Origin of the sequence: Lentzea atacamensis (assembly GCF_003269295.1) — a bacterium.
GTDB classification, from domain to species: Bacteria; Actinomycetota; Actinomycetes; order Mycobacteriales; family Pseudonocardiaceae; genus Lentzea; species Lentzea atacamensis.
The window spans coordinates 110,244-164,009 of the sequence record NZ_QLTT01000014.1 but is presented as its reverse complement, the minus strand read 5'-3'; the positions used below and the strand labels follow the sequence as shown (position 1 = coordinate 164,009).

At 69.2% G+C, this 53,766-nt stretch carries 53 protein-coding genes and 1 pseudogene (1 of these 54 cut by a window edge); 36 read left to right on the top strand and 18 right to left on the bottom strand.

Translation table 11 applies throughout. The annotated features are described in order from the left end of the window. Nucleotides 1-61: 61 nt before the first annotated feature. Entirely contained in the window at nt 62-802 is a 741-nt protein-coding gene (locus C8D87_RS42355) for a Scr1 family TA system antitoxin-like transcriptional regulator (RefSeq protein ID WP_146772064.1), read from the bottom strand. 559 nt (nt 803-1,361) lie between these two features. On the opposite strand from C8D87_RS42355, the gene C8D87_RS42350 reads away from it, so the two are divergent. The 11 genes from C8D87_RS42350 (at nt 1,362) to C8D87_RS42300 (ending at nt 7,850) form a co-directional block, all read left to right on the top strand. Next, the gene (locus C8D87_RS42350) at nt 1,362-1,592 is read left to right on the top strand and encodes a zinc finger protein (RefSeq protein WP_170166782.1); all 231 of its coding nucleotides are present in this window, start codon (nt 1,362-1,364) and stop codon (nt 1,590-1,592) included. After that, nucleotides 1,589-2,101, top strand: coding sequence for a hypothetical protein (locus C8D87_RS42345; RefSeq protein ID WP_112232075.1), 513 nt, complete (start codon nt 1,589-1,591; stop codon nt 2,099-2,101). Before C8D87_RS42350 ends, C8D87_RS42345 begins: the two co-directional genes overlap by 4 nt. A 194-nt stretch (nt 2,102-2,295) precedes the next feature. Continuing rightward, nucleotides 2,296-2,601 carry a hypothetical protein gene (locus C8D87_RS42340; RefSeq protein WP_146772063.1) on the top strand — a complete coding sequence of 102 codons (306 nt, stop codon included), beginning with the start codon at nt 2,296-2,298 and terminating at the stop codon, nt 2,599-2,601. A gap of 18 nt (nt 2,602-2,619) precedes the next feature. Further along, complete coding sequence (locus C8D87_RS42335; protein WP_112232071.1) at nt 2,620-3,156, top strand: hypothetical protein; 537 nt, start codon at nt 2,620-2,622, stop codon at nt 3,154-3,156. Beyond that, nucleotides 3,153-3,443, top strand: a complete 291-nt coding sequence (locus C8D87_RS42330; RefSeq protein ID WP_112232069.1) for a GntR family transcriptional regulator — start codon at nt 3,153-3,155, stop codon at nt 3,441-3,443. The genes C8D87_RS42335 and C8D87_RS42330 overlap by 4 nt, the downstream gene beginning before the upstream one ends. Further along, nucleotides 3,440-3,766, top strand: coding sequence for a hypothetical protein (locus tag C8D87_RS42325; protein WP_112232067.1), 327 nt, complete (start codon nt 3,440-3,442; stop codon nt 3,764-3,766). Before C8D87_RS42330 ends, C8D87_RS42325 begins: the two co-directional genes overlap by 4 nt. A gap of 77 nt (nt 3,767-3,843) precedes the next feature. Beyond that, nucleotides 3,844-4,071 carry a hypothetical protein gene (locus C8D87_RS42320; protein WP_112232065.1) on the top strand — a complete coding sequence of 76 codons (228 nt, stop codon included), beginning with the start codon at nt 3,844-3,846 and terminating at the stop codon, nt 4,069-4,071. Beyond that, nucleotides 4,068-4,493: a RapZ C-terminal domain-containing protein gene (locus C8D87_RS42315; protein ID WP_170166781.1), complete on the top strand. Its 426-nt coding sequence runs from the start codon at nt 4,068-4,070 to the stop codon at nt 4,491-4,493. Before C8D87_RS42320 ends, C8D87_RS42315 begins: the two co-directional genes overlap by 4 nt. A 225-nt stretch (nt 4,494-4,718) precedes the next feature. Beyond that, nucleotides 4,719-5,990: a tetratricopeptide repeat protein gene (locus C8D87_RS42310; protein WP_112232061.1), complete on the top strand. Its 1,272-nt coding sequence runs from the start codon at nt 4,719-4,721 to the stop codon at nt 5,988-5,990. A gap of 72 nt (nt 5,991-6,062) precedes the next feature. Beyond that, nucleotides 6,063-7,022 (top strand): hypothetical protein, encoded by a 960-nt coding sequence (locus tag C8D87_RS42305; RefSeq protein WP_112232059.1) that lies wholly within the window; start codon nt 6,063-6,065, stop codon nt 7,020-7,022. 120 nt (nt 7,023-7,142) lie between these two features. Then, entirely contained in the window at nt 7,143-7,850 is a 708-nt protein-coding gene (locus tag C8D87_RS42300; RefSeq protein WP_146772062.1) for a RapZ C-terminal domain-containing protein, read from the top strand. A 91-nt stretch (nt 7,851-7,941) separates the two neighbouring features. Here C8D87_RS42300 and C8D87_RS42295 read toward each other — a convergent pair whose 3' ends face one another. Both C8D87_RS42295 and C8D87_RS42290 read right to left on the bottom strand, forming a co-directional pair. Further along, entirely contained in the window at nt 7,942-8,838 is an 897-nt protein-coding gene (locus C8D87_RS42295; RefSeq protein WP_112232055.1) for a phosphotransferase family protein, read from the bottom strand. Further along, the gene (locus C8D87_RS42290; RefSeq protein ID WP_233442544.1) at nt 8,835-10,184 is read right to left on the bottom strand and encodes an XRE family transcriptional regulator; all 1,350 of its coding nucleotides are present in this window, start codon (nt 10,182-10,184) and stop codon (nt 8,835-8,837) included. Before C8D87_RS42290 ends, C8D87_RS42295 begins: the two co-directional genes overlap by 4 nt. A gap of 240 nt (nt 10,185-10,424) precedes the next feature. Here C8D87_RS42290 and C8D87_RS42285 point away from each other — a divergent pair, with 240 nt between their 5' ends. After that, complete coding sequence (locus C8D87_RS42285; RefSeq protein ID WP_112232053.1) at nt 10,425-11,057, top strand: hypothetical protein; 633 nt, start codon at nt 10,425-10,427, stop codon at nt 11,055-11,057. A gap of 188 nt (nt 11,058-11,245) precedes the next feature. Continuing rightward, nucleotides 11,246-11,824 carry an NUDIX domain-containing protein gene (locus tag C8D87_RS42280; RefSeq protein ID WP_112232051.1) on the top strand — a complete coding sequence of 193 codons (579 nt, stop codon included), beginning with the start codon at nt 11,246-11,248 and terminating at the stop codon, nt 11,822-11,824. Nucleotides 11,825-11,872: 48 nt separating this feature from the next. On the opposite strand, the gene C8D87_RS42275 is transcribed toward C8D87_RS42280, so the two are convergent. Together C8D87_RS42275 and C8D87_RS42270 are read right to left on the bottom strand one after the other, a co-directional pair. Next, the gene (locus C8D87_RS42275; protein ID WP_233442543.1) at nt 11,873-12,766 is read right to left on the bottom strand and encodes a nucleotidyl transferase AbiEii/AbiGii toxin family protein; all 894 of its coding nucleotides are present in this window, start codon (nt 12,764-12,766) and stop codon (nt 11,873-11,875) included. After that, nucleotides 12,711-13,892 (bottom strand): type IV toxin-antitoxin system AbiEi family antitoxin domain-containing protein, encoded by a 1,182-nt coding sequence (locus C8D87_RS42270; RefSeq protein ID WP_112232047.1) that lies wholly within the window; start codon nt 13,890-13,892, stop codon nt 12,711-12,713. Before C8D87_RS42270 ends, C8D87_RS42275 begins: the two co-directional genes overlap by 56 nt. Nucleotides 13,893-14,075: 183 nt before the next feature. Between C8D87_RS42270 and C8D87_RS42265 the strand changes: the two genes are divergently transcribed. The 20 genes and pseudogenes from C8D87_RS42265 to C8D87_RS42170 all read left to right on the top strand — a co-directional run bounded on the left by C8D87_RS42265 (nt 14,076) and on the right by C8D87_RS42170 (nt 33,759). Further along, on the top strand, nt 14,076-14,576 hold the full coding sequence (locus tag C8D87_RS42265; protein WP_146772061.1) for a hypothetical protein: 501 nt from the start codon (nt 14,076-14,078) through the stop codon (nt 14,574-14,576). A gap of 475 nt (nt 14,577-15,051) precedes the next feature. Beyond that, the gene (locus tag C8D87_RS42260) at nt 15,052-15,396 is read left to right on the top strand and encodes a hypothetical protein (protein WP_112232043.1); all 345 of its coding nucleotides are present in this window, start codon (nt 15,052-15,054) and stop codon (nt 15,394-15,396) included. A gap of 1,095 nt (nt 15,397-16,491) precedes the next feature. Continuing rightward, entirely contained in the window at nt 16,492-17,586 is a 1,095-nt protein-coding gene (locus tag C8D87_RS42255; RefSeq protein ID WP_233442542.1) for a hypothetical protein, read from the top strand. Beyond that, a complete protein-coding gene (locus tag C8D87_RS42250) occupies nt 17,583-17,879 on the top strand; it encodes a hypothetical protein (protein WP_112232041.1) in 297 nt (98 codons plus the stop codon). Before C8D87_RS42255 ends, C8D87_RS42250 begins: the two co-directional genes overlap by 4 nt. Further along, nucleotides 17,879-18,682 (top strand): hypothetical protein, encoded by an 804-nt coding sequence (locus C8D87_RS42245; RefSeq protein ID WP_233442541.1) that lies wholly within the window; start codon nt 17,879-17,881, stop codon nt 18,680-18,682. Before C8D87_RS42250 ends, C8D87_RS42245 begins: the two co-directional genes overlap by 1 nt. Before the next feature lies 1 nt (nt 18,683). Beyond that, on the top strand, nt 18,684-20,093 hold the full coding sequence (locus C8D87_RS46560; protein WP_112232039.1) for a hypothetical protein: 1,410 nt from the start codon (nt 18,684-18,686) through the stop codon (nt 20,091-20,093). Further along, complete coding sequence (locus C8D87_RS42235) at nt 20,090-21,595, top strand: SCO6880 family protein (protein ID WP_112232037.1); 1,506 nt, start codon at nt 20,090-20,092, stop codon at nt 21,593-21,595. The genes C8D87_RS46560 and C8D87_RS42235 overlap by 4 nt, the downstream gene beginning before the upstream one ends. Continuing rightward, nucleotides 21,592-23,118, top strand: coding sequence for an ATP-binding protein (locus C8D87_RS42230; RefSeq protein WP_233442540.1), 1,527 nt, complete (start codon nt 21,592-21,594; stop codon nt 23,116-23,118). The genes C8D87_RS42235 and C8D87_RS42230 overlap by 4 nt, the downstream gene beginning before the upstream one ends. Then, nucleotides 23,111-24,169, top strand: a complete 1,059-nt coding sequence (locus C8D87_RS42225; RefSeq protein WP_146772059.1) for a hypothetical protein — start codon at nt 23,111-23,113, stop codon at nt 24,167-24,169. Before C8D87_RS42230 ends, C8D87_RS42225 begins: the two co-directional genes overlap by 8 nt. Nucleotides 24,170-24,303: 134 nt before the next feature. Then, nucleotides 24,304-25,452 carry a C40 family peptidase gene (locus C8D87_RS42220; protein WP_233442539.1) on the top strand — a complete coding sequence of 383 codons (1,149 nt, stop codon included), beginning with the start codon at nt 24,304-24,306 and terminating at the stop codon, nt 25,450-25,452. Then, on the top strand, nt 25,449-27,311 hold the full coding sequence (locus tag C8D87_RS42215; RefSeq protein WP_112232033.1) for a type IV secretory system conjugative DNA transfer family protein: 1,863 nt from the start codon (nt 25,449-25,451) through the stop codon (nt 27,309-27,311). Before C8D87_RS42220 ends, C8D87_RS42215 begins: the two co-directional genes overlap by 4 nt. Beyond that, the gene (locus C8D87_RS42210) at nt 27,308-27,928 is read left to right on the top strand and encodes a hypothetical protein (protein WP_112232031.1); all 621 of its coding nucleotides are present in this window, start codon (nt 27,308-27,310) and stop codon (nt 27,926-27,928) included. Before C8D87_RS42215 ends, C8D87_RS42210 begins: the two co-directional genes overlap by 4 nt. A gap of 38 nt (nt 27,929-27,966) precedes the next feature. Further along, complete coding sequence (locus C8D87_RS42205; RefSeq protein WP_112232029.1) at nt 27,967-29,235, top strand: DUF1173 family protein; 1,269 nt, start codon at nt 27,967-27,969, stop codon at nt 29,233-29,235. A gap of 154 nt (nt 29,236-29,389) precedes the next feature. Then, nucleotides 29,390-29,578, top strand: coding sequence for a hypothetical protein (locus tag C8D87_RS42200; protein WP_112232027.1), 189 nt, complete (start codon nt 29,390-29,392; stop codon nt 29,576-29,578). Nucleotides 29,579-29,657: 79 nt separating this feature from the next. Further along, the gene (locus tag C8D87_RS42195; RefSeq protein ID WP_112232025.1) at nt 29,658-30,458 is read left to right on the top strand and encodes a hypothetical protein; all 801 of its coding nucleotides are present in this window, start codon (nt 29,658-29,660) and stop codon (nt 30,456-30,458) included. A 195-nt stretch (nt 30,459-30,653) separates the two neighbouring features. Further along, entirely contained in the window at nt 30,654-31,496 is an 843-nt protein-coding gene (locus C8D87_RS42190; RefSeq protein WP_146772058.1) for a hypothetical protein, read from the top strand. A 142-nt stretch (nt 31,497-31,638) separates the two neighbouring features. Beyond that, the gene (locus C8D87_RS42185; protein WP_112232021.1) at nt 31,639-32,058 is read left to right on the top strand and encodes a hypothetical protein; all 420 of its coding nucleotides are present in this window, start codon (nt 31,639-31,641) and stop codon (nt 32,056-32,058) included. Nucleotides 32,059-32,193: 135 nt separating this feature from the next. Continuing rightward, nucleotides 32,194-32,886 (top strand): hypothetical protein, encoded by a 693-nt coding sequence (locus tag C8D87_RS42180; RefSeq protein ID WP_112232019.1) that lies wholly within the window; start codon nt 32,194-32,196, stop codon nt 32,884-32,886. A gap of 257 nt (nt 32,887-33,143) precedes the next feature. Next, nucleotides 33,144-33,389 (top strand): annotated as a pseudogene (locus C8D87_RS42175) (ATP-binding protein); the annotation flags it as partial. Between the two features lie 28 nt (nt 33,390-33,417). After that, entirely contained in the window at nt 33,418-33,759 is a 342-nt protein-coding gene (locus C8D87_RS42170; protein WP_112232017.1) for an HIT domain-containing protein, read from the top strand. A 459-nt stretch (nt 33,760-34,218) separates the two neighbouring features. Here C8D87_RS42170 and C8D87_RS42165 read toward each other — a convergent pair whose 3' ends face one another. From C8D87_RS42165 to C8D87_RS48365, 8 genes are all read right to left on the bottom strand, one after another. Further along, on the bottom strand, nt 34,219-35,250 hold the full coding sequence (locus C8D87_RS42165; protein ID WP_112232015.1) for a S1 family peptidase: 1,032 nt from the start codon (nt 35,248-35,250) through the stop codon (nt 34,219-34,221). A gap of 88 nt (nt 35,251-35,338) precedes the next feature. Beyond that, nucleotides 35,339-35,719, bottom strand: a complete 381-nt coding sequence (locus C8D87_RS42160) for an RNA polymerase-binding protein RbpA (protein WP_146772057.1) — start codon at nt 35,717-35,719, stop codon at nt 35,339-35,341. Between the two features lie 367 nt (nt 35,720-36,086). Beyond that, nucleotides 36,087-36,710, bottom strand: coding sequence for a DUF3558 domain-containing protein (locus C8D87_RS42155; RefSeq protein ID WP_112232011.1), 624 nt, complete (start codon nt 36,708-36,710; stop codon nt 36,087-36,089). After that, nucleotides 36,704-36,985 carry a hypothetical protein gene (locus C8D87_RS42150; protein ID WP_112232009.1) on the bottom strand — a complete coding sequence of 94 codons (282 nt, stop codon included), beginning with the start codon at nt 36,983-36,985 and terminating at the stop codon, nt 36,704-36,706. Before C8D87_RS42150 ends, C8D87_RS42155 begins: the two co-directional genes overlap by 7 nt. A 316-nt stretch (nt 36,986-37,301) precedes the next feature. Continuing rightward, complete coding sequence (locus tag C8D87_RS42145) at nt 37,302-37,973, bottom strand: GNAT family N-acetyltransferase (protein ID WP_112232007.1); 672 nt, start codon at nt 37,971-37,973, stop codon at nt 37,302-37,304. Beyond that, nucleotides 37,970-39,499, bottom strand: coding sequence for an APC family permease (locus C8D87_RS42140; protein WP_112232005.1), 1,530 nt, complete (start codon nt 39,497-39,499; stop codon nt 37,970-37,972). Before C8D87_RS42140 ends, C8D87_RS42145 begins: the two co-directional genes overlap by 4 nt. A gap of 54 nt (nt 39,500-39,553) precedes the next feature. Beyond that, nucleotides 39,554-40,288 (bottom strand): hypothetical protein, encoded by a 735-nt coding sequence (locus tag C8D87_RS42135; protein ID WP_112232003.1) that lies wholly within the window; start codon nt 40,286-40,288, stop codon nt 39,554-39,556. Between the two features lie 172 nt (nt 40,289-40,460). After that, complete coding sequence (locus C8D87_RS48365) at nt 40,461-40,745, bottom strand: helix-turn-helix domain-containing protein (protein ID WP_112232001.1); 285 nt, start codon at nt 40,743-40,745, stop codon at nt 40,461-40,463. A 404-nt stretch (nt 40,746-41,149) separates the two neighbouring features. Here C8D87_RS48365 and C8D87_RS42125 point away from each other — a divergent pair, with 404 nt between their 5' ends. Both C8D87_RS42125 and C8D87_RS42120 read left to right on the top strand, forming a co-directional pair. Continuing rightward, complete coding sequence (locus C8D87_RS42125) at nt 41,150-42,535, top strand: helix-turn-helix domain-containing protein (protein ID WP_112231999.1); 1,386 nt, start codon at nt 41,150-41,152, stop codon at nt 42,533-42,535. Next, the gene (locus tag C8D87_RS42120; RefSeq protein ID WP_215732641.1) at nt 42,532-43,434 is read left to right on the top strand and encodes a phosphotransferase; all 903 of its coding nucleotides are present in this window, start codon (nt 42,532-42,534) and stop codon (nt 43,432-43,434) included. Before C8D87_RS42125 ends, C8D87_RS42120 begins: the two co-directional genes overlap by 4 nt. Before the next feature lie 363 nt (nt 43,435-43,797). On the opposite strand, the gene mobF is transcribed toward C8D87_RS42120, so the two are convergent. The 4 genes from mobF to C8D87_RS42100 form a co-directional block, all read right to left on the bottom strand. Then, the gene (mobF, locus tag C8D87_RS42115) at nt 43,798-48,660 is read right to left on the bottom strand and encodes a MobF family relaxase (protein WP_146772056.1); all 4,863 of its coding nucleotides are present in this window, start codon (nt 48,658-48,660) and stop codon (nt 43,798-43,800) included. A 478-nt stretch (nt 48,661-49,138) separates the two neighbouring features. Further along, the gene (locus C8D87_RS42110) at nt 49,139-49,381 is read right to left on the bottom strand and encodes a hypothetical protein (RefSeq protein WP_112231997.1); all 243 of its coding nucleotides are present in this window, start codon (nt 49,379-49,381) and stop codon (nt 49,139-49,141) included. Nucleotides 49,382-49,459: 78 nt separating this feature from the next. After that, nucleotides 49,460-50,632, bottom strand: coding sequence for a hypothetical protein (locus C8D87_RS42105; RefSeq protein ID WP_112231996.1), 1,173 nt, complete (start codon nt 50,630-50,632; stop codon nt 49,460-49,462). A 609-nt stretch (nt 50,633-51,241) separates the two neighbouring features. Further along, entirely contained in the window at nt 51,242-52,519 is a 1,278-nt protein-coding gene (locus tag C8D87_RS42100) for a hypothetical protein (RefSeq protein ID WP_112231995.1), read from the bottom strand. A gap of 548 nt (nt 52,520-53,067) precedes the next feature. Between C8D87_RS42100 and C8D87_RS42095 the strand changes: the two genes are divergently transcribed. Further along, the gene (locus C8D87_RS42095) at nt 53,068-53,613 is read left to right on the top strand and encodes a hypothetical protein (RefSeq protein ID WP_112231994.1); all 546 of its coding nucleotides are present in this window, start codon (nt 53,068-53,070) and stop codon (nt 53,611-53,613) included. Between the two features lie 76 nt (nt 53,614-53,689). On the opposite strand, the gene C8D87_RS42090 is transcribed toward C8D87_RS42095, so the two are convergent. Further along, on the bottom strand, nt 53,690-53,766 hold the 3' end of the coding sequence (locus C8D87_RS42090) for a hypothetical protein (RefSeq protein ID WP_112231993.1). Its footprint extends 331 nt past the window's final position; the window shows 77 of its 408 coding nt (coding positions 332-408); the start codon falls outside the window, past its right edge — the gene reads right to left on this strand; the stop codon is at nt 53,690-53,692.

The following is a 53,766-nucleotide window of genomic DNA, read 5'->3' as shown; positions in this document are numbered from 1 at the left end:
CGTACGAACGGCGCTTACGAGGAGGCATGAGGACATCCTTCCAGCAGAACCCCAGGTCCTGCTAACTCGGTGTCCACTGCTCGGGGTGAACCTCAACCAGCGAGAGCTGCCTGTTGCCGGGCGCGCGGAGGTGGAAGTTGTCCCGCAGCACACGGAGGACAACGTTCTCGTTGTGCTGCGATGCCCGCAGGACGTGCTGGCGCTGCTCGGTCATGATCTCGGCGTTGATCTCGGGGTCTGGATGCACGATGCCTTTGAGCGCACGTTCTTCCACGAAGGCCGTGAAGCGCAGCGGTGACGGCTTGCGGGTGAGAGGCACCTGCCGCCCGATGCGTTTGTTGACCTCGGCCACCACGTCGATCTCGGGGTTGCCGAGCTTGCTGAACTCGGCGAGAGCTCGCGAGTACTGCGGGGTCTGCAGCAGCGTGTGGATGAGCATCGGTTCGTAGTTGGTGATGCTTTCGGCGAAGAACTCCAGCGCCAGATACATGTCCAGGTCGCTGATGACCCCGACGGGGTGCATTTTCCCTGGCGCGCCGGTCCTGGCGATCTCCAGTACCTGCTTGAGGATCGGGAACCGGTCTGCGACGCCGAAGAAGATCAGCAGTGCTTCGAGCTGCTCCGGCAGCGGCGCTTGGTAGCCCTTCTGCGTCGGGTGGTAGAGGAACTGTGCGTAGTGGGGCTGCGTGATCCCCAGGTGGTCTGCAGCTTCCTTCTGTGTCGCGCCGGAGAGCGAGCGGCAGTGAATCAGCTGGTACCGGATGATCTGGCGCGCGGTTTCACGGCTGATGCGCACTTCCACGCTGCTGTCCTCCTGTTGGGACCTGCTGACACCGACAGTAGCGACGATCATCCTCGCTTCTCACCCAAAAAGACCACACCGACCTCTATCTATGTTATAGAGAGCCGGTCTATTTTATAGATAGGCAAGTTCGCTGGTGATCCCCATCCCCCCGGGGTAGGCGGACCTGCTGAGACCGGGAGGGCGGCACCGCCCGCCTCCCCCTGGCGGGCGTAGCTGCCGCTTCCCGGTCGCCCCTCCCGAGGGCAGCGGTTCGGCCGGAGGTTCACCCCCGTCCCCTGGCCGGACCGCCGTTCTCACCAGACCGCAGCGGCCCCGACTTGACCCCGACCGGCCGGGGCCGCTGTCACCAGCGCTAGCCGGAGCCGCACATGGAGTCGCCGCAGAAGCCGCCCGCCGTCCAGCTCGCCTCTGATCCGAGCTCGGCGGCGCGGACACAGCCGATGCTCCCGGCGGTGCGCCGGACCAGACACGCGTTGAGCGACGCGCAGCTGGAAGAAGGCCGCGCTGCGCTTCGCGAATCCGATCGCCGCACATGGCTGCCCGCCGGAGGCGCCCGATGAACACCATCGAGAGCGGCACGCGCGCACCACGGCTTTACCGCTGGTACTCCCACGCTGGCGAACGTCACGCGATCGCCCGTGCTCTGGCGGCTGGTGACCCAGGCGAGACGCTGTGCGAAGAATCGATCGCGTCGGTGTCGGCGATCCTCGCGGTCGGCTTCTACCCCACGTGCAGGAAATGCAGCGAGGAGTGGGGCAAGCAGATCGCGCAGGGCAACACCTCATGACCGCCGTGGCCTACAACCCGGAACACGATCTGAGCGGCACCGGCCGCGGACGAGGCGTGTTCGAGCCACTCGTCCCGGCGGAGAACCTCACCGAACAGACCACGCGAATCCCCCTCATCCCGGCGAGCCGGGATGAGGACACGGAGATGGTCGTGCGCACCGGCTTGGGTTGGATCTGGCCACTGTGGCACCGGTTCGACCCGACGGCCAAAGTGCGCGAACTCCGTGACCCTGAAGGTCTGCATGGCCAAGCTGGCGGCTGGTTCGTATTCGCCGTCTGCGACATGGTGGCGTGCCCAGACGAGTCAACTGCGCCCGCTTCGGTGCAGGACTGCCCAGTGTGCTTCGCCGACGACTCCGGCCACTTGTTCGTCTGGGACCGCTCCGGCGGACACACCGTCGCGAAATGCATCCTGCCCGGCTGCGAGAAGACGGACGCCGAGACCCGCGACCCGAACACCGGTCGCCGCCGTAGGTGCGTGTCGTCAACGCGCGAGGTGTCGAGCTGATGGCCGCCGGACGCAGGAACCGATCGAAGCCACCGCCAGCGATGACGTGCAGGGTGTGCGGCCAACTCGGCTGGGACGAGTGGAGCGACGCCGACCAAGCCCGCCGCCAGCGAGCGACCGAGGTACGCCGCGTCACGTCAGGCCAAGCGCCGGAGATACGTGTCCGCCGCTGCAACAGCGAGGGCCTGTTCCATGTGCAGGATCCAAAGCCCGTTACTCCGGAACTGCGGCTCCCGCCGCGCCCGTGGGCACCAGTCCCCGGCCACGACGACGACGCGATGGTCGCCTACTTCGACGCGGTGCGCGTGGCCGTGCTTGAAGCCGTGCAGCAGCAAGGCCCTGGCCTTCAGTGGCCTCGCAACCCCGCTGTGGCCTCGCGCTACGGCATCCGAAGGTCCTCGGCGACCAAACTGCGCCGCTGGCTGCAGACGGAAGGCCTTCTGAGGCTGGACGGCGACGTCTACGTCACCAGCATCCCATCCGTGCCCGACCAGGCCTGACGAGAGAACCACGCCGCCATGCAGCACGTCCTGACAGACCCCAGCGACTTCAACAACAAGGCGTATGCGGCTCTGCTCGCTCTCGGAGTCGAGGTGCCGGCGGATCGGCAGCCGCACGACCTGGAGCGCTCGCTCGAACTGCTTGGCCTGTTCGAGGTTGTCGTCCTGGCCCAGCGGCTCTGGGTCACCGACGGCGGGAAGACCGAGATTCTGGCGACCGACCTGGGTCGCCTTCGCGAGCAGCTCGCGGCCCTGCGGCCCGACGCGGCCGACGTACACGTGCGGGCGGCCGCGGACCGCGTGCACCAGGCCGAGAAGCTGCTCGGCGATGTCGCGGCCGGCGACCCGAACAAGGCGCTGCAGCTATTGCTGTCCGCGACGGCCAGGTTGTCCGCGGTGAGCCTGATGACTCCGGAAGAGGCCGAGCAACAAGAGCTCGTCGGGTTCGGCGACGAACCCATCTACGGCCCGCTGCGTCAGGTCCTGCTCGGCCACGTCCTGGCCCTCGTGCGCACGGCGTTCGACCTGCTTGTCGACCTCAGGGCAGAAGCATGAGCAATCCGTTCGAGCTGCGGCTGCCACCACGTCCCGAGGGTTTCGCCGACGTGGATCGTTACCGGTTCGCGGTGCAACTTGCCCTTGCCGACGCGATCGCGGAGCAAGAGCCGGATCGGCGCCTGCCGTCGAGAGAAGCGTTGGCCGACCACTTCGGACTGCACCCAGCCACGGTCGGCGTCGTGCGCAGGCAGCTGGTCGAGAACGGATACCTCACACGGCTGGGCAACGAGTACTTCACCACTCATTCCGCCGCCGACTGCACGGACACCGAAAGGTCCTCGTGAGCATCCTCTTGCACATCAAGGACATCGCGCTGCTGAAGACCCTCAGGGAAGACTCGGCGCAACGCTGGACCGTCGCCGACATCGAGGCGTTGTTCAGGACGGCGGAAGGCTTCGAGGCGAGCCTGACTCCGCTGCAGCAGCGGGACTTCGTGTTCGCCTGGCAGGTGCGGGGCGCCGGTGGCCGGTTGCGGTGGCAGTTCACGCTCAACCCGTTGAAATCTCGAGAGGCCCGGCGGACGGTCGAGGGCGCGGACCAGGTTGCCCTCGCCGAACAGCTGACCGTGCTGGGCCGGGAGGCCGCGATGTGCGAGCTCGTCCGGTGAGGGCCTCCGGGCGAGCCGGTGCCCCTGATCTGCCGGCCGAGCTTGTTCTTCCGCCGAAGCCGTGCAGCTTGCCGCCGGTGTGGTTGCCGAAGTCCGTCCGGCCCAGGGCGTTGCAGCAGTACGCCATCGATGTGTGCGACGCCCTCGTGCGGGCCTGCCGAGACCAGGTCGGCGCGGTGCTGCCTGATCCGAAGGTGATCGCCGCGCACTTCGAGGCGTTCACGGTCGAGCAAGCCAGGTCCTGCTCCGCCGTGCTGCACCGGTACTACGGCGCGGCCCTGCCGGTCAGTGGGGTGCGGTCGTGACGGTGCGGGTCACGCTGACCAGCTTCGGCATCAAGTACCGGCGGTGTCCCGCCGCGAACCTGGTTTTCGACGGGCGGGTGCTGGACAACCCGGCCGACGTCGACGAGCTGCGCCCGCTGACTGGCCTGGATCCGGTGGTCGCGCGCTACGTACTGGACCAGGAGCTCGCTCTGGAGATCGTCGACGTGCTCATGGCCGCGATCGTGCTGCAGCTGCAGAAGACCGATCGGCCGCCGGTCGACGAGGTGCGAGTGGCGATCTTCTGTACCGGCGGCAAGCACCGCAGCGTCGCCGTGGTCGAGGAACTCGCCGACAACCTGCGCCCCGCGCGTCCAGACGTCGTAGTCGTCACCGAGCACCTCGACCTGCGAACCGGGCGCGAAGACCCGCGTCGCTCGATCGCACCGGACGACGTGTGGTGACTTCGCGCACCGGATCCGCATCCGAGCACCCCGGCTGCTGGCCTCGTGATCGAGCACGAGGTTGCCCGGTTGCGTCGCGGTTCTTCACGCGGGAGGTGATTCCCGTGCGTCATGGCGAAATCGAGTGGTGAACCTGCCGACCCGACATCAGGCCACGCTCGCCCGCTGCACCACGCCACAGCTACTCGCCGCACTGCGTGAGCTTTTCATCGATCGGAGCTGACCATGTTCGACCTGTCCACCCATGCCTGCACGGTCATGCGCGCGCTGACCAGCTTGCCCGAGAATCCCCCCGGCTTTGATCTGGGACTGGCCCGCGCGGTGCTCGGCGTCGACGACAGCGCCGGCCTGGCCGTCCTCGGCGAGCTGGTGCAGCACGGCATAGCCGACGAGCACCAGGACGGCCAGTACAAACTCGCCGACACCACGATGTTCACCCGCGATGGCGGCAGTGCGAACGCGGCCGCTGTCGAGGCCGCGATCACGTGGTTTGTCCAGCAAGCCGTGCACGCGGACCATGTCCGCGATCGTCATGGAAGCAAGCTCTCATCGGCCTACGAGATTCTGGTCCAGTCCAGGTTCAACACCCCGGCCGATGCGATGTTCTGGTTCGAGCCGCACCACAACTGGTTCGTCGCGCTGCTGGACGACCTGGTGGCCCGCAAGCGGTACGAACTGAGCCTCACCTTGGCCGAAGCGGTGTTCGGTCTCGCGGGCCACGGTGGACACCAGCGCGATCAGCTTCACGCCGCGAAGACGGCGTTGCAGGCGCTGGGCCGCCTGCGTTTCAGCCCTGAATGGATTGCAGGTCTTGGAGAAGACCCGGACCGTGCGCGTCTCCACGACCTGAGGGTTGCCCGGTTCAACCTGCAACTGGCGTTCGTGCTGAGCAACCTCCACGGACCCATCGACGCCCTTAAGGCCCTTGACGCAGCCGAGGAACGCGGCCGGGCACTCGGTGACGCAGGCGTGCTGGCTGCGGTTCATCGCGGGCGCGGGCGCACGCATCATGCCGCCGGCGACCTGAACAAAGCCGAGCGCGAGCTGCGCAAAGCTCTGGAACTCGACCTGGCCAGCGGCGACAAGCGCCGGATCTACCTCTGCAGGCGTGACCTCGGTGCGGTCCTGGCCGACCTGGAACGTCATGAGGAGGCTGGCGCCGAACTCCATCTCGCGGCAGTTGGCACGAACGAGCTCGGCGACCGGATCCCCCACGCCCGCGTGCTCACCGTGGCTGGCGCCGCGTTCATCACCGCCGGCGAGCCGGTGAAGGCGATCGCTCCGCTGACCCTCGCGCTGGACACGATGAAACAAGAGGAAGCCGGCTCGGACGCGTACCTCGCCGACATCTACGTGAGCCTGGCCCGCGCGCGGCGGGCCACCAACGACCCCACCGCCGCCGATCACTGCTTCCGCAAGGCAGTCGAGCACTATCGCCTGGCGCACCGGGATCGGGCCGCCGCCGACGTCGAGGCCGAGTGGCACCAGCAGCAGTGACCGGGCGATAGCGCCACACGAATCAGCCGAACCACCCGATCCGCGGCCCGCGCCCTCCCAGATTGAGTCTTGATGAAACAGATCCACTTCACGTTGGTCAACTACGCACATGGCGGGGCGGACTGCTCTGGCCGTACTGGTCTGCAGACGAGCTGGGATCTCGACGGCCTCGTCGAGATCCTGCAGAACGGCACCCGATGGCCGGATCACCTGACGGTGCTGGAAGCGGAGCAGTGGGACCGCCAGGGCGGAGCGCTGATGTACGCCGCAGCGGACAAGCTGCGCCAGGCTTCCGGTGGTGTGCCCTACGTGCCGCTGCTGAGCAGCCTCACACACAACCGAGGTCCGATCGCGCCGTGCGTGTTCGTCAACGCCAACCGGGTCGTCACCAGGGAATGGCACGACGGTAGCGGCCCGGACTTCTACGAGGACGCCCGCGGCCGCATGCTGTGCCGCCTCGCCGAGGACGGCGACGACCCGGAAGACCGGTCGTTGTGGTTCAGAACCAGGGCGGCGCACCTGTGCCCGTGGTCGGCGCACCGGAAGATGATCGACGTCGAGGCGCTGCGCAACGAGGGCAACCCGCAGATGCCCTCGGTGGTGTTCCTCGACGCCAACTCCACGCTGTCCGGCCCTGGCTGGGAGCGCACGGACCTGGACGACCCGCGCCGCGACCGGTGGCACTGCGCACCGCAGATCGACTTCCTGTTCGAGCGGCTGTTCGGCAAGGTCAGGCCGAACACCGCGCCCCTGGACTACTTGTGCGGCCGCTGGCAGAAGGGCCGCCGCCGCTGGTGGGTGATCGGCAAGCGGCTGCCGGGCCGCCGGGTGGGTGGCGCGGGCATGTTCAGCGTCGCAGACCTGGTCGGTGACCAGACTCCGACCAAGCCGCCGCATCCCCACTTCCAGAGCCTGGTCACCAGCCACGTCCTGGTGAACGCGCGCTGGAAGGACCGCATCACGCACTACAAGGTCATCGACTCGCTCGGCAAGACCGACCACCACGGAGTCGAGGTGTCCGTGCTGCGATAGCCCGGCCGTGTCGCTTGCCGCAAGGTCCCGCCGCTGCTGACTCGTGAGGTCGCGCCGGCGGGACCTTTCTCGTTGCCGCCGCCCGCCGGTGTGCTCAGCGCGGAGATCACCCTTGGCCCGTTGACCATCGCGCGCGAATCGGGAAACCCCTTATATAGCACCAGCTGCGGGCCTGATCGTGGACGCATGATCGTGACGATCGTGCCCTCGATTCCCCTGTTCCAGCCGGAGTGCTGGGCCTGGGGCGAAGACGCGAGCGGCGGCCCGAGCCTGTCGGCCGCCACACACCGCGACGAGGGCCGGGCCGAGCTGTTCGAGGTGCTGCAGGCAGACCTCTCCCAAGGCCTGTCGCACATGACCACCTTGCCTGAGACCCCCAATGCGGGGCAATCGCACTCCGCCAGCGCCACTTCTGCGGCTCGCCAGGTTCACCTGCGAGTGATCTCCTGCGGTACAGGCCACGGCCCGGCACCGCAGGCCGACGTCACGGTGAACGTGGCCGCGTGGTTCCGCGACCCGCACGTCAGCCCCACGATGCGGTCGATGACCGGCTGCGACACCGAGGTCGTGCACAACGTGCTCCGGACACCGGGTGCCGCTGGCTTCATCGACCGCCTGTTCAAGCTGGTGACCGTGCTGGTCGAACTCGGCGTGGGAACCGTGACGGTTGTTGTCCAGTGCATCGGAGGTCGTCATCGCAGTGTCGTGATCTCTGACCAGCTGGTCTTGCGCGCGCTCTCCGTCGGCTGGGTTGCCCGAGTCCACCATCGCGACATCGACAAACCGGTGCTCACAAGCCGCCGCAACCGCGCTGTCCGGCCGGTGTAAGTGAGGACACCGAAGGCGCATGCCTGTCGGACGCCCGTTTCACACCGACTTGCGGATGGGCGGCTTGGCGACGCCCGAGCCCGTGCCGGTGTCAGGGCACCGCGACCCATCCCGGCCAGGGCCGCGGGCCCGCTTCGCCACGGAGGCACGAGAGCCGGTGCGCGGCTTGCCCGGCGAAGGTCGAGTCCGTCGCGGCCAGCTGTCCCGCCATGGTGGTCATCCGAAGTTCGCGGACGTCCCGAAGCAGCTCAAACCCTTCCCAGGCCGTCACATCGTGGCCGTAGCCGTCGACGAAGTCCTGGTAGTCCTGCGCGGTGATGAAGCCGAAGGACGTGTACTTGATCGCGGTGGAGACGAGGTCCCACTCCGGGGGGCCGACCGCCATGCGTTCGAGGTCGAGCAGCACGACCTCACCATCATCGGTCGCCACGACGTTGCCGCGCCAGGCATCACCGTGCACCACACAGTGCGCCAGGCCCGGCGGAAGACCATGCCGGTACGCGCTCTCCAGCTCCGCGAGCCGGCTCCGCAGCCAGTCGCGGTCAGCCGGGGTGAACGACGTGGAACCACCGATGCGTTCGGCGAGCCGCACGAACGGGTCGAGAGCGGGCACAGCGAAATCCGGGACGGGCAAGGAGTGCAGGCGGCGCAGGGCCGAGGCGATCTGTCCGGGCTCACCGGGCCGGTGCGGTGCGAGCTCGTGCCAGAAAGTCACGGCGCGCTCAAAGTGCACGACAGGCTGGTCGACCGTCTCGATCACCCGCACCGCGGGCACGCCGGCCGCCGCGAGCCACCGTGCGAGAGCGACTTCTTTCGCGGCGGCCGCCGTCTGTCCTTGCTTGGACACGCGGGCGATGACACCACCGGGCAGGCGGAAGATCGAGTTCTCGCTGATGCGCACCGGCTCGTGGTCGAGCTCCGACAAGCCGAGCTGTACGCACGCCCTGTGCAGCGCCGCCAGGACATCGACCTGTACCGAGGCCGTCACTGCAGCGCCAGCATGCCGTTGACGCGGGTGCGTAGTTCAGCGACGCCGTTGATGGCCAGGTGAGGCCGGACGAACGCGCTGAGCTCGAGAAGGTCGTTGGACGCTCGGCGCGACCGCACTGCGCTGAAGTCGTCGAGCGCTCGGAAACCGAGCGAGACCGCTTCGGCGGGATCTCCCGTGACCGCGACCAACGACGCGAGTTTGATCCCGCTGATGGCCCGTGACCGGGCGAAAGCGTCGGAGTGACCGGCGACAGCGTCGGCGAGCCGGCGGCGGGCTTGCTCAGCGAACGTGCCGTTGACTCCCAGGTCCCACAGAGCGTGCCCGGTGTCGCCGTCGTGCTGGGCGCGGTCGTAGTAGGCCATCCACGGCGGATCCACACGCGGATCGGCGTGGCTGAATTCCGTGTCGGCCATACCGATCGCGGCCATGGTCTCCTCGACGCGCCCGAGCTTGGCCAGCGCGCGGGCCCGCGCGGAGTGCAGCATCGCGCGTTCTCGCGCGGTGAGCCTGTCGCGTGCGCGTACGAGAGCGAGTTCGGTCAAGGTCAACCCCTCGTCGGGGTCGTTGCACCAGATCTCCAGGCGGGCCCGGCTGGACAGCACCTTCGCTCGCAGATGCCAGTTCCAGTAGCCCTCCACCTCCGCGCACGCCTGCGCGATCTTGAACCGATCGCGTGCGTCGTCGAACTCGTAGGAGTCGAACGCGTTGAAAGCCGCTGTGTGAGCGAGGAAGCCCACGGCCTCGTACAACTCGGCTTTGAGCCGGTCGGGGCATTTGACGAAGAGCAGGCCGAGCGAGGAGGTCAACTGCGCGTTGAGAGCGTCGCGGATGAGGCTCCCGCTGCCTTCGTGGTCCAGGCTGCCGTACACCTTGGCCAGCTTCCGGACACCGCTGATGTCCTTCTCGCTGACGCAGTCGGGCAGCGGTGCTGGTCGCGCCGAGACGGCGAGGTCGGCGAGCTCGACCGGAATGGGAGTCGCCGCGGCCGCGGGCAGCACCGCGACGGCGGCGGCACATTTCAGGAACTGCTTCCGGTTCACCTCCGCCACGGTATTAACGGATCGGCCCGACCGGCGGGTCCGTCGGAAGCCCAGGGCGCTGTCGGTCGACGCTCCCAGCACTGCCCGGAACGCCGCGCGGTAATCGTCATTGGGCCACCGGATCTCGCCGCGCAGAAGCTTGCACACATAGCGTTCGTAGACGGGGGCGTTGATGTTGCGGTGGTGGCGCAACCACGCACGCACCAGGTCAGCGAGCTCCCTGGTGGTCAAGTCCTCACCCGTGTCGTTCGGGGACTTGGTGTTCCTCATCGCTTGCGCGAGCTCGGCGTTCGGCTCGGGCACGTCCCACCTCCATCCCGCCCAACCACTGCAGCGTTGCCACGAAGCGTAGCGGTTACCAGGGCCCTGACCTCGCCGCAAACCGGTCCCCATCAGGGCCCAAACCTGCCCTTGACAGAGCCCCTAGGAACTGTTCCATCGCCACGAGGAAAGCGGCAGGGTCGACCTCATGCACGGAAATCCTGTTGTCCGCTTCGGCCTGCCGCGAGAGCACCCCCACCACGACCGCCGAAAGACGACGGCATGAGCGTCGAGGTTGAGTACAAGGTCCTGCTCTCCAAACTGGACTGGGAGAGTCACGCGTTCCTTCCCGATGAGTCCGGGGATACACGCGAGGCAGCGTGCGGAGCGCGGGTCCTTGTCGTGGCGCTCGATGACAACGGTGAAACCGTTCCCGGCTGCATGGCGTGCGCGCTGAAGCTCGGGGCACAGGTGGATCAGAAGCGCATCGAGAGGGACCACAGGATCCGCGAGCGGATCGTCGACGACGTCGCGCTGGCCGCGGCCGCGGAGGTCACGTCACTGATTTCGGCGGCAGAGCGCCTGGATGGTCCCGCCCACGCGAGCGCGATCCGCGCTCTGCGCCGCAGGAGCCGGACAGTGCGCGCGTGGTCTCGATGGCACGTGCTCACCTCGTTCTTCCTACCGCTGGGCGTGATCCTGCTCGGCTGCGGGATCTGGAATGTCGTCTCCATGACGGTGTCCAGTTGGACCGGTCCCCTGCTGATCGGGGGAAGTAACGTCTTGCTGGTCACCGTGATCGGCCTGGAGCGGGGAAACCGGCGGGCCCTGCAGGTTGCGCTCGGCCTCCAACTGAAAGTCCGGCTGCGCGGCACCGAGGACCAAGGCGGCCCTGACGACGTCGCCCGCCCCTAGAGCCGCGCCCATCCGAATCGTTCACCCACCGCGCCTGGCAGCCCACGCCGCCGCTGTGCGTGCAAGCCCTCCACGCGACCGTCGCATCTGCACGGTCATGCTCGAAAACCGAGTGGCGACGATTTGGCACTGATTTGACCGCGATTTACTGCCAGGACACGGTAGTCACCGATGGTTCCATTGAGGACATGGGGACTCGATCGGCAACTATGAGCGGTGAAGTGCAGGCCTGGCGGTGCATGCAGGAGTCCGTCGTACACGAGTCGCAGTGGTTCCAGGTCCGCGTCGACGAGGTCATGCAGCCAGACGGGGTGCGCGGCACCTACGTGCACGTGGTGGCGCCGGCGTCGGTCACGGTGCTCGCGCTGCGCGACGACGACCAGGTTGTGCTGACCCGGCAGTGGATCTACACCCATGGTGGTACCGAATGGCGGCTGCCCGGCGGCGCGGTCGACGACAAAACAGATCCGGACCCGGCCGCGGCCGCACGCCGTGAACTCGCGGAGGAAACCGGTCTGCGCGCCGCGCACTGGGAGCCGCTCGGCCAGATCCACGGCGCGGACAGCCTGAGCAACCACGTCGACCACGTCTTCCTCGCGACTGGGCTGCGTGAGGGTGAGGCCTCGCTCGGCCCTGGCGAAGCTGATCTGCGCGTGCGGACCCTGCCGTTCCAGCAGGTGCTCGACCTCGTCGGGCAGGGACAGCTTCCTCACGCCGGCAGCGCCCACGCCGTGCTCACGATGGCCTTGCGCCGCACCGCCGCGTAAGCCGTTGATGATGACGCGGCGCGGTGGCCGGGGGATGGTTGTGGAAGCTCATTGCCACGCTGCTGCTGTGGCGTAGTCCCAGTTTCCTGGGGGAGGCGAGGGCTGGAGCAGCGGTGTGATGAAGGCGTCCAGCAGCACCGCCGCGGCGTCAAGCTGCCGTAGCTCGAGGGGAATCTCGGCAACGTCCTTCGCCGCCTTGGCGTAACCGCTGTTCCAGGTCTTCTCGTCGGGGACGAAGAACTTCTCGGGCAGCTGGCATGTGGTGCTACCGCGTTCCTGGCGTCGGGCTGCTTCCTCGTGCAGGACTCGGTGGGTGAGATCGCCACGGACTTGTGCCTTGAGCGCGAGCAGGACCAGGTCGACCGGGTCCCGGTACCGCGTGGACGCGATACCGTCCGCACCCCGGCGTTCGTACATCGCACAGACCTTGTCGGCGATGTGGTTCTCGATCGGGTAGACGCGGACGTCTGGCCAGGGTCCGCAGTCCATGTCGATGGCGGGCTCCAGCGGCTCGGTGGTGATGGGCCCGCCGAGCGCATGATCGGAGGCCACGACGTCGACGCTGACCCAGCGGCCCAGATCAGTGCTGCCGAACATCACCTTGAACCTGACCGTGCGGGTGGGCCGGTCGAGGTGAACCGCCGTCGAGGTGTCGTAGTGGCGGAACCAGATCTCGTCGTCCAACCGCTCCGCGGCCGCCGCGATGAGCTCCTCAACGGCCTCCTCGACGGTGTCGTGATCGCTGAGGAAGTCGGAGTCCGTCGACGTCCTGGCCCGAGCCCAGCGAACGAGCATCGCCTGCCCGCCTTTCAGGACCCACCTTTTAGCGGTAGGCCCGGTGAAGACACGAGCGATCAGCCGCCGATGGAAGTGCAGCTCCATCAGCTCAGCGGCCGTGCGGCCGTCCTTCTTCGCCGCGGTGTTCTGCGCGCGGCTCTTCACCGACGCGACGTAGCTTGCGGGCGTCCTCGGTCGCTGGCGTGCGGTCATGGGCGACATCCTGGCCCACCAGTTCGGCATGGCGGCGAGCGGCACGCAGCGCGTCCTGCTCCAGCACGGGCCGATGGGTAGCACCCAGGTCGGCCAGGGCGCTGAGGACCTTCATTCGGTCGGACACGTCCAGGCTTCGCGCGATCTGCGCGAACCGATTCGCCCACACCTCCGACATCTGCTTGTTGATCTCAGAGAACCGGTCCACGGCGCCGAGGTCGGCCAGCGCGCTTTCGAACTTTCCGACGTTCGCGAGGTTCTCCACGGCCGACCCGAACTTGGCGTCGCTGAGCAGCTGCGAGAACTTGCTCGAGGTGAACACGTCGAGCACCGCGTGGTAGGCCTCCGTCGGGCGTTCGTCGGCGAGCAGCGCGACCAGGGCGTCCTGCACCGATTCCGGGGCAGGGCGGCGCGCGAGCTCGGCCGGGCTGGTGCCGACCTGGGCGAGCAGGTGCTCGAGCAGCCGTAGGCCGTTGCCTGGCGGCCGGACTCCGTATCGGCGGGCGTACGGCGCGATGGCGTCGGCGAGATCGTCGAGTTGCACCAGGTTCGCGAGGACGGCCTGGCGGATGATGGTGGCGACATGCCCGCCGTCGAGACGCTGATCGAGCAGGTCGCAGATGGTGCGCAGCGGCGTGGTGACCGGCAGGCTGTCAACCAGGGTTACGTCCGCTTCGGACAGTCGCGCCGTCTTGAACCACAGGTCGCTGTCGCGGCTGGTCCGCCGTCGAGGAGTGGTGAAGGCGATGCGGTCGTTGAACAGCTCGCCGAGGTTGTGCAGGTTCGCGGCGGATTGGTGGGACAGCACACCACCGTCGGGATCGAGCAGCGGGCGTTCCCAGGCCGGCGTCGCCGGGTTGAGTGAGAGCCAGGCTGCCTGCTGGTCGCGCGTCTCGGAGACCGTGGCGGACGTGGATGCGTAGACGCCGTGACGGACACGGTCAAGGTGGCCGTCACCGAGCAGCCGGTGCAGGGTGGCGCCGTCGACGCCAACGGTCATGGCCTGCCCGGAGGTGATCATGCCCCACTGATTGGCCGTGAAATCGCCGATCAGCCGCAGCGCGCCCGCCGTGTCCATACAGCGAAGTTTACGCACATACGCAGCGTTCTTCACCCTCATAATGTGAAGAACGCTGCATACGTGTATGAATTTTGCTGCGAAATCTGTCACGACCGGCTAGGGTGCAGAGGTGCACTCGCACTGCGCCCACCGACCAGGGCGCGAGGAAACCGAGCACCAAGGGGAGACATGACGTCGACCATGAACACTGAGATCACCGGCCAGGTGACGAGGATGAACGCGCAACCGGACACGGCGGGTGGCATCGTCATGACCTGCGACATCGGGACCGCCGACGGCATGACCACCGCGACGCTACGGCTCGACGATGGCGGTACCGGCTATCTGCGGTGCGCTATCGAGGACGCCACCCCGACGCCGGCAGCGCTCGCGCAGGGCATGGGCCTGGACAACCGGGCCTTCTGCACCGAGCTGATCTGGATCGCCGCCGACAAGCCTAAGTGGCAGCAGAAGGCCGGGTGGTCGCTCTACTTCGACAACGAGCTGATCGCCCACACCGCCGAGCACCTGACGCACCAGGCCGCCCAGACGTGGGCCGACGCGCGGCTGACCGCGCTCACCACGCGCATGACCTGGCTGTCCGGTGATGAGCCGGGCACCTTCTACCGGGTCCCGTGCTCCGCCCCGCGGCGGTGGCGCTGGTTCTGGCGCACGGTGGCCGCGCTGATGAGCAGGTCGTAGCTTTCCGCCGTGCCGGGCGTCGTCGAACCAGGGCACGCCCGGCACGGCCCCGACGGTGAGCCACTTGTGGACGCGCGGCCGAGAACTACAGGGAGACCAGCGTGAGGTTCCAGCCACGCGGCCATGTGATGGCGGTGCAGTACCCGGCCGAACGGGACGAGGCCCGCGAAGTCGAGATCTGCGGCCTGGCCCGCCTGCTCGGAATGGGCCAAGGAACCGTTCGACTACGGCCGGTCCAGCCGCGGCCTGCCCAACCGCGAGATCGAGCTCAGGAGCGACAAACCGGCGCGCCTCATCCGCGTGCCGCGCGGGCACTGGCTCATCGTGCACCCGCGTCCGCGCGGCCCGCTGTTCGAAGTGTTGTCCGACGCCGATTTCCGCGCCGCGTTCGACGGCCCCCCTGCACAGCGCCGAGAGCGAGCACGACCTCGCCCGCGCTGTCGCCGCCGAAGCGCACAGCCAGCTCGGCCGTCAGGTGTCGCCGCGATACCTCGACTCCAACCACTTCACCACCGGGCCGTGGGCGCATCCCGCGATGCAAGCGGTGATCACCCGCATCCGGGCACATCTACACGAGCGCGACGCCGAACTGTGGGAGCAGGTCGACTCCGATGACCTCGCCCGCTGGGACCGCAACCGCGCACACCTGCCGGTGCCATGCCAGGTCCGGCCCGAACTGGGCAAGCACGGCTTCCATCCCGGCTCACCCCGCCACGTGGTCCTGGCCAGCAGCGTCCGCGGCCGCCGCGAGCACGCCGCCGACCGGCTGCTGTGCGAGACGAAGTCCAGGCCGAGTTCCGGGCCCCGCGCTCGCACCTGATGGAGCCGGAAGCCCCAGTGCTCGGCGTCGCGCTACCCGAGCTGCTGCCCAGCCGTGCTCCGTGGCCGGCGCGGCGTTGGGTGACGCCCCCGGTCCCCACCTACCAGACGCGCCGTGTTCTGACGCTCAAAGCGCCCATGTCGTGCGAGGGGAATGCTGGGGTTCTGCTCACCGGAAAAATGCGTGGCGCTCGGACGCGTCCACGAGGGACACAATTCACCTTCCCAAGTGCTTCCAGATTGGACGCAGCGTAGCCGGGCGGCTACCGAATCCTGGTTTTTGCACAGGAATGCCCTTGTTCGTTGACGGTCGGGGGAATGGATATCAGGCTGCGAACAGCAGGTCAGTGATTCGCGTACCCGGAGCGTGAAAGCTCGGCACGGGACGGCCGACAAGGCGGGTCGTGTGTGGGGACGACGGACCGGCTATGGGGGCCGGAAGGCCGACGAGGGCAGTGGTCAGCGTCTCGCTGGAGGGGGTTCAATGCGGTACCGAACAATCGAGGTGAGTGGTCGCAGCGCTGCGTTATGAAGTGCACGGCGACGTCACGTACAGGTCGGAATCTGGTATTTCTGAGCTGGTCGGGCGGCCGCTCGAGGCGTCACAGGCGTTTCCGCTGACACGCAGATGTTCGTCTTGAACAGCGCTTAACCTCATTCGCCGACAAACCTAGTGCGGGTTAACCGCCTACTTGGCGTGCATTCGTGCGCGGATTCAGCGAAAGCAGAGCCTGTTTCACGTCGCGCCGTTGCCGTTCGCCCGCGTTCCGCAGTGCCCCGATGGCGTTCCCCGCCATCGCTGTGGCGCTGCCGCCTGCCCTCAACACGGTTCCGGGCCAGGTCACACGCAGCAGAGGAGGAGACGCACATGGTCGCAACCAGCGGCGAACCGTTGGACCGCAACGGGTTACGCGGTGCCGCGGCCACGCTGCCGCCCAACTCTGCCACGCGACGCGATCTGTCGGCACGGTCCGGGGCGACGGACGGATCACCTGGCGACCGGCCAGGAACAGCACTGCCACCCACGCGGCCGACGCCCGTCGGCACCGGCTCCACGACACCGGTGAGCTCCACTCCGCCCCCAGGTGAGTCACCGATGCCACTCGCCGGGCCGGTCAGCACGCTGAGCGAACCCGAGGGCCTGCGGGCCTTCGAGGCCGAGCTCGCGCTGGCCGCCCGGCGATCGTGGCCGCAGCTTCCCGACGCAGATGTCGTCGCCGCCGTGGCGGCGGGAATGCTGGCCGAGGCCAGCGAGGATGCGGATGCCGCAGCGCGAGCCGCACACGAACTGGACCGCGACGACTCCGGCGGGCTCGGTGACGTCGCACGGGACACGGCCGGCCAGGTGGGTGCGGCCGCAGCCTGGATCCAGAGGCAAGGGCTGCCGCCCACGTTCACCAGCCCGGTCGACTGGGCCGGGTTCGGCACGGTGATCCCGATCCTGGCCGGCTCGCCTGGTGCCGGTGCCTCGGTGTTCGCCGCCGTGCTCGCGGACCTGCTGCAGATCGAGCGGCGCCGCGTGCTGATGGTGGACCTGGCTGACCCTGCCCGCTCCGGACTTTCCGCCGCCGCCCGCTCAGACGGGCCCTGGCTGACGCGGCCGCACCCGCAGGTGCACATCCGCTTCTCCTGGCGGGCTCAGGCGGTGCTCGCGCGGCTGCAAAGCGCCCTGCCGGTCATCGCACCGGGCATGGTGCCGCCGCCACGATTCTGGCTACCGCAGGGCCTGCAACCCGAGGTCACGGTCGTCGACCTCGGCCATGACGCGTGGCGCGTGACCGCGCACCCGCTGGCCGGCGCCGGCGCGTGGTTGCGCCGCGGCACCCCGCCGCCGCGGCCCGTCCTGGTAGTGCGGCCCAGCCGCCCCTCGTTGCTGCACGCCGAGCAGGTGCTCACCCGGCTCGACCACTGGGTCGCCGTCGCGGCGGTCAGCCCGGCCGCGCAGCTGGTGGTGATGGGCGCGAAGCGCTGGCCGGACGGGGTGGAAGGCGCCGCCGGCCGCCGCGTGGCGGCGTTGCTGCCGGACGCGGTGTTCGTGCCGCACGACTCCGATCTCGCTGCGGCCGGCGTCACCGCCGCGGTCACTCCGTCCCGGTTGCGGCAGGCGATCACGCCGCTGCTGCGCCGCTGGGGCCTTCTGCTGGACACCACCGGTCAGCGCAAGCGGCCGAGCCTGAGGGGGCGCTCATGATCGAACACGTCGACACCGTGATGGTGCTGGCCCAGCAGCTGCCGAATCCGAACCCGGCACCACCACCAGGCAGCGACAAGATCATTGAGGTCGTCAGCAACGTGAAGTGGGGCGCCTGGGTCGCCCTGCTGATTGGGTTCTTCGGCGGCCTGATCGTGTGGGCGGGCGGCCGCATAGTCGATCACCACCGCGCGGGCCGCATCGGCGTCGTGATGATGCTGTGCGCCATCGGGGGCGGCCTGCTGTACGGCATCGGCTACCAGGTCATCTCGTCCTTCGCGGGAATCAAGTGATGGCCACCCATCCGCCCGAGGAGCGGGCCCGCGCGCGAGCCCGGCTGCGGCTGACCACGGTCGTGGTCGTCGTGATCGTTGTGGTCGGTGCTGCAGCGGCGATCGTCGTCGCGCGCTACGTCACCACACCGCGGACGGCACCGGCGCCGCCGGCCACGTCCATCACCTCCAGCGCGACTGGGGCAGCGGGGGAGGAGAACGCGCTGGCCGCCCAGCCGATGCTGCAGCTGCCTGCCCAGGCCGCCCAGCCCCAGGCCATGACGACCACGACGGCCGGACCGGCTATCACCGTCCCGGCGCCGTCGAGCACAGCCGGCCGCTGGATCCCCGGCGGTTTTCCCGGCACCGCGGAGGGCGCGCTCGGGCAGCTCAAAGCCCTCAATGAGACGGCGTTGACCGCCGCCGATCCGCAGGTCTACGCCCGCGGCTACCGCGAGCTCGCCGAGCCCGGCGCCCCGGATCCCGGCTCGACCGGGCTGGCGGCGCTGCTGCGGTCGATGCGCTCGCGCGCCGGGCTGCCCGCCACCGGCTCCGTCGCCGGGCTGACCGCGACCTTCCAGATCACCCACGGCCAGATCAAGGGCACCGCCTCAGGCGGCCGCTACGCGGTGGTGTGCGTGCTCGGCCAGTTCTCCGTCGGCGTCAACGGCCAGGCCGTCGCCGCCGGAGTCGGGGACTGCCAGGCGATGCGCTGGAACGGCACCGAGTGGCGCATCGCCTCCGGCGCCCTGGCCGCGGCCGCGCCGTGCGCCTGGCCAGGCAGCGCGGACGCGGTGAAGGCCGGATACCGGGAGCTGAACTGAGATGTGGCCTTTCGACGACATCGGCGACGCCCTCGGCGGCCCGATCAAGGACATGATCGCCACGGGCTTCGAGGCGGCGATGCTGGGGATCTGGAAAGCCTCGCTGTTCATGCTGCAAGCCGCGTTCGGCCTGGCCGACCAGTTCTCCGTGTTCACCGTCGATACCCGCACCGGGCCGATCTCGGTGCTGTGGCCGATGATGCTGTGGGTCGGCGGGGTGCTGGCGCTGGGCTTGTTCTTCTGGCAGCTCACCCTCACCACCTTGCGCGGCGGCCGTGGCTTCCTGCGGCTGATCGGCGGGCCGGTGCAGTACGGCGTCGCGCTGGCGATCACCGTCGGAATCGTCGCGGCGTTCCTCGCCGCGGTCGACGGCCTCACCGAGGGCATCCTGAAGTGGGGCCTGAACGCTGGCAACTTCACCGACGCGCTCGACGCGACCGGTTTCCTCGACGCCGCCGGCGACGGCGTCAACGGTGTGGTGCTGGGCATCGCGGCGCTGATCGGGGTGATCCCGGCCTCGATCGGCTACGTGCTGGAGATGTTGTTCCGCGAGGCCGCCATGTACGTCCTGGTCGCCACCATCCCCATCAACGCCGCCGGGCTGCTCGCCGGGGCCACCGCGTCCTGGTTCTGGCGCACCTGCCGCTGGCTGGCGGTGTGCGGCGCGATGAAACCCGTGCTGGCCCTGGATCTGGTGCTGGGCATCGGGATCTCCGGCGGCTCGCAGGGACTGTCCGGGCTGCTCGCCGGAATCGGCGTCCTGATGATCTCGTTGTTCGCGCCGTTCGTGTTGTTCCGGTTGTTCGCCTTCATCGACCCGAGCACCGACGCCGGCGCGGCGTTCCGCGACACCTTGTCCAGCGTCGGCGTCGACTCCTACGGCGCGAACAACCCCGCGATGCTGGCGTCGCGCGGTCTCACCGGCGGTGGTGGCGGCGGTGGTGGCGGCGGTGGCGGTGACTCCTCAGCGATGGAGGACGCCACCACCAGCCGGTTCGACGAGGCCGAAGCCGAGTACGCCGAGGACGAGATGGACAAGACCGGCACCGGCCACTCCTCCCGCGGCGGCGCAGCGGACTCCGACCACGACGCGGACTCCGCTCCGGGCAGCGGCAGCTCGGGCAGCGGCAGCTCGGGCAGCTCCGGCGGGACGGATCCGGCGGACGGCGGTGCAGCTGGTGATCGGCCGTACGCCAACAGCGGCTCGGTCGTGTCCTCCAGCACCAGCACCGGCCCGTCGGGTGACTACGGCTCCGACGGTGACCACGGCGGGAGCGACTCCTCCGGACCGGGCAGCTCACCGTCCCCGCACGACGACGGAGGCGGCGGTGGCGGGCCGAAGAGCGGTGGCAGTGGCGGTGGTGGCGGGGGAGCGGCCGCCGGAGCGGAGGAAGCGGCGGTGGTCGTGTGAGCACGCCTCGGATCTATCGAGGGCTGGGCCGGCGCGAGCACGCGGGCTGGATTATGGGACTGACGCCGCTGCAGGCCTTGCTCTGCGTCGTGCTCGGGGCGCCGGTGCTGTGGGCGATCAGCGGTGGCCGGTTCGCCGACGCGGCGATCCTGCTGCTGGTCTGCGGCACGATCGCCGCGCTCGTCGTCGTGCCGGTCCGCGGCCGTCCCGCGATGCGGTGGCTGGCTCACCTGGTGCTCTACGAGGTCGGGATCATCACTGGCTGGTCGCGGTGGCAGTCCAAGGCCGCGGCCGGTGCGGCCGTGGATCCCGACGAGCCGGATCTGCCTGGCGTGCTGCAGCGCGTGTCCTTCCCGGACGGGCCACAGTTCCGTGATGTCGGCCGGGTGTGCCTGATCCACGACACCGCCGAGGGCCGGTGGGGTGCGGCCGCGCGCCTGACTCATTCCGGTGTCGGGATGCTGTCCGACGAGCAGTGCGAGCGGCTGGCCAACCGGCTGGGCAACTTGCTGCTGTCGTTGGGGCATCGGGAAGTCGTCGACCGGCTGAGCCTGGTCGTGCGCACCGTTCCTGACGACGGCAGCGAATATGAGGTCTGGCGTTCCGACCACGAGGTGCCCGACGCACCGGCCTTGGCGCGGCAGGCCAGCGCCGAGCTGGACCGGGTCATCGGCAACGTCAGCGTGCGGCACGAGCTGTTCGTCGTGGTGTCTGGACCGGAGGACAAGCTCCGCAAGCCCGCCGCTGCCGCTGGCGGCGGGGTCGCCGGTCGTGCGCTCGCGCTGTACCGCGTGCTCGACGGACTGGAGGACCCGCTCAAGGCTCTCGGTGCCCGCACCGTCGAATGGCTGGACGGGCCGGGCATGGCGGAGGCGTTGCGGACTGGCTTCAACCCGGCCGCGCGGGCCGCGCTGGCCACCGCGCACGAACGCGGCACCAGCGGCCGCGGCTTGGAGAAGGCCGTGGCCGGACCGGCCTTCGCGCCCTCGCCCGCCGCCCGCTCCTACACCCATGACGGGTTCACCACCGTGTCCTACGCGGTGCTGATGCCTGAGGCCGGCACGCTGTTCGGCAGCCTCGGGCCGCTGCTGGCCGTCCGCACCGCGGGGGAGCGCAGGTGTTTGGCGATCCACTACGAGGTCCTTGACGCCCGCCGCGCGCAGCGCGCCGTGCGCGGTAATCGGTTCCGCACTGGTGTGGTCACCGATTACAAGCGCCGCAAGGGTTTCAGCACCACGGCGATGGATGAGCGTGACGCCCAGGGCGCGGCCGCGCAGGAACGTGCGGTCGCCGCCGGCCACTCGGTGGTCCGGTTCGCGGTGGCCTCCTCGGTGACGGTGCCCAGCGGTTGGAACGTCGAGGACCACGCTGCCCGCCTGGAGAACGACGCGTCCGGCCGGTTCCGGCTGCTGCGGTTGGAGCTCGCGCAGGACGCCGCGTTCGTCGCCGCGGTGCTTCCGGTCGGGATCGGCCTGCCCCGCCAGCGCGGAGGCCTGCTGTGAGCCGTCGAGCAAGCCCGGAGCGCAGCGCGGCGCAGTTGCTCGGCGACTTCGGTGCGCTGCCCGACACCGCGCCGCGCGCACCTCGCCCGACGCGGGCCGGGCGGGAGCGGGTCAACCGGCCGATCGCGCCGCGCCGCGGGCGCGCGCGCCCCGGCGAGGGCTGGTCCCCGGTCGAGGCGCCGCTCGCTGTCTACCAGGCCGCCACGAGCGAGATCGGCGGGTTGTTCCCGCTGCTCGCGGCCAACGGCGTCCCCGCTGTCGGAGCGCGGATGGGTTACGACACCCTGTCCGGCGGGGCGTTCTACGCCCACCCGATCGAATGGGTCCTGCGGGGCCTGTCCACCAACCCCAACCTGGTCGTGTTCGGCGAGCCCGGCCGCGGTAAGTCGTCGACGATCGTGGCGTTCCTGCTGCGGATGATGTGCTTCGGATTCCGGGCGTTGATCGCCGGGGACGTCAAGGGCGAGTACAGCCCGCTGGTGCGGGCCTTGGGGATCACGCCGATCGCACTGGGCCGGGGCAGCCCGGCTCGGCTCAACGCCCTGGACCTCGGGCCGCTGCGCAGCCGCTGGGCTGGCTGGCCTGTGCACCGGCAGCGCGAGGAACTCGCCGGCGTGCTGGGCCGCTGGGTCAAGCTGCTGGTCGCCCTGGCCGAAGCGCAGGGCTACAGCCCCACCGTCACCGACGAAGCCGTGCTCTCGGCGGTGCTGCGCCGCCTGGTCGGCGTCGACGACGGCTACACCGAACTGCGCCCGGTCACCATCCCGGACGTGCAGCGCGAGCTCGCCGCGCCGGATGACGCGCTGTGGCAGGCCACCCGATTCGCCGACCGCCGCCAGTTCCTCGACCTCCTGCGCCCGATCACCGACGCGCTCGGCAACTTGATCGACGGGCCGCTGGCCGGGCTGTTCGACGAGCAGACCAACTTCACCCTCGACTGGGACGCACCCGTGCAGTCGATGGACCTGTCGCTGCTGCGCTCGCGCGGCGACCAGGCGATCGCCGTCGCGCTGACCTGTTTGGGCTCGTGGTCGAGCATGGCCACCGACCTGCAGTCCGACGGCGAGATCCGCATCGTGGTCCGCGACGAGATGTGGCGGCAGATGCGGTTGGGACTGCGCGCGGTGCAGACCGTCGACTCCGAACTCCGCCTGTCCCGCATCGAGAAGAACGTCCAGATCCTGGTCGGCCACAAGCCCAGCGACCTGATGTCGGTTGGCGCGGCCGGATCGCAGGAAGTGGCGATCGCCAAGGACTTGCTCGCGCTGTGCTCCACCCGCGTGCTGCTGGGCCAGTCCACCCGTGTCGCCGACGAGCTCGCCGAGGGTCTAGGCCTGTCCGAGCGCGAGCAGGACGTCATCACCGGCTGGGCGATGGAACGCCAAGGCCGGGCGCTGTGGAAGATCGAGAACACCCCCGGCTTCAAGGTCCAGACCGTGTTGTCGCGCACCGAGCGCAGGATCTTCGACACCAACGCCCAGCTGCGCTCATCAGCGATGCCGAAGGGCGATCACGATGACTGACCCATCAGGAACTTCGCAGTCAATCGCCGAGGCGTACGGCATCGCGCCGCTGGATGACGCCGTGGTCCGCGAGATCGCCGAGGCGGTGCTGCGCGCCGGCGGCACGGAGGTCCAGGAGGAGTTCGCGCGCAGAAGTGCGGCGACGTATCAGTACGACTCCGACTGGATCGCCGTCGAGAGCCGGATGCACCGGCGTGAGCACGAGGCCGTCAGAACCAAGGCACAGGAGCTCGATGTCGAGCCTGCCGCCTACTACTGGACGACCCCCAGAGCCATCGCGGAATGCACGGTGCGTTGCCTGGACGAGTGGCCAGAACTCAACGACGTCGCCTACAGCCGTCCCGGCGACGACGGGCTCTATCTCATGGACGAGGACTACCTCGCTGAGCAAGCACGCCAGGAAGCCGACACGGTGGTGTCCGACGTACTGGACGACGCCGGGTACTCCGAGGGGCTTGCTCCCTTGGAGTTCGACGATCTGCCACCGGAGTTCTCCCGCGAGGACCTGTGGAGCACTTCGGCTGTAGAGGTGCAGGTCGAAGCCACGCTCCAGCCTGGCCAGGCGCTCCAGATCAAAAACGGCGCGCTCCGCGCCGAGGAAGCGGTGCGCAACCCGGAGGCCGTGCGCGCTTACCAAAACAAGCTCAAGGAGGAACTCGGTCCGGACGTCCACTGGACACAACTCAACGACACCCACGAACGCGCACATGAGGCCTGGCACCAAGCCATCCGGGACAAGTCCGCCGAGCTCGGGGTCGGAGCTGGCGCCTACTTCCACTCCGACCCCGACGAGGTCGACAACTGCGACGCCACCTGTGCGACCAAGTGGCCGGAGGTCACCACCGTCGCCGCCGAGGATCACCCCTATGACCTGCACCTGACCCTGCACACATACCTTGAGCCCGACGGCCTCACGGTTGACGAACAGGAGTCCTCCCTCCAAGAACTGCCCACCAACCGGTACGCGGATGACGACGAGTGGCTGCGGTCCGTGCTGGAGGCCGAAGAGCAGGTCAGCGACTTGGACACCGGAATCGGGTCCGGATACTGATGCATCAGCGACCGCAGACCCAGACCGCACAACGGCGGCCACACCGGCTGACTGCCGCCATCGCGCCTCGGCACGCTCGACGCGCTCACGTCGACCCCGCGCCCGCACGTCCGCGGCAGGGCCGGTAGGTCGCGGTGGCAGCATCCGGAGGACTCTCAGCACCGGCGATCGGCGGGATCACCGCCGCCATCTACGTGGTCGTCGTGATCCCGGCGCTGCTGGCCGGCGTCATCCTGCTGTCCGCGACCAGCGCGCTCACCGCGGCCGCCTCATGCTCATCGTCCGGCTTCACCAGCGGATTCGGGCCTGGCGGGGTCTCCCAGCAGGTCGGGGACCACAAGTACACCGCCGAGCAGCTGACCAACGCCCAGACGATCGTCGGCGTGGCCGTCGGCCGCAAGCTGCCCAAGCGGGCCGCGGTGCTGGCGCTGGCCACCGCGATGGTCGAGTCCGAGCTGCGCAACCTCGACTACGGCGACCGCGACAGCCTCGGGTTGTTCCAGCAGCGTCCCAGCATGGGCTGGGGCAGCCCGGCGCAACTGCTCGATCCGGTCTACGCCGCGAACAAGTTCTACGACGCGCTGCTGGCATTGCCCGGTTGGTACTCCGAACCACCCGGCGGCGCCGAACAGAAGGTGCAGCGTTCTCAGTTCCCCGAGCGGTACGGCCCGCGTGAGCCAGCGGCTGCCGCGCTGACCGAGAAGTACTGGCAAGGCGCCGACAACCCGGTGCCCGCACCCTCCTCGGGCTCGGGCACCGGCCAGGCGCAGCAGGTCGACCTGGCCTTCGGCGGCTGCCCGGACAAGGGCGCCGGTGAGCTCGGCGCGCTCAACCCCGAGAAGCTGCCCGCCGACTTCGCGCTCCCGCAGCATCCGCAGCAGCGCGCAGCGGTGACCTACGTGCTGTCCAAGCTCGGCAAGCCCTACGTGTGGGGCGCGACCGGCCCGGACGCCTTCGACTGCTCCGGGCTCATGCAGACCGCGTGGGCGCAGGCCGGCGTGGAGATCTCCCGCACGACCTACACCCAGATGTACGACGGCGTCGCCGTCGGTTCCCTGTCCCAGGTCCAGCCCGGCGACCTGCTGCTCATCCCCGGCTCCACTGGTACCGCCGCCCGGCCCGGACACGTCGCCATGGCGATCGGGCACGGCTACGTCGTCGACGCCTACGACACCGCCCATGGCGTCATCCTCACCAAGCTGGAGTCCCGGGCGTCCGAGGTCGTCGCGATCCGCCGAGTTGTCGGCAGCGACGGACAACCCGGAGGTGACCCGAGAACATGAGGAACGGCTTGTCGCCTACCGGCGACCGGGACCTGGCGCTGATGGGCTTGATCGTCGCCGTGCTCGGCGCCCTCGCCGCAGCCGCCGCCACCCTGATGCTGGGCGCCGCGGTGAGCACCGCGCTGCTCGGCGGCCCCTGGCAACTTCCCCGCACCGACACGTGGCTGACCAGCGTCTACGGGGTTGTCGCGGATCCAGGACAACCTGGTGCCGGGCTGGGGGAGCCATGGGCGAGCACCCTGGCCGGCCACGCTGGCTGGTACTGGACCGTCACGGCCGTGCTCCTGGTCGCGGCCATCGGCCTCGTGCTGGCCACGGCGGTGCCCGCGTGGCGGCGTTTCGGTCCCTCGCAGGCCGGCCACGCCAGCCGCGAGGACATCCGCGAGGAGTTGTCGCTCGTGGCCGCCCGCCGCACCGCGGCGTGGACGCGGCCCGACCTGCCACGGGCTGTGGCTCAGCGGGCGCCGCTGGACGACGTCGCCGCGCCGCTGCACCGCAGTCCGCACGGCGCGCCGATGTGTACTCCACTGGAGAACCCGACGGGAACCTTGGCCCCGACTCAGTCCGGCAAAAGCCGCCGGGACCTGGCACACAAGGCGATCGCCGCACCGGGCGCCCTGCTGTGCTCGACCACGAAACCCGACCTGCTCGAATTCAGCGCGCTGCTGCGCGCCGAACGTTTTCCGGACGCACCGGTGAAGATCATCGACGTCACCGGCACGGTGCCGTGGCCGGCGAAGGCGCAGTGGTGGCCGATGCAAGGGTGCAGCGACATCCAGGTGGCCTACCGGCGTGCGAGCACGATGGTCGAGGCCGCCTCGGCCGGTCTGGCCGGGGTCGGTGGTAACGACAAGGTGTTCCGGGACCGGGCAAAAGTCGTGCTGCAGTCGTACTTCCTCGCGGCCGCGGTGCACCGCCGTGGGGTCGATGACCTGGTGCGGTGGGCGACGAGCAAGCCGGTCGACCAGGAACCGGTCCGGCTGCTCAGGGAGGCCGGCTTCGACGACTACGCGCGCAACCTGCGCTCCGAGATCGGCATGGTCGCCGAGACCTCCGACGCGGTGTGGCTGTCGGTGCGGCGGGTGATCGAGCCGTTCATGGACCCGGCGATCCGCGAGCTGTGCAGCCCGGCACCGGGCAACGACCTCGACGTGGAGGACTTCCTGGCCCGGCGCGGATCGCTGTATCTCATCGCGGGGCAGCATCAGGCCGCCCAAGCCGCACCGATTCTCACCGCGCTGGTCGAACAGTGGCTGACCACCGCCCAGGAGATGGCGCTGCACACGCCGCACCGGCGACTGGCCCCGCCCGCCACCGCGATCCTCGACGAGATCACCAACGCCACCCCCGTGCCGCAAGTCCCCGACATCGTCTCCGACTCCGCAGGACGCGGTGTGCTGATCCACTGGGGTGCCCAGACCGTGGCCGCGCTGGAAGACGCGTTCGGAACCCAGCGCACTCGCCAGCTGCTGGACAACACCACGACCTTGAGCGTGTGGGGCGGGATCAAGGACCGCACCACGCTGGAGTGGGTGTCGTTGCTGTCCGGGCACCATGAGCGGCGCCGCTACCAGGAGCAGAGCGACGGGCTGTTCGGTCACGCCCGCACCTCGACAGGCCTGGAAACGGTGCCCACCTACCGTCCGGGCGACGTGCGCCGCGTGCGGCGCGGCCGCGTCCTGGTGATCCACCGGCACCTCGCCCCGATCCTCGCCCGCACCATCGACGTGCGCCAACGCCCCGACTGGAAGGTCATCCGCGAGCACGTCCGGGCGGTGCGCGCCGGGCAGATCCCGATCGGACCCGACGGCCTCGCCCACGCGCCGACCGTCGGCCAGATCGGACGGTTCGCGGCATGAGCGCCCCCGCCGACCCCGGGGACCCCGCCGACTCCGCGGGCGCCGCACCACCAGGAGACCGGGACGCCCAGATCACGGCGTTGACCGGCCTCGTCGAGACGCTCGTGCGCAAGCTGCGCCGCGTCGAAGGCAAGGTCAACGAGCTGACCGCGAAGCCTCCGGCGCCCGCCGAGGACGAGGAGGACGATCCGGCCGCGCCCGCCGCGTGGGTGTGGTTCACCCCGCCCGCGGCCGCCGAGAACGACCCCGATGGCGAGGAAGACCCGCGGTTCACCGTCGATAACTTCGCGGCTTGGTACAACGTCACGTTCGTCGGCGTCGATGGAAGCCGCGCACGCCCGATTCCACCGTGCTGGCGCCAGCATCCCGGCCTCGCGATGGAGATCGCGGTGCTCGCCTACAGCTGGCGCGCGGCCAACATCGGCCCGAACGCGTCCGAACGTGACGCCCAGCAGTGGCTGCACCAGTGGCGGCCCGGCTTCGCCGACCGGCTCACCCGCGACTGGGTTCACTCCGACTGCCTCGACGGGGATCACCGCGACGGCGGGGCCGCCGCCCGCGCGGACCGATTCGAACTGGCCGACCAGCTCGCATCCGAGGCATCGTCGGAGACGTAGATCGCGGCACCCGCTGCCCTGACAACCTGGAGCCGCCTATGAAACCCCGCTCCCGCCTCGTCCCCACAACCCCGGCCGAGGGCACAGTGGACGCTGCGGACAGGGCGCAGGACAAAGGCCGCGTCCAGCTGGCCGACCGGGTCGTCGCTGCGGCGGCGGTGAAACAGCACCCCGACCGATACACCACCCTGTTCGCGCGGGCACGCAGCGAGGTCGGTCACGCGATCTGCTTGTGCCGCAACGACAAAGTGGTGCGCCTGGTGATCCGCTGCCGGTCCGGGCGCTACCACCTGGCGAACTGGCCGGCGGAAGGACACCAGCACATCCCCGGCTGCCCGTGGTACCGCAGCCACTCCTCGGTGTCCGGTCGCAGTGCCTACGCCGAGGCCATCACCACCATCGAGGACGGCACCGCGATTCGCCTGTCCGCGCCGCTGACCGTGCGCGGTGCGTCCGCTTCTCCGTCCACGACAACCGGCCCGGCCGATGCGGCCGCTGGAACATCGCGGCGGGCACTGGGACCGCTCGCGCTGCTGCACTACCTGTGGGAGTGCGCGCAGCTCAACACCTGGCACCCCCAGGTGGAGCGCAGGACGTGGCGAACCTGTCAGGCGCTGCTGGACGAGCAGGTCCGCGACTGTCAGGTCAACAAGGTACCGCTGGCGGACGCGCTGTGGATCGTGCCCGCGTTCCGGCCCGAGCACGCCGACCGCATCAACGCCGCCTGGGACCGATTCCTCGCCGGGTTGACCGCCACCAGCCGCGCGCGCCGCCGGGGCCTGGTCCTCGGCGAGCTGCGCGCCGCGACGCCGACCGACTACAGCGTGCGGCTGAGCCTGGCCCACCAGAAGGCGCCGTTGTACGCCACTCCACAGCTGATGGACCGGGTCCGACGGTCCTATCCGAGCGTGTTCAGCGAGCACACCGGTCAGTCCTTGCGGCCACGAGTGGTGCTGTGCCTCATCGAACGCAGCCCCGGCGGGTACGCCAAGGTCGTCGACCTGGCCGCCATGCTGACCACCCAGACGTACCTGCCGGTTGACTCGAGCTACGAAGCGGACATGGCGGACTCGCTCGTGTCCGCCGGTCGCGCGTTCGTCAAGCCGCTGCGCTACGACGGCGACGGCGTGTTTCCCGACTTCGTCCTGGTCGACGACGAGCCGGAGACCTACGTCGAGGTCTGGGGTGTGCGCGGCCGTGAAAGCTACGAGACCCGCAGGCGCGCCAAGCAGAACTTCTACCGCGATACCGGACGCGCGCTGCTTGAGTGGGACGTGAATGACCCGCTTCCCGAGCTCGCACGATGAAGGCGTTGCGGCACCGACCCGCCCAGCCGACCGCGTTCGCCAGCCAGCTGGACTCTGCGCGAACGCTCGGCGAGTTCATCGCGGGAAACCGATTGGCAACGCAATCCCAACCCGATGCCAACGTGATCGCAACTGCCCTCGGCACGCTTCTGGCATGACGAAGAACATGCTCGCGCTGCTCGACAGCATCCTGTCCAGCAACGCCCGCACCATCCGTGCCGCCGTGCTGATCGTCGTGCTGGCGCTGGCGCCGGGCGCGACGTCCGCCGTGAATATGGTCACCCAGATCCGCCCAGCGGTGCCCGTCCACGAGGTCGGCGGCGGGCAGGGGACGACGCCCTGACTCCAGGCCCTACAGTCCTTGCCACTCACACGATCGAACCCGCGCGGCGGTCTCGTCGGCAACGAGGAAGGACTGACAGGTGATCCCCGACCTGTCCGGCTACGACACCAGCTATCCCGGCGCGCAGGAGTGGCTGCTGTCCGACCACCCCTGGGCCGTGACCGAACGCGCTCGTCGGCGAGCTGCGGCGGCCGGCCACGACTTCGCGCTTCTGGCGCGCCTGCACCTGTTCACCGAGCACCTCGAACACGCCGTCCCTGACCCCGGCCATGCCTCTGACGCGGCAGCTGTCCAGGTGCAGAACACACTGGCCGCACTCATGGTTCCCATCGAGGCCCGCGATCTGCTGCACGGTGACGCGGCACCGGGGGACCCGTTGATCGACACCGTCGAGGCCGACCGGGCACGCTGGGAAGAGCTCTGCCGAGAAGCCGGAGATCCCGGCTACCGCTACCCGCACCACCTGCTGGGCCCGGCGGCGGAAGCGGTCGATCCGCCCGGCTTCACGTATGTCCGACCGCCTCGACAACGCATCGCTGACCCGCTGGAGAATCTCAACGGCGCCGAACGGGCCAGGATCGCGTTCATCACGGCCGCGATCCCGGTCCTCGTGGACAATGCCCTCGTGCTGGAAGTCGGTGGCTATGCACCGGTCCAAGTAGTCGGTGTCTACCAAGGGAAATCCTGGTATCACCGGCATCGCCACGGGGTGGCAGAACTGGGCATCGGCGGCCATCCGGTAACTGAGCCGGAACAGTATGCCGAGATCGAGGCCGATGATCCTCAACTGTTCCTTCCCGGCGCGATGACCACGGTCCGCGTGCTCGGGCAGCTGTTCGCCAGGTTGCACCCGCCCAGCCATCTGCTCCCCACACAGTGAGGACCACAGCCGGCCAAGACCGATGTTCGTTCACCACTAAGCTCTATAGCTTCAGTGTTGACTGAAAGTTAGCCGGATTGTTCATCCTGGTGAGGCCGATGCCGCAAGTCCCAACGCGTGCCCGGGCTGCCGTCGCATAACCCAAAAGTGTCTAGTAGCTGGACATGTCTAGTGACTAGACACTTTACTGTGGTGGTGACTGATCCAGAAGCAGGACCTGCGCTGCTCGCCGCGATGACTGCGTTGCGAGCCTGGCCCCTGCAACGCGATCGCATGCCGGTCGAGCGCGGTGACCTGATCGCCGCGGCGTGGTACCTGGGCGAGCGCAACGTCAGCGCTCTCGCGGCTGCCGCCGACGTCACCAGGCAAACGGTGTACGAAGATCTGCGCGCCAGGGACATCAACCCCCGGCAGGACCGCCACGGCTCGGCGGCCACACCACGCTACGCGCCGCTGACTCACGGGCAGCTCGCCGGCCTCGCCGCACACATGTCCGTTGTGCTCGCACCGGCGATGCTCAGCGCCACCCCGGAACCACTGGCGCTCGCGGCGTGGAAGGCGCATCAGATCATCACCTCGATCGCCCATCTGCTCGACCCGGACCTGCCGGGGACCAACGGCCGCACCTCCGCGGAGGAACGCGCCGGGTGGCTGGACGCGATCGCCGACTACGGCGCTGATGCGGGCCGTGCCGCGCACCAGCAGTGGGCCGACGAGGCCTCGCGCGAGGACCTCGCGGCGTTCACCAACGAAGCCCTGCTCGTGGCTTACGGCGCGGACGCGATCATCGGCACCGCCACGCTGAACGTCGGCCTGCCGGCCGACGGAGGACCGTCGATCCAGGTGACGTTGTCCACCGCCACGGACAACAACGCCACCACGCCGGAAGGATGGAGCACCTGGTCGAGCAACGCCCCGCTGCCGCTGGCGCCCGTCGACGGGTTTCGCCATCTGCGCATCCGTTTCCTGCTGGGCCAGCTTGCCCAGCTGCTCACCGAGGCACTGCACCCTGAGCTACTCGGACTGGACGAACAGTGACCACGTCACAGGCCAGACCACCTGAGCTGGAGTCATCAACCCCAGTCGGCCCGCACGGCGTCCGGGGCGTTCCACACCGAGCACGGCCCACTCCACTGACGTCGTGGCCGCACCGCACCACGACGCACGAAGGGACAACCCCATGCCCCCGACGTCGACCGCCTGCGCTTCCGAGGCGTTGTTCACCGCCTACCGAGATGAACAGCGCAAGCTCGACGCCTTGATCGCAGCCAGCCACGCCAAGTCGCCGGCGACCGACGCGCGACTGGCCGAGCTCAAAGAGCTGCAGGACACCGCGCATCGACGCTGGACCGACGCCACGGACGCCCTTGCCGCCGCACGAACAGGCGGTGACGTCGCCGAGATCGCCGCGGCCCGCGAGGAGGCCGACGAGGCCTACGCCGCGTTCGACGCGACCGCCGACGAGTGCATCACCGAAGCACTGAAGATCAACGGCGAACGCAGCGACGAGCTCGGCAAGGTGCTCGAGCAGATGAAGCTCAAGGAGAACGCCTACCCGGCCTGGCTCGCGGCGGTCCGCACACCCGCACCCACGCAGTGATCAGCCAACGTCGGGCTGCCCGGCTCGACACCTCATCACAGCCCGTCCACGGAAGCGAACTGGTGAAGCAATGAGCACGCAGATCTCGTCCGCCGCACACGACATGCACCTCACCGCCCTGCATCGGTCAAAGCTGTGCTGCGCGCCGGCTGGAAGCTCACGCCGGAAGGCCTCGTGCAATGCGACCTGCCTTACGACCCGAACCTGGGACTGATCACCGACCCGGCCGATGACGAGTACGACGCCGACCAGGCGCGCGAACCCGAACCCCTGCATCGGCACGCCGTCGGCGAGCTGTATCAGCCCGGCAGGACCCACCCGTGGCCGGACAACGTGTGCCAATGGCGGCTGTCCGACCAGGGCGTCGAGCTGTTGATGCTCTACAGCGCGCCCAACGAGACCGAGATCCAGGACGTGCGGGAAGGGGAGGCCCGATTCGCGCTGCTCGCCGGCGAGCACGCGCTGATCCTCGCTCACCGGTTCGGGACCCGCCCGTGGGCGGACACCCCGTGGCAGGCCTGCAGGCAGCTCGACGCACCGACCGGCCTGCCGCTGATCGCCGCGGAAGGGCACCTGCAGGTGATCGTGCAGCTGGTCGACTCCAAGACCGGGATCATCAAGGCGATCCGCGCGACGACGTGGCCGGGCAGGTTCGTCGAGGCCGTGCGTGCCGCCATGCGCAAGCAGGCACTCAACGCGTCCACCGACGCCCAGGGCGGCGCCGAGATCAACGCCTGGTACCTGCGCTATCCGAAGACACCGGACCTGGTTCGGGCCGCGGACATCAACGTGCGCGGCGGCGCTGCCTCCAACAACAGCGGTGGATGAAGGTGTTTGCCTGAAACCGGCAGGCACGCGGTGCGGCACACAGCGTCAACTAGCATCGCTGGTTGTGACAGCAGCTGCGTCCGGTGCCGGCGCCTCCGGTCCAAAGCTGGACCCGATCGCGGTGCTCGTCGACGCGGTGGAGGTCACGATCACGACCGTCGCCGCGGCACTCGCCCCGCTTGCGGAAAGCGACATCGACGACCCCGCCGCCAACACGGTGGCTCCGGCATTTGAGGATGTGGTCGCGGACGCTCTGCGGCTACATGGAGCTCGACCGCCGCGGCGCCGAACTGCTGTTCCAGGTACTGACTGAGCGTGAGGAGAAAAACTCCGTCGCGATCGCCTCGAACGAGAGTTTCAGCGGCTGGACCAAGACCTTCACCGACCCGCGGCTCTGCGCCGCGATCGTCGACAGGCTCACCTACGGCGGCAACATCATCGAGACCGGCACCGATTCCTACCGGCTCGCCCAGACCCGCGCCCGCGCGCACCAGGGCGCGTGACTCGACGCGTCGCGGCTAGGGTCGAGGCATGGGGCCGGACTGGTACTGCGACGAGGTAATTCCAGGCAAAGTGAAGATCGGGGTACTCGCACAGACCGAGAACACGCTCGCGTTCCGCCCACCTCTGCCCGGCTTCGGCACCGATCACATCATCGTGATCCCCACCCGGCACGTCTCCTCGCTGCTCGACCTGGACGACGACTTGACCATAGAACTGCTGACCACCGTCAAGAAGATCGCGGCCTGGGCTGTTGATCAGCACGGCGGTTGCCAGGTGCTGACCACCCTGGGCAACGAACAACACAACAAGCACTTGCACTGGCACGTCGCGGTCGGCGACGGAGTTGCCCGGTTCGTCCCACGCGCCTGACCACGGCCCGCACGGAGCCGGAAAAACACATCGCAACCAGCGGGCACCGACGTCAAAATTCACCGACATTGATCATGGTTTGACCGACGAAGTGACGTCGGAATTGACCAGCAAGTGACGTCGCTTCACACCGTCACAGCCACTCCACTTTTGGTGGGAACAACGCTTTCCCTCAGGGACCTCACAAGCCCCCTAGCTGCATCGACGACTCTGACGGCGATGCTGGGCAGGTGCGGTTCGGCGGCACCGAAACGCCGCCGAACCGCCGAGGGACTCGTGCCAGGGCAGTGGCGACGTGCCCTCGTGCCTGAAGGGACTGGACGGGAACGCGTTCCATGTCGTGCGGCGGACGACAACCTCGGCGCGCCGCCACGATGACGGCGCGCCGGGTTGGTTCGCCCTGTCACGGTCAGGACAGGTGACGGTCGCGTGGCGAGGTGCGCCGCGCGCCGAGGTCAGCTAGCGAACGGGAACCCACTTCGGCAGCTCGATTGCCTCGGTGGTGGTGAACTTGATGGTCGGGTGCGCGATCGGGCCGCCCTGCTCGGGAGTCAGCGGCAGGTCGATGCGGATCGTGCCGTTCTGCACCTTGTCGATCCACGGTTTGAAGTTGCCGAGGCCCTGGTGAACGTCGGGACTGCCGCCGCACAGCGCGGTGGCGCCCCGGCTGACCAGCCCCGTGACCAGCAACCGGCCGTTGACCGGCACGTAGACCCCGGCTCCGGAGTCGGCGTTGCACGCGCCGTCTCCGCCGGGGTTGGCGGTGCACAGATCGTGCAGGGAGATGTCTCCCGCGGCGCACTCCTGCGGCCGGATGATCCTGGTGCGCAGCTCGTTGGCGATGGTGGGGGTGGCGGCCGAGAGGTTGGACGTGCGGCCCCAGCCGACCGCCCGGACGGGCGTACCCGGCCGCGGTTCGGCGCTGTCCACCGTCGCACCGCGCACCTGGATCGGCTCAGCCAGAAAGAACATCGCGAGGTCGGCGGCCGGCGTCGGGTCGACCGGGTCGGGGCCGCCGGGGATCCACTTCCACCACGGGGCGATCACGACCTGCGTGATCGGAAGCGGGGCCACCAGCGTGCGGTCCAACGAGCCCGCGCGAAGCTGGAATTTCCGGTCCTTCACCGGCACCCAGATCGGCGAGCCGAACTCTCCGGCCAGCCGCGTGGATGCAGCCGACGGTCCTGCCGGCCGCTCGCTGACGCAGTGTGCGGCCGTCAGGCCAGACTGGACCCATCCCGGCCTGCCGGGCTTCTCGAGCAGGACGGTGGTGCAGGTCTGGTGGTCGTCGCGGAACCCTGACTCCGAGTCGTACTCCAGCGCGGCGAGGCCTGGGGGCAGCTGGGTCGCCTGACGGCCGCCGACTACCTGGGTGCTGATGTCGCCCGAGGGCGGCGTATCGGGCTGGGCGACGGTGGCCGTCGCGCCGGCGGTCACCAGCGTGACCGTTGCGAGCAGCGCGACCGTCGCTCGCTGAATATTGCTTCTCAAGACGGCTCGATCCTCATTTCTCTTGCGTTACACGACCGGGCATGTCGATGCCCGGGGCTTGAGTTCGCGCAGATGCGCGGACTGTGAGTCAGGTGCTCGATCCGTGTGGCGGCGCGATGCTCGCGGTCTCGCCGCGGTCTCGCGCGAGACGTGCGAGCGCGTCGTTCAAGATCGCTTCGAGGTCGGGTTCGGTGCGTCGCTCCAGCACGTGATCCCAGTGCGTCTTGCCCGGGGTGGCCGGATCGCGCTGGTCGGTCGCCGCGCGAAACAGTCCCGGTGCCCTTGTGCCGTGGTGCGCGCATTCCCATTCGTGTGGCACCTCGGCGTCGAGGGCGAACGATCGTGTGAACTCGTGACCGCGCGGGCAGGCGAAAATCGCGCGCTGCTTGCCGACGGGCGCGTCGCGGTCCGGCTCGGTCACCATGGGGCCGCGGCTCCATGGAGCTCGTCCGGTGACGCTGGTGTACACGGTCTCCTCCTTGTCAGGTGAGGCCTCTCGGCCTGGGAAAGGCTGCGGCCGTGACGCGGATCGAACCGGATGCGGCGTCCTGGCTTGGGTCGTGCTGCATGTGTCGCGTCGCGCCGAGATCGGTTCGGACGTACGCCAGCTCAATCGCGATCGTGTGCTGTAGGTGGCGGTGTGCTGGTGTTGGTTGCACCGCCACCTACAGCCGCCGCTGCGCCGCGGCCCCGCGACGCGTCTGCTGCGGCACCGCCTCGTCGCCAGTTCAGCCGCGCCGACACAATCCGCGGCATTTCGGCGACGAAACGTCTATAGGGAGTCCTCGATCAGCGGTCACTTGGTGTCGAGACCTTCGCTTTCGGGCTGAACGCGGTCAGGTGATCAGGGTGCGCATGGCCTCTTCGGCGATCGGCCGTGCCTCGGTGCACGGAAGCCGCTTGTTCACCGGTGGTGTGAGCTCGATGCCGATCACCAGCATCTGCTCCTTGGCCGTGTCGATAGCCAGGTAGCAAGACACGGCCTCACGCGCGGGGTCGACCGCGCTGTAGACCGGGAACCCCAGGGCGATCGGATAGGCGGAGTTCACCTGCAGCTGGCCGTACAGCTTGTGCACGTCGAAGCGGAACTCGACACCGGTCTCGGTCACCGTTGTGACCGACCATGTCCGGGTGGGACCGCCGAAGTGGCAGGTTGGACTGCGCCACGTGCGCTCGGTGCCGGGAGTCCGCTTACGTTGGTCACCAGCAAGCCGATCGACCTGGCTGGGCAGCAGCAGGTCGCAGGGTTTGGTGTCCTCGTCGAACCGGATCTCACGGGGCCTCAGCGACACCTCCCGGGTGGGAGCGGCGGTGGTCTCCACCGCGCTCACCTGCGAGCTCGGCGGCGGAGTGGAGGGCGCGTGCTGCACGGCCTGAGAGAAGGAGTCGCCCCCGTCGTGGCAGCCGGCAAGCATCAGTGCCGCCACGACGAGGGAACAGGTGAAGCGCCTGGTCAGCATGATGATCGAACGTCCTGGGGTACGGGGCGGGGGAGTGCGACCACGTCGGCGAGGATGCCTTCGACGAACACATGCGCGGGGGTCTCCGCGAAGTACGCGCGCAACGAGGCCAACTCGTCGGCGGGCAGCCACCCCTCGTCGACCGCGAAGTGCAGGACGGCCATGGCGGTCGCGACGTCAGCGAGTTGGTCGCTGAACTGCCCATCGGCCTCGGCGCGCAGCGCTCCGGCGGTGGCGGTATCGGTGGTGTCGTACCAGCGGCAGTAGGCGATCACCGCGGTCGGGTAGTGCTGCTGATCCTGTGGGGACAGAGACCCGCACAGGATGTCGGCGGTCCTCGCGCAGTGCTGTTGCCACCGTGCCAGGCGTGGCGTTGTGCGGTGAGAAGAAACGTTGTGTGCCATGGGGATGCTGAGTCCAAACACGGTAGTTGCGGCGTGAGGTGGTGTGGACGGTGGCGCAGGGCTCTCGCGAGAAGGGGGAACCTCTGAGCTCTGCGCCACCGTCACCCCCAGTTGCCTGCGGTCGCCGCAGTGCGGGACACCGACCGTGCATCGGTGTTGTGTGCAGCGACCGCAGTCGACAGCGGCATCAAGGGGATTGGTCTGTGGCGCCACGGGGTTCACGCCACATGCGGTGCATGGCCGGGCCGTCCGGCGGCAGGTCGTACGTGCCGCACAAGGTGTAGTCGTGGCGCCGGTACTGGGTGACGTTTTGAGGAGTGGCCGCTTCCAGGAACGCCGCCATGCCGTCGTCGTCCAGGCGGCGGTGATGCAGGTTGAGCAGCGTGGTGCCATAGCCAAGGCCCCGGAACTCGGGAAGCACACCCACGAACATCAGGTAGTGATGGCCCACGCCGGGAAGGTGGTGGGCCATCAACGTGTCGTCGAAGGTCTCGAACCTGTCGTAGTACGGGCCAGTTCCCTGCTCGAGCCGGTCGGCGTAGTCCGGTTCGGAATCGGGCAGGTACCCGTTCGGAGCGTGGGCCCACACCGCCACGGCCCGCATGTCCGACCTGAGGTCGACGTTGCCGTGCCGCAGCGCGTATTCGATGTTGAGGCCGAAGTGGTTGCGCAGCGGACTGAATCGCTCATCGGCGCTGGGAACAAGCCACTGTGCCTGGGGAAGAGGGAAGAACGCGGTGGCGAGCAGGCCCGCGACGTCGTCGACAGTGATCCCGGCCTGGTCGAGGCTTGCGATCGGGTAGGCCTTGTCGACGCGGCCGTCGACGATCGCGATGTTCGTTGTGGTCGTCGTCTTCATGCGACTGCCACATCCTCGGCGCCGGTGTCGTCCTCGGCGATCTTGTTGTATCTCCCTGGCGCGTTGCGGCGAAGCCACAAGCCGTAGCCGACGCCGCCGAGCAGGGCCAGCACGTACAGGCCGGCGACGATCCAGCCGAGCTTCGACTCGGGATTGTTGATGAGGAGCCCGAAGTTCCACACCGCCAGGCAGAACACCACGAACATGGCGGTCGCGGAGATGGCCGGGGCCACCACGCGGATCCGGAGCGAGTGGTTGCCGGGGCTGCGGCTGAAGTGCCCGATGAACGACAGGCTCGTCAGGAAGAGCATCATCACCACGCCGACAGCGCCGATCGTGCCGCCGATGAAGAACAGTCCCTCAGTCGGCTTCCAGTTCAGCGCCCACGCGAGCACGACGACGGCGAACGCGATCACGCTCATGACGGCGGAGGCGTTGCGGGGTGAGAGGGTCTTGTGCGACAGCTTGCCGACCCACGACCACAGGATGCCCTCGCTGCCGAGGTTCTGGGCGTAGAAGGTGACGGTCACGTGGAAGGCGACCATCGCGGCGAGCACGGTGCCGAGGAACAGGAGCCGTCCGGTGATCGCAAACCAGTCCGCGATGTTGTGCTCGGCCATCGACCACACCATCTCGGGGCCCGCGCCCGATGCGCCGATGACCTCGTTCGGTCCCGCGGTGATGATCATCGAGAAGGAGGAGCTGATGTAGATGATCGCCATGATCACGACGGAGCCGTAGGCCGCACGGCGTGCGGTACGGTGCTTGGGCTCGCGGGCTTTCGACAGGTACAGGGGCGGATTCTCGATGCCGATGATGGCCAGCACGCAGATCAGCACGGCGATGCCCATGATCGACGGAGTGGCGGGAACGAACGCGTCGTCGACCGCAGCGATGATGCTGGTTCCCTCTGCTGGGTGCGCGAAGTTCATGATCGTGAAAGGCAGGATCCACGCCAGCTCGGCGACGACCACGGCGAGCAGCACCGTGCTGTTTTGTTTGAGCCGGCTGCGGCCACGCCAGGCGGTGAACGCCCAGGCGGCCAGAGCGAACCACCACGGGCTCGGCGTCGCGCCGAACACCGTCTTCGGAAGCACCGGGGCCACCGTCGTCAGCGCGACGTCGCCGAAAACTCCGTACAGACCGACCTGGAGTGCCGCGTACGCGCCGAGTGCGATGAACGACACCCCGATGCCCACCGGGCGACTCAGGCCGGTTGCGCAGTAGGCGTAGAACGCCTTGGTGGTGCCGCGGATCATGCGTCCCATCGCGAAGAACGATGGGAGAAATACCAGCAGCATCGCGAAGACGATCACAAACGCGCCAGGAATCGCGGTTACCCCGGCGGCCGTGAAGCCGGTGGGGATGACACCGGTCACGACCGTCAGCAGCGTCACGGAGGCAAGCAGGAACGCCGCGATCCGGCGAGCGGACAGCTGGTTCTTCGCGACGAGCGCTGCTGCCTCGTCGACCTCGGGTGCCGACGCTCTCGCGTCTGGTGGCGTGCCCTTGGGCTTGGTGGACATTTCGGTGCGGCTCCGTACAGGGATAGAGGGGACAGGAGGTGACTGGTGTGGCGGCTAGTGGGCGTAGGCGCTGGCCTTCATCACTGCGGCAGTCGTGTCGACGAGCTGGCGTGCGGCGGGCCAGGTGGACAGGGCGCCCGTCACGATCTGATCCATTCGATCCAGGGCATCCTGATCGAGGTCGTCGAAGACGTACTCCGAGATTCGGGTGATCTTCAGCAGCGCCAGCGTCGCCGCATGCCACGGTTGAATCGCCGTGCCGGGCTGATCTGGTGTGCCGGGCTGCTTCAGCAGAGCGGCCAGGATCCTTGCTGGAGCGACGCGCCACTCAGGCGTAGGAACAACGATTCGCTGGCGACGCAGCAATCCCGGGTTCACGTGGTGGGCCTTGTTCAAGGCCAGCAATCGCTGTCCGACTTTCTCGCAGCTGTCGGTCGCGAACACCGGGAGCCACTGCCGCAGGTGCTCTAGCCGGGATCGCTGGATGAACGACCGGCGCTCCTGGAACAACTCGTCTTCGCGGCCGAGCAGGACCTGGCGACGCCATTCCAGTTCCGGCTCGGTCGGAGGCCGGTGATCGGGCAGTTTCGGCGGGAGCAGGCGCTCTGCGATCTCGATGCTGCCATCGACGATGTCGATACTGCCCAGGAGCAGTTGTTCGAAGAGCAGTCCTGACGCTGTTCCCGTCCGGGCGATCTCGAGGGCGCAGTTCTGGCGGCTCTCATGCAGATCTTCGAAGGTGCAGCAAAAGAAGTCCGAGGCGATCAACATCGCCGGGTGGTCGCGCACGACAACTTGCCCTCCTTCCCCCCGAATACAGGAGTTACTTCACCGAGTTCCGCACCGAGCAGGGATCGTGTCCGCGGCCGTGGTGGTCTGCGGACGGATGGGCACCTCAGCGTGGTGCGACGATCCGTCCGAACCGCACCGCTTGTGATGGCGGCGCGACCAGGGCTGTCCATCAAGGCCCGGTGAGCGGTTTTCGAGACGGGCGGTTCGCCGTCCTTGTGGTTGCCGCTTTGCGACGTGCCGGACTTGCCCGTCGGCCATGTCCGCCGCCACGCGGTCGCAGCTCCACGCCGGCCTCGCAGAGAAGACGGCGCACTAAGCCGTACGAGCGGCCGATGTCCTCGGCCAGGGCGAGGATGCTGGCCCCCTTCTCGTACTTCGTCCCCAAGCTCACACTCAGCGCGATGCGGGCAGCACCGGTGACCTGTTTTCCTTTGACTGCGGCCTTGTCCGCCATCTCGGTCAGCGCTCCTCACACGCTTCAGATGATCAGTCGGGGTGCTCCAGCACAGCGGCCAAGACCCTCGCCAAGCGGTAAACCGCGGCGCGGTGTCCAGCGGCGGTGATCAACGCTCGCCGCGCCGGCTGGCGCGAAGCGTGGGTGGTGCCCCACGAAGCCGGTCGACAGGCGTCCGCATCACGTCCCTCACATACGTTTGGGGCGAGATGAGCGCCTGCGTCATGAGCGAGAACCATGCTCGGAAAGATCCTCGTGAGGAAGGTCCGTCGGACCTAGGTCCGACGGACCTTCCTCACTGCGGCCAAATCTGGTACGGGGTCACCACTAGTGAGGGCAGTCACACCCAGGGTTGAAGTGGCGCTACGCTGCGACATCAACTGACAGACGCGGGGAATGAGGCCATGACGGGGCGAGAAGAACCGGCGTTCGAGGGCCTGATGGTGCCCAAGGGCTTCTACGAACGCCCCGCGCTGCGCGCCGCCCTTGCCCAGCGCGACTGGAGCGCCGTATTCCTGGCACTACGTGCCGAGCTCGGCCTCTCCCAGCAGGGTCTCGCCGACGCGACGGGCATGGATCAGTCGTGGGTGTCCAAGATCGAACGCAAAGTCAAGACGCTGGAGAACCTGGATCCGGTCATCCGGGTCGCCAACGCGCTCTGCATCCCCGCACCGCTGCTGGGATTCGGCGCGGCACCCGGTACGAGCACGAACTGGTTGAACGACAGGAACTTTTTCGAGCTCGCCACAGCGGCGGCCCTGGGCATCGGCGTGCCCGAGATGGCTCACCTGCGGCAACTACGACCCCGCCACGACGACCTGTACACGCCCAGACGCATCGACACGCCCGACGTGACAGCGCTACGCGCCACGACCACGATCTATCGCCGGTGGGACAACCGGCAAGGCGGCGGCATCAAGCGCGCGGACGCGCGAGCGCACGTGCGGTTCGCCCGCCTGCTCAAGAACGCCACCTGCACCAATCAGGTACGTGCCGACCTGCATCTGGCGACCGCCGAGGCCGCGATGGTCGCCGCCTGGATGAGCTATGACATGGGCGGGCACCACGACGCCCGCGTGCACTGGCTGCTCGCGCTCGACGAGGCCCGGCACGCTGACGTCGAGAGCAGCGCGGACCTCATGGTCGACGTCCTGCTCGACATGGCCCACCAGTCCCTGCATCTGCGCGACCCACACGAGGCCTTCAAACTCACCGAGCTGGCCACCGCCGTGGTCGCCGGCCACCGCTATCCCGTCAGCGTCAGCACCCGGTCCTACCTCGACATCAATCGGGCCTGGTGCCGTGCCGCCCAGGGAGAGATCGACTCCACCCATCGCGCACTGGACATGGCCCACCAGCGATACGCCGACGCCGACCCGACCACCGCAGCGCCCTGGGCCACCCACGTCGGGCCCGCGGAGATCGCCGCGCAACACGGACACGCCCTCTTCCTGCTGTCCGAGGCCGTCGCCGGCACGAACCGGGCCGCGGCAGAGACCGCCGCGGCCAAAGCGATCGGCCACCTGCGTTCGGCCATAGACGGCTACGGCGGCGACTACGCCCGCTCGGCCGCAGTCAACCTCCCCGGCCTGGCGAGCTGCCTGCTGCGCGTCGGCGACATCCCCGCGGCCGTGACGGCGGGCCACCAGGCGGTCACGGCCATCACCGCCCTGTCCTCCCGGCGGCCACTCGCTCGCCTGCACCGGCTGGCCGACACCGCGCTGCAGCTCTCGCACCACCAGGACGTCGCGGACCTGCGCCGGCGCATCATCGAGGCGACGGCCGCGTGAGCGCCACCGCAACCGACGGCGCGCTGCCCGGCCCTGACCAGCTCCGCGCGCTGTGCGCCGAGTACGGGGTCGACAGCGCCGACGCGCAGCTGCTGCACGCCCGATCCAACGCGGTCTACCTGCTCCCGCACGACGACCTCGTGATCCGCATGGCGCCAGCGACGGACCTGCGCCGGCAACGAGCGCGCACCACGGTCATGGTGACGCGATGGCTCGCCGAACAGGACCCCACGATCGCCCTGGCACCGGCCGGAGGCGACCAGCCCGTCGAGGCCGCCGGCGCGATCGCCACGTTCTGGCCGTACCGCCCGGCACTCGAAAACCCGCCGATGCACGAAATCGCCGACCTGATCCGCCGCCTGCACAACACCCCAGCGCCGCCGTTCCCCGTCCCACCGCACGAGCCCCTCGTCCGATTGCGGGAAGCGCTGGCCGACGACCGCGCCCGCGACGAGCCTGTTCTGTCCGAACAGGACAGGAGGTGGCTGCAGAACCGGGCGGAACACCTTGTACAGACCTATGACCACACGGACTGGCCGCTCGGCAAAGGCCTGGTGCACTGCGACGTGCACGCGGAGAACGTGGTCTTCAGCGACGGCTGGAAGCTGATCGACTTCGACCAGGTCTGCCTCGGGCCGCGGGAATTCGACCTCGTCTCCGCTCTGCCCGACCACTTCCACCAGAGCGAAGCCGAACGACGAGCTCTGCTCACGGCGTACGGCTACGACCTGCTGGGCTGGAAGGGATGGGTCGTGGTGCGCGACATCATCGAGATGCACTCGCTCTCGTCCTACCTCCGCCTCGCCTCAACCGTTCCCGCAGCTGCCACCGAACTCGGGCACCGCGTCGCGTCCCTGCGCAACGGGGACCGCACAGCCCGCTGGACCGCCGTCTCGTAGCCACCGGGTGGTGACGCGACGCTGGGCTGGAGGCACCCAAGGCATCACCTGTTGGTTCCGGCCGCGTGGCATGTCGATCATGTGCGGCGTTGTATCCCGCCACGGACGCCCGGCTGTGCCTAGACGACGCCAAGGTCTACTGCGGCTGGGCAAGCCGAGCCTACGCTTCAGCTGTCCCATCTCACGCTGAAGGCGTGCGAGGCTGCGGGCTGCGCTGCCCGTACCGCCCCGGAAGCCGAATCCAATGCGGCTGCTGTCTGCTCGCAGGTAAGGCCGTTGCGGGGCGCACGGACGCCGCAGTGAGCATGCGCCAAGGGGAACCGCCGGGTGCGGGGCCAGCGCGCCGTTTCGGGCCGATCTGGATCAATAGGCCAACCCGGAGTTGAGGTCGTGGTGCTCGCCAACGTCTTCCACGTCGTCGTACCGGTGCAGCTCCTCTGCGCTTTCCACCGCGCGCGCGGTCTCGCGCAGGTCGGCTGCCAGCTCCTCGGCGTCTTCGGTGAGGTCGTCGGCGCGGTCGATGACCTGGTCGCGCAGCCTGTCGATGCGCTGCTGGTTGGTGGAGTACTGGTCCTCTGGCGTGGTCACGATGGGCCTCCATTGCTCGGTGAGGTTGGTCCAGGCACGTGCTTGAGCGCCGTCGCGGCGGGGCTGCGGGCCGAGCGGGATGTCGGGGCTGGTGGTGCGGATGCGGTAGGTCTCGCGGTAGGCGGCGGCCGCGCCCGCGAGCTCGTCCCACCTCGCTGCGGCCGTCGGGTCGACCGGGCGTGGACCGAGGCCCTTCGTCCACTCAGGCTGCTCGTCGGCCACGTCGTCGCGCAGCTGTTCCGCGCGGTTGGTGATCGCCTGGGCGAGCAGTTCGAGGTGCCCGGCGAGGTCGGGCCGGTCGGCCAGCGCCGCCGGATCGGCCGCGTCGAGCCAGGGCAGCGGGCCGCGTTCGCGTACCGGTTCGCTGGGCGGGTCGGCGCGCTGGATGCGCTGCTCGACCAGTCGGTAGAGCACTGCGGCCGGGTCCCGCGCGCCGTGCAGACCGGTCAGACTGTCGGCATCGGGGACGGCCTGTTCGACGGTCCAGCCCTGGTCGTGCGCTCGGTGCAGCAGCCAGCGCAGCGCCGGTTCGGCGTCGCGGGCCAGCGTGGACGGTGCGCGCGCGGTGAGCACGTGCGTGATCTGGTCGTCGACGTGCTGCTCGCTGGCGGCGTGCGTGCCGCGTTCGTAGCGGCGGACCAGGTCGTCAAGCCGTTCCTCGAGCGGTGTTGTGGAGACCGTCTCGTCGTCGGCGAGCGCGGCCAGCAGCTCGTCCGGGTCGAGGTCCTCGCGCAGCCGGTCGAGCGCGCTGGCCTGGTGCGCGTGCGCGGTCCGTTCGGCGCCGGCGCCGTCGTCGTGGCTCGGCGGCGTCCACTGGGTCATGAGGTCTTGCCAGGCGCGGGCGCGCAGGCCCTGCCCCTCCGGTTCCCGACCCAGCGGGTAGCGGGGGTCGTCGGTGGTGATGGCGTAGGTATCGCGGTAGGCGGCACCGAGCCCGGCCAGGTGGTCCCACTGATCGGCGAGCGCGGGGTCGTCGAGCGGGCGTGGTCCAAGCCCGCGGGTCCAGGCCGGGTCGTCGGCAATGACGGTGGTGCGCAGCTCGGTGACGCGGGCGGCGATGGTGTCGTTGAGCTGCTGCAGGAAGTCCAGCAGCTCGGGCTGCTCGCCGAGCTCGTGATAGTTCGGATGCGCGAGCCATGGCAGTGCGGGCTGCCATCCGCCGCCCTGGTCGCGTTGCTGGCGCAGCGCGGCGTCGACGGCGTCGGCGGCGAACTGGTGGTCGGGCATGGGATCGTTCGTGGGACGCCCAGCGAGCCAGCGGGCCGCGTCGGTGATCGCGGCGTCGGCGTCCAGGCCCTCGGCGGCGGCCGCGGCCGCCCTCTTCCACACCGGCTCCCAGGCTGTCGTCTCGACCGCGGCGGTGGCCTGGTGGTGCTCGATGATGCTGCGCCACTGGTTGATGGCCGTGAGGGTGGGGCCGGCGATGCGTGCGGGCGGGTCGTCGTCCAGGGTGCGTTGCTCGATGCGCCACTGCAGAACCGCTGCGGGGTCGTCGACGCCGTCGCCGTCGAGCGGGCCGCTGGCCACGGCGGCCACAACGAGGTGTTCGGCCTGCCATCCCAGGGTTTCGGCGGTGCGCAGCGTCTGCCGCAACGCGGGCGCGGCGGGCTGTTCGTGCAACTCGGGGACGTGCTGGGTGAGCACCTCGTCGACCTGTTCGTCGACGCCGAGCGTGGCGACGTAGTCGTGCCGCCCGACCAGGGTGCGCAGCGACTCGGCGGCAGCCAGGGCGTCGCGGAGTTCCTCGTTGGCCGAGGTTTCCGCCGAGGAGCGGGCCAGCGCGGCCTCCAGCACGCCGCGCGCGGTCAGCTCGAGCGGGGTCTCCTGGTGGGAGTCGATGGTGTGCTGCACGGTCTCGACATAGACCTGGTTGTCCTGCACGGCGCGGGTGATCAGCGTGTAGAGCTGCTCGCGGGAGATGCCCTGGGTGGCGATCGCGTGCGCGGAGCCCCTGCTGGTCATGCCCTGGACGCGGTTGACCGTCGCCGCGTAGGCGAGCTCGACCTCCTCGGCGACGTAGTCGGCGGGCACCACGACGGTGCCGTTGCTGACCTGGTTGCGCAGCTTGAGCGCCCCGTCGCGGCGCACCGCGACGACGTCCCAGGTGTCGCCGTTCTTGACGAAGTCGCGGCCGCCGAACAGCGTCTTGAGCCGGTCGTTGCGGCGGGTGACGACCCAGTCGCCGGTGCTGGCGGTGGTGCCGTCGTGCAGCCGTACTGCCCGGCCGCGTGCGTCGACGTCGCCGCGCAGTACCCGCAGCGCGCGGGCTTCGAGGTTGAGCGCGGTGACGTCCTCGTTGGTCGGGACGATCAGCAGGGACTGGCGGCCGGCGTCCAGGTCGGCGCGCCAGGCCCGGTGGGCGGCGTCGCGGATGGTTTCCCGGCTGCCCTCGGAGACCCAGCCCTGGTCGAAGTAGTAGTCGAGCCCGGCCGGGTTGCCCTCGTGCAGCGCGAGCGAGGCGGCCCGCTGGCCGGGGTCGTGGAACCGCACGACCTCTTTGAGCCGGGTGGCGCCGTTGGTGTGCTCGAACCAGCGCACGGCACCGCCTGCCTCGACCGAGGCGAGCTGCCGGTCGTCGCCGACCAGCCGCACGTCCGCGCCGCGGCGCAGCGCGTAGGCGACGACGTCGTGCAGCGTGTGCGTGCCGGCCATCGACACCTCGTCGATGATCAGCACGTCGCCGCGGCGGAAGGGGAACGTCTCCTCCGCGACGTTGATCCGCTGCGCGGTGGTGACCTGGTGCAGGGTGTGCGGGTGCGCGTCGATTGCCTCGGCGAGCACGTGCGCGGCCCGCGCGGACGGCCCGAACGCGTACACGCGGCCGCCTTCGGCGCGCACCGCGTTGGCGTACACCTTCATCGTGGTGGTCTTGCCCGCCCCGGCCGGCGCGTAGAGCAGCTGCACCCGGCGCCCCGAGGTCGCGAACGAGACGACGGCGGCGCGTTGTCCGCGGTTGAGCGATCCGGCTCCGGCCAGCGCCTGCTCGACGGTGCTTCGCGCGAGCCGCCGGCCGTCGGTGAGGCCGCCCCAGGAGGCGAGCGCGGACTCCTCGCGCAGGGTCCGGCCGGTGGTGAACCGCTGGCTGTTGTGCTCCACGAACACCGACTCGCCGGAGCGGCGGCGCAACGCGTCCGGCTCGGGAACCAGCGACGGTGCTTCCAGCGAGACGAGATCGGGTGAGTGCAAGACCGCCCGCACCACGTCGGCGATCAGCTGGTCACGACCGCCGTCGGCGACGCGCAGGTGCGCGGTCTGCCGGTGCGCCTCGGCCTCGATGTTCCAGGTGTTGAAGTGACAGTAGTAGTCCGAGACCGTGGCCAGCGTCGCCTCGGCGAGCTCGCCGACGTTGACCTCCGAGTGGGCTTCGGGTTGGCCGCCGAACACCCGCTGGCCGAGCTCGTCGATGACCTCCGGGGCGACGATCTCCTCGGCTTGGCCGCGCCAGCGGCGCAGGTGATCGGCGAGTGATCGGGGTGCCTGCTTGGCCTCGCGGGTGCCGTACTGGGCGCGTTTGGAGATCTCCAGGATCTCCTTGGGGGTGGGCTCGCGGCCGTGGTGGCGGCGGAACTCGACGATCTGACGGGCGCGTTCCTGCTCGACCTGGGCGGCGCGCTGGCTGAATCCCGCCAGCAGCTCGGTGGGCACGCCGTCGAGTTCCCAGGTCGGCCGCTTGAGGTCGATGCCGCCGGAGGGCTTTTCGTTCCAGGTCGCGCCGTGCTCGCGGAACAAGTCACGGATGCGAGAGTTGTAGAACTCGCTCATGGTCACCGCGGCGGCGAGGATGGTGCGCCCGTCCAGCGACGTCCAGCGCCCGTCCGGGCCTTGGACCTTGGTGCTGATCGGCACGTGGGTGTGCAGGTGCGGGTCGGCGGAGCGGCTGTCCCAGTGCTCGAAGATCGCCGCGGTGATGCCCTGCACGTCGTGCTGGGTGTAGCCGCCAGCGCCCTTGCGGGTGTAGGCGACGGTGTTCTCCAGGTAGGTCAGGGTGTCGAGCACGGCCTGGCGGTGCAGGCTCACGACCAGCTCGCGGGTCTCCTCATCGCCCAGCGCCCACGTGACGCTGACGGACTTCGGGGGCGCGAACACCAGCTCGAAGCCCGATGTCGCGGACTTCATGGACTTCTTCTGCTCGGCCAGCCACTTGGTCAGCTCCTCCTCGGAGGGCTGCTGACCGTCGTGCTTCTCGGCGTAGACCTGGGCCTGGACCAGCCTGCGGATTCCGGCGCGGGTGGCGTCGTCGATCGGGGCGCCGGGCGGCAGGTTGTGGTCGAGGTTGTGCTGCTTATAGGCCTCGATCACCCGGCCCCGGAGCTCGTCCAGGCCGTCGAACTGCGCGAACCGGTAGCCGAGTTTGGTCGCGGCCAGCGCTTCGGCCTCGGTGTGCCCGGCGGCGATCATCTCTGCCTGGATGCGGTCGGCGTCGGGGTGCCGGCCCTCGCCGAACAGGGCGTTCATCTGCGCGGCGGTGACTTCGCCGGACACGCCGAGTGCGGCCGCGCCGCGGCCGAACCACTGGCCCTGTGGATATCCGTGCGCCAGGTAGTAGTCCGACAGCGATTCGCCGGCGTCCAAGCCGCGGTCAGCGCACGCCACCGAGCCGGTCAGGTACGCGTACCCACCGGGCGAGAGCTTGCGCACGCCGATCACAACCAGTCAGCCCAATCGGCTTCGCCAGCGAGCGTCCAGCGAGAGCGCGAAAGGTGTGCAAAACGCGCTTACGGAAACGATTCAGAACCGTGGCGCACTCAGAGTGCAAGAGGTGCTGTGTGCCGGCGGGGACGGCTGGCAGGGTGAGGGGCGGCAGGCTGGGCGGGCCGGACGGCGCGGGGCCGGAAGGTGAGCGGGGCGGCGGGTGCGGCGCGGGCGGGATGGTTGGGGTGCGGCGGCCGCGCGCACGAAAAGCCCCCCGGCGGGACCGGGGGGGGGCTTTTCGCGGATCGGGCGCGGGGCTATTCGCCCCATCCGCGCTGGCGGGCGGCGCGGCGGTCACGGCGGCGGGCGCCAACCTTGGCGAGCCTGAGACGGCGTGCCGTGGGGGAGAGGTCACGACGCATGTCGAACATGAGCGTTTCCTCAAAGCTCGGGCGCGGGCGGCGGCCGGTGCTGGGGCGGGTGCTCATCGCTGGTCGCTCCCATGCTCCGGCGTGACGAGAACGCCGTTGCGGTACGTGAAGGTCTGGCCGCCGATCTGCAACACGAGATCGGTAGCGGGCACACCCCCGGTTCCCTCGGTGTCTGCCTCGGCGGCGTGGGAGTGGGTGGGAGGGGCGGTGACAAACACGTCACTGGTGACGGTTTCCGCCTGGACAACCGCACCGGTGACGACAGAACCGGTAACGGAATTCTTGACGTTGCTCATGCTTGCTGCTCCTGCTCAAGAGTGAGGACGGGGGCCGTGGTCCGGCGCGGCGGCCGGACCACGGCGGCGGGTTGCCGGTCAGCGGCTGCGCTTGGCGGCGCGCGCGGCGTCGCGCTGGGCCTTGGTGGCCTTCTTGCGGGCCTCCAGCTCGGCGGCGCGGCGTCCCTTCGCGCGCTTGGCCGCGCGCTTGGACGGGGCGCGGTGCTGGCGGTACTCGGGGCGCGCGGTCTCGGCCTGCTCGTCGGTCTGGTGGGCGGTCGCGTCGGCGTTGTCCTTCGCGGCTGCTTCCTCGGCTTCGAGTTCGGCCAGACACGCGCGGCACTCGGCGCACAGTCCGTCATCAACGGCCACGTGACGCACGTCCTTGGGTTCACGCTGCGCTGGGCAGCCTGCGCACTCACCCAACGCGGCGGGAGCCTCGGCGGGCGTCTCCTGGGGAAGGTGGGCACGTGCGTAGTCCGCGATGGCGGCGCGCACGGCGGGCGTGACGGCGCGCTTCCACTCGCCTTGCAGGAACACCCGGGCGGCGGAGGGGGTCACGGCGCGTTCCCAGATGAACGAGCAACGCGCGTAGACGGCGTCAGCCGCGCTGTGTCCGGCGGGAAGCTCGGGGATGCCGGTGCATCCCTTCTCCCTGCATTCCTGGCACAGTCCGTCGTCACCGTGTCCGGCCTTCATCCGGTCGGCGTCAAGGTCGTACTTGTCGCGCTCGATGTTGCACGTCAGACACCGGAACTCCAGGCCGGTCCGGTAGAGGGCGGCACGGTCGTAGTCGATGCCGGACGCGTAGACCTCTTCGGCCTTGCGGCGGTCGTCACGGTCCATGAGCTGTTCGCCGTCGGCTACCCCGGCGCTGTCGTCGCGGTAGCGGGCAAAGTCGGCGGCGTCGGCCTGCTGCTGGCGGCTGCGGGCGCGCTTGGCCATCGCGTCACGCCTGCGGGTGACGGGCTGCGGGGGCTGGTAGTCGTTGCGGCGGCGGGTGGGCTCGGGGCGGTGGCGCGTTTCGCCGTCCTTGGGCACGCACGCCGTGATGATCGCCCGTGCGATCGGGTCGGGGGTCTCCTGCCACATCTGGCGGAGGAACGCGACGGCGGTACGCGGACGCTTCTCCTCCAGCACGTCCGCCACGCGGCGGATGAGCCACAGGTGGTTGATGTCGGCGGTCTTGATCAGCGTCCTACCCAGCTTGCGGGCGGCGGGAATCTCTCCCGCGCTGACCAGCTTGGCCAGGTCCTCAAGGATTTCCGGCACGGAAGCGATAGCAGACATTGAATTTACCCCACTAGTGATTTTCTCGCTTCACCAGGCTTGGCGTTCCCGGTGTTTCTTTCTTGCAAGACGATCTTATCGACGAAATGGCCCATTTGCAAGCTTTGAAGCTGCATCCGACCATCTATTTACCGAAATGTTTCCAACGGTGATAAGGCCTTGACCTGCGCTTTTGTGCACGCGGAAAACGCGAGGGCACAACGAAAGCCCCTTTATGCTTAACTCTTTGCTGCCCTTTCCTCTCCGTTCCCCCTGTCCCTGCCATCTCTTGTGTTGTGACAGACGGGTCAAGGTGGGCCCCGAAAAAGATTTTGGCGGAGGGAGCGAAGCGAGCGGAGGCAAAAACTTTTTTGGGTGCCTTGATGCGGCTGGCACGACATAAGACGATCGAGGTCAGGGGGGCCCTGGTGACCACTCCACCTGTTCAAGGTGACGCGCCGGGCGCCGGCCGGGACGGCGTTGTCCCGCGTCAGGGGCCGCCGGCCACGCGCCTTGCCGGGCCGCTCGTGATCGGGTGTGCCCGCGGCCGCCTGGAGTGGGGGACCAGGCGGCCGCGGTGCACGGTCTGCGTGGACTTTCAGGCCCTTCGGCTTACCGATGGCGGCGGCGTTCGACGGGCTGGCAGACCGGAGCGTGAGGCCTGCGGCGGTCCGTCGACGGGTGCGCCGGGCACCACAGCGCTTCCGGGCCGCGATGGTGCAGGAAGGCGCTCAGCTCGTGGACGTACGGGGTGAACTCGAACTCCCCGACTTCCCCGGAGCTCAGCGGTACACCGCACCGGCGGCAGCTGGCCGACCAGTTCACCTCGTGGTCGAGCACGGGCAGCGGACCGCTGATCAGCACGGGCTCGTGCAGCGCGACGGTGCCGGCGGGCACCGTCACCGACCGGAAGGCGGACACCATGCGGACCTGCCGGGCGGGTGGCAGGGTCTCGACGTCGCCGCGAGCGAGCATGCCGTACCAGCCGTCGTCCTCGTCGGCGGCGATGCGTCGGTAGCCGGGCTCGTGCACGTCGTACTGCCCGTCGCGGCCATAGCGTCCGCGTTCGAAGCGGGCCAGGCTGAGCAGGCGCGTGCCGCCGTACCAGCCCGTCGCCCACTGGCTGCCTCGGGCGGCGTCGAACGCCGCGACCAGGCCCGGCTGCTCGGCGGCCGCGCCGGTGACGGTGAACCCGAGACCGGTCAAGGTGTCGAGCACCTCGGCGGGCGGGACGAACCGCCAGATGCCGTCCTCGCTGGGCTCCCCGAGCCGGGCCTCCCACATCGCCGCGAAACCGGCCACGCCGCGCTCGGCGGCGGCCTCCAGCCGTTCGGGGTTGATCCACGGCTGGTAGTGGCGCGGGGTCGGCCCGATGACAGGACTGCCGTCGGCGTCGGCGAGCAGGAACGACAGCGACAACCGTCCGGACCGGTCGACCTGCACGACGTGCAGCGGCGGGTCCACCGTGGGCAGCGCGCTGCACTGGGCGAGGTTGTGCTCGATGACGGTGAGCTCGTCGTGGTCGGCACCAGCCCGCGGCCACCAGACCGGGGTGGCGTCGTCGAAGTCGACGCGGCCACGCCGGATCGGCGCGGCGCACAGCACGCTGCCCGCGCGCCAGAAGACGCTGGCGAGGTCGGGCCGCACGATCAGCGGATCACCGTAGACCGGGAATGGGCCGCTGGTCTTCGCCGTAGGTCGCTGCGGGGCCGGGTAGTTGCTGCTGGCGTAGTCGAGCACGCCGATCTGGTCGAACCAGGGCACGGTGCGCGCGAACCAGCGGTTGGAGACGTCGCCTCCGGTCAGGCCCCACTTGACGTGGCGGCGGCTGTAGTCGACCTCGATGCGCGGGGAATCCGCGGTGCGGGTGGAAGCGAACGGGGACTGCATGGCCAGTGCCCTCCTGGCGTGGCGCGGCCGGACCCGGCGGGCCCGGTGCCCCCGTGGTCCGGGGGCGCAGCGCAGGTGCCGCGGCGGTGGTGTGGGTGTCCAGCGCGGTTTGCTGGACACCCACACCACTGGTGCGGCAGGCTCCGGCGTCCCCGAGGCACGCGAGCCCGGCCTCCGGAGCGCCGCGCCTGTCCCCTCAGCGGCGGTGCCGCCCGGACGCGTGAGCCGCTACACTGTGGACGCCGGTCGGGTTTCCTAGTGATCCCATCGCGCCGGCACCCGTGTCATCGCATTCTTGGCGGAGCCGCTGCGCGAGCGGCGGTAGGCCCCTCGGGGCTTGTGCGGTCGGCACACAAAGGCGTGTCTAGCCCTCGGGCCGGACACGCCTTTTGCGTTCTCGGCCACGGCGCGCCTGCGGAACGAGCCCCGCCCTCGGCCGTCTTTTGCACGTTCTTGCCGCCAGCGAAGGCCAGATCCGCGGTCCTCTGCGTAACGTCGCCGAGCAGGGGAGCAACGGACGCACAGGCCACCGGGGGAGGCAGGACAGCATGGCCGAGCCGAAACAGCGCGTACGCCGGTCGACCCGCGTCAGCCGCAGGCTTGAGGAGTTGCGCAAGCGCAACAGCGCACAGCTGGCCGAGCAGCGGCTCAAGGAGGAGCGCGTCGACGAGGCGTTGGCGATGTTCGTCGAGGCGGACGATCGGATCACCGCGGCGGAGGCGGAGCGCGATCGGAGGATCGCGCCGCACGAGCGTGCCATCGCGGCGCTGCACGAGCAGTTCCAGCGGGACTCGGCGGTGCAGGACGTGGTGAAGGGCCGGGCGGCGCTGGCCATCCACGAGTCGGACCGGACGGTCGAGCAGGTCGCCGAACTGCTGGGCGTGCCAGAGAGACGAGCGCGGCACCTGATCACGATCGGACGGAAAGCCGCGGCCGAGGACCAGCCCGCACAACAAACACCGGCCACCACCGACGGCGCCGAGGCCGCACAGCCGCAGGAGACCAGCACGAAGAGCACGCCAGGTGCTGCTGACGGCCGATCTGAGGCCACGGCGCGAGACGACGGCGCAGCGGCCGACGCGTTCAGCGCATAACGCACCTGCACCACGGGGCGGACCGGATCGGTCCGCCCCGTGGTGTAGCTGCAGAGGGGATCCGCACCGCGCCGGGTCAGCGAGCAGCTGCGGCGTACAGCCGGGCACGGAACCAGCGCACCCACAACACGGCCGTGGTCACCGCACCGATCA

Coding starts and splice junctions, on each gene's coding strand:
- C8D87_RS42185 (WP_112232021.1), top strand. CDS start 31,639: ATGCCCCCGACGTCGACCGCCTGCGCTTCCGAGGCGTTGTTCACCGCC.
- C8D87_RS42225 (WP_146772059.1), top strand. CDS start 23,111: ATGACTGACCCATCAGGAACTTCGCAGTCAATCGCCGAGGCGTACGGC.
- C8D87_RS42100 (WP_112231995.1), bottom strand. CDS start 52,519: ATGCAGTCCCCGTTCGCTTCCACCCGCACCGCGGATTCCCCGCGCATC.
- C8D87_RS42270 (WP_112232047.1), bottom strand. CDS start 13,892: ATGGACACGGCGGGCGCGCTGCGGCTGATCGGCGATTTCACGGCCAAT.
- C8D87_RS42280 (WP_112232051.1), top strand. CDS start 11,246: ATGGGGACTCGATCGGCAACTATGAGCGGTGAAGTGCAGGCCTGGCGG.
- C8D87_RS42205 (WP_112232029.1), top strand. CDS start 27,967: ATGAAACCCCGCTCCCGCCTCGTCCCCACAACCCCGGCCGAGGGCACA.
- C8D87_RS42245 (WP_233442541.1), top strand. CDS start 17,879: ATGGCCACCCATCCGCCCGAGGAGCGGGCCCGCGCGCGAGCCCGGCTG.
- C8D87_RS42145 (WP_112232007.1), bottom strand. CDS start 37,973: ATGAAGACGACGACCACAACGAACATCGCGATCGTCGACGGCCGCGTC.
- C8D87_RS42210 (WP_112232031.1), top strand. CDS start 27,308: ATGAGCGCCCCCGCCGACCCCGGGGACCCCGCCGACTCCGCGGGCGCC.
- C8D87_RS42345 (WP_112232075.1), top strand. CDS start 1,589: ATGACCGCCGTGGCCTACAACCCGGAACACGATCTGAGCGGCACCGGC.
- C8D87_RS42255 (WP_233442542.1), top strand. CDS start 16,492: ATGCCACTCGCCGGGCCGGTCAGCACGCTGAGCGAACCCGAGGGCCTG.
- C8D87_RS42110 (WP_112231997.1), bottom strand. CDS start 49,381: ATGAGCAACGTCAAGAATTCCGTTACCGGTTCTGTCGTCACCGGTGCG.
- C8D87_RS42330 (WP_112232069.1), top strand. CDS start 3,153: ATGAGCAATCCGTTCGAGCTGCGGCTGCCACCACGTCCCGAGGGTTTC.
- C8D87_RS42155 (WP_112232011.1), bottom strand. CDS start 36,710: ATGCTGACCAGGCGCTTCACCTGTTCCCTCGTCGTGGCGGCACTGATG.
- C8D87_RS42095 (WP_112231994.1), top strand. CDS start 53,068: ATGGCCGAGCCGAAACAGCGCGTACGCCGGTCGACCCGCGTCAGCCGC.
- C8D87_RS46560 (WP_112232039.1), top strand. CDS start 18,684: ATGTGGCCTTTCGACGACATCGGCGACGCCCTCGGCGGCCCGATCAAG.
- C8D87_RS42200 (WP_112232027.1), top strand. CDS start 29,390: ATGACGAAGAACATGCTCGCGCTGCTCGACAGCATCCTGTCCAGCAAC.
- C8D87_RS42125 (WP_112231999.1), top strand. CDS start 41,150: ATGACGGGGCGAGAAGAACCGGCGTTCGAGGGCCTGATGGTGCCCAAG.
- C8D87_RS42215 (WP_112232033.1), top strand. CDS start 25,449: ATGAGGAACGGCTTGTCGCCTACCGGCGACCGGGACCTGGCGCTGATG.
- C8D87_RS42265 (WP_146772061.1), top strand. CDS start 14,076: ATGAACACTGAGATCACCGGCCAGGTGACGAGGATGAACGCGCAACCG.
- C8D87_RS42310 (WP_112232061.1), top strand. CDS start 4,719: ATGTTCGACCTGTCCACCCATGCCTGCACGGTCATGCGCGCGCTGACC.
- C8D87_RS42170 (WP_112232017.1), top strand. CDS start 33,418: ATGGGGCCGGACTGGTACTGCGACGAGGTAATTCCAGGCAAAGTGAAG.
- C8D87_RS42140 (WP_112232005.1), bottom strand. CDS start 39,499: ATGTCCACCAAGCCCAAGGGCACGCCACCAGACGCGAGAGCGTCGGCA.
- C8D87_RS48365 (WP_112232001.1), bottom strand. CDS start 40,745: ATGGCGGACAAGGCCGCAGTCAAAGGAAAACAGGTCACCGGTGCTGCC.
- C8D87_RS42250 (WP_112232041.1), top strand. CDS start 17,583: ATGATCGAACACGTCGACACCGTGATGGTGCTGGCCCAGCAGCTGCCG.
- C8D87_RS42285 (WP_112232053.1), top strand. CDS start 10,425: ATGAGCGTCGAGGTTGAGTACAAGGTCCTGCTCTCCAAACTGGACTGG.
- C8D87_RS42350 (WP_170166782.1), top strand. CDS start 1,362: ATGAACACCATCGAGAGCGGCACGCGCGCACCACGGCTTTACCGCTGG.
- C8D87_RS42335 (WP_112232071.1), top strand. CDS start 2,620: ATGCAGCACGTCCTGACAGACCCCAGCGACTTCAACAACAAGGCGTAT.
- C8D87_RS42305 (WP_112232059.1), top strand. CDS start 6,063: ATGAAACAGATCCACTTCACGTTGGTCAACTACGCACATGGCGGGGCG.